Below are 57,510 nucleotides of genomic sequence, written 5' to 3'. Positions count from 1 at the left end.
GGCGCTGGTGGCGGGTGACCGGCCGGCTGCACTACTCGTGCAGCACGCTGGCCGCGCTGGTCTTCCTGGGGGTGTGCGCCGCGTATCGGCTCGTGGGCTGGGGCGTGTCTCCGTAGTCCCGTCTGCACGACGGCTCCTCGAACGGTCGGACCGCAAGAGCCCGGGCTGGAGAGTTCTCCTGCCCGGGCTCTTCGGCATGGGGACGGTGGACGGGTTACCAGCGGGTGGTCTCGCCGAAGAAGTCCGCGACCTCCACGGCCTCGCCCGACGCCTTCGCCTTGCGGAAGACGTGCAGGCCGACAGCGAGGTCGAGGACACCGAGGCCGAACGGAGAGAAGATCACCGGCTTGTCGGCGCCGGTACTCACCTCGCCCTCGATCAACTGGGCCAGCGTGCCGGTGACGAAGTGGCGGCCGCCGTACTTCTGCTCGGCGAGGTGCGGCGAGGTGTTGGCCTTCATGCAGTGCTCGACGTCGTCGAGGATGTTGTAGGCGCCCTCGATCAGCTCCGGGCCGATGTCCCGCAGCGAGATGTTGAGCACGACCTGGCCGGGCGCGAAGGCGCCGAGGTCGAGGATGTACGGCTCGGCGGCGGTGGTCGCGAGCACCACCACGTCGGCGCCCCCGACGGCCGTGGCGAGGTCGGCCTCCGTGCCGGCGGGGTAGCCGAGCGAACCGTTGACGTGGGCGGCGAGCGCGGACCCGTACTCCTCGCTCCTGTCGTGCACGGTGACCGCGCCGATCCGCCAGTCGAGGGACTTGAAGAACTCCAGGATGTTGCGGGCGATGATGCCCGCTCCGACGACCGTCAGCTTCCCGGCGGACCGCCCGCCGGTCAGCTGCTCCGCGGCGAGAACCGCGGAGGCGGCGGTACGGGCGGCGCTGATCTGGGAGGCCTCGAGGCAGGCGAAGGGGTAGCCCGTCTCGTGGTCGTTGAGCAGCAGGGCGGCCGAGGCGCGCGGGATGCCGCGCTCGATGTTCGCCGGGAAGCTGCTGATCCACTTGATCCCGGAGAGCGCGGTGTCACCGGCGCCCAGGTGCGCGGGGAGGGCGATGATGCGGGCGTCGGGCTTGTCGGGGAAGCGCAGGAAGTAGCTGTCGGGGTTCACCGAGTCGCCCGCGTGGTGGGCGAGGTAGGTGTCGCGTACGACGTCGACGATGTCCTGCCGGGAGGCTCCGATGATCTCCCGTGCGGTCCTGCCGCCGATGACGCTGAACTCGTACATGGAAGGGTTCCTTGGGATCGTGAGTGGATGCGGGCCGGACAGCCGCCCGCTGTTCAGCTGCGGGCCGGCGCGGGCGGAGCGGACGGAGCGGGGACGGTGTCGTCCCGTGCGGGGGCAGCGGGCTGCTCCTCGCCGTGCGAGAGCTGCGGCAGCCACGTGAGCCAGCCGGGCAGCCACCAGTTGGAGCGGCCGAGCAGAGCCATCACGGCGGGCAACAGCACGGCGCGGACGAGCGTGGCGTCGAGCAGGACGGCCACGGCCAGGCCGACACCCAGCTGCTTGAAGTCCTGCATGGACAGGGTGCCGAAGACCGCGAAGACGGCCACCATGATAAGTCCCGCGCTGGTGACCACGCCGGCGGTGGAGCGGATGCCGTGAGCGACGGCCGAGCGGTTGTCGACGCCCATGTCGTAGGCCTCGCGGATCCGGGAGACCACGAACACGTGGTAGTCCATGGACAGGCCGAACAGGACCACGAAGACGAACAGCGGCATCCACGACTCGACCGCGCCGACGGCCGTCGTGCCGACCAGCTCGTCACCCCAGCCCTTCTGGAACACGGCGGTCATCACCCCGTAGGCGGCGGCCACGGACAGGAGGTTGAGGACGATCGAGGTGACGGCGATGACCGGGGAGCGGAAGCAGAGCAGCATCAGCAGGAAGCTGATGCCCATCACGAAGGCGAAGACGGGCACGATCGACGACTTGAGCTGGTCGTTGTAGTCGGTGGAGAACGCGAGGTCGCCGCCCACGGGCGCCTGGTTCGCGGAATCCCTCTCCAGCGTGGCCGGGATGATCACATCGCGAAGCTGCTTGAGGGCGGCGACCGAGGTGGCTCCCCTGCCGTCGCCCGGCAGCGGTGCGTTGATCACCGCGATGTTCTCGTCCTCGTGGACGGTCACCTCGACGGGGTTCTTGACATCGCCGGACGCGAGGGCCTGCTTCTTGAACTCCTCGATGGCGGTGACGGATTCGGCCGAGGTGATGTCCCCGGTCTCGAAGACGATCTGGGCCGGGGCGGGGGCGCCGGGAAATGACTTCTCGATGCGCTGTGCTGTCTGTGCGGTGACGTTGCCGGCGGGAAGGAGCTGGTCGAAGCCGAGCTTCTCGGTCTTCATGGACAGCGCGGGTGCGGCCAGGGCGAGCAGGAAGGCGATCCCGAGCACCGCGAACAGCGCGGGCGCCCTGAGGACCGCGCCGAGCAGCCGGCCCGGCTTCTCACCCACGGTGCGCACCCGCGTCCTGCGGCGCAGGCCAGGGATGCGGCCGGCGTCGATCCTGTCGCCGAGCATCGCCATCACGGCGGGCAGCACCGTCATGGAGCCGAGGACCGCGATCAGGACGACCTCGATGGTGGCGACGGCGAAACCCTCGAAGACCGTGAGGCCGGACAGGAACATGCCTGCCATGGCCACGGCCACGGTCAGGCCGGAGATCAGCACCGAGCGGCCGGAGGTAGCCGCCGCGATCCGCAGCGCGGTCTCCTTGTCCCGGCCCGCAGCGCGCTCCTCGCGCTCGCGGCGGATGTAGAAGAGGCAGTAGTCGACACCGACGGCGAGGCCCATCAGGAGCAGCACCGAGTTGGTCATGGAGTCGACCGGGACCAGCTGGCTGGAGAGCGCGAGCAGGCCCATTGCCGCCACACACGCGGTGATCGCGAGGATCAGGGGCAGTACGGCGGACAGGAGCGCGCCGAACACGACGAGCAGGATGCCGAGCGCGACGGGTACGGCGGTGAACTCGGCCCGGGTGAAGTCCTCGCCGAGCGAGTCGTTGATGCCCTTGAGACCGCTGGCCGCACCGTACTGGCCCAGGGTGACGCCGGTGTGGGTCTCGTCCACCTTCGCCAGGGCGTCGACGACCGGCTGGATACGGTCGGCGGCCGTGTCCGGGTCACCCTTGACGGCGAACTGGACCAAGGCGTCGTGCTTGTCCTTCGAGACCGCGCCCGTCTTGTACGGGTCAGCGATGCTCTGCGCGAGTCCGGTGCCGTCCACGGCGGCGATCGCGTCGGCGACGGCCTTCTTGAACTCAGGCTCCTCGACACTGAGTTCTCGGCTGTGCACCAGAACCATCTCGGGTGCGGGGGTCTTGATGCCGGCGTCGACGAGGAGTCGGGCCGCGCGGCCCGACTCGCCCGTGCCGTAATCGGCTTCGGTCAGTGTCTTCTGGCCCGCCATCCCGCCGAGGACCGTGAGCGCGATGACGGCGAAGAGCCATCCGAAAAGTGCGGTCTTACGGTGCAGAGCGCTCCAGGCGCCCAGTGAAGCCGCCAGATTTCGTTGCCTTGCCATTGCCTCTCCCAGGGGGACGTCTGCGGGGACCATTGATCAGCGATCAGCGACATGTCTCACCTTAGATATCCAGATCCTTGAACTCGCCTTTCCGATGCGTCAGTTCGATGCAGCTGCAGCATCCTGCCAGCGCGGGAGGATCCCCAGGTCGGCGCCCGTGTCGGCAGCATGCTGCACGGCAGTCTGTGGCCAGCCGCAACGGCTCGATCCAGCCAGATCCGCGGTTAGGTTCCTACTCGTCCCAGCAATTCACTGACTCGGTGATTCGGCGATCCGCCATTTCACCTGACGCATCCGATGTGTGAAAGGGGGATCTCCGTGAACACCGCGATCGAGGCCGAAGGGCTGACGAAGCAGTACGGCAGCCACCGCGCCCTTGACGGTGTGGACCTGTCGGTCGAAGCGGGCACGGTACTCGGCCTGCTCGGGCCCAACGGCGCGGGCAAGACCACCACGGTCCGTACGCTCGCCACTCTGCTCGAACCCGATGCCGGGACGGCGCGCGTGGCGGGCTTCGACATCGTGCGGCAACGGCGCGAGGTGCGCCGCCGGATCGGTCTCGCTGGTCAGTACGCCGCCGTCGACGAGCTCCTCACCGGCCGCGAGAACCTGGTCCTGCTCGGCCGGCTGCTTCGGCTCGGCCGCGGCGGCGCACGGGCCAGGGCCGTCGAACTCCTCGCACAGTTCGAGCTGGAGCATGCCGCGGACAAGCCCGCCAAGGAGTACTCGGGCGGTATGCGGCGCCGGCTCGATCTGGCAGTGAGTCTGATCGCCTCGCCCGAGGTGCTCTTTCTCGACGAGCCCACCACGGGACTCGACCCGGCCAGCCGGGCGACGCTGTGGCGGATGGTCCAGGACCAGGTCGACCGGGGCGTCACCGTCCTGCTGACCACCCAGTACCTGGAGGAGGCCGACTTCCTCGCAGACCGGATCCTGGTCGTGGACCGAGGACGGGTGATCGCCGAGGGTACCTCCGACGAGCTCAAGCGGAAGGTGGGCGGCGAGCGCCTCGAGGTGGCCGTCGCCGACCTCTCCCTGCTCGACCGGGCCGCTTCCGTACTGGCGCCGCTGGCGTTGAGCGCACCGCAGTTCGACGAGCGGCAACGCCGCCTCCACGTACACCTTCCCGACGGGATGGGCGCGTTGGCGTCCGCTGCGACCGCGCTCGAGTACGCGGGGATCGACGTCGAGGAGTTCGCGCTACGTCGTCCCTCGCTCGACGACGTGTTCTTCCATCTGACCGGGGAGCTGACCGGAGAGCCGGCCGACGAGTCGGCCGGTCAGCCCCCCACGGCGAAAGCGGAGGCCCTCCGATGAGCTCGGCACTTGCCCACGGCGGCGATGTCGCGGCCCTCACCGGCCGGCACCTGCGCCATCTGCGACGCACCCCGGAGAAGATCATCGGGGTGGCTCTCACTCCCGTCGCGATGGTCGTGATCCTCGGCTATCTGTTCGCGACCGTCGTCGAGGTGAAGAACTCCGGCGCCAGTTACCGCGAGTACATCATGGCCGGGGTCTTCGCCCAGGTCGGTCTCTCCTGCATCGGCATCACCGCGATCGGCGTGGCCGGTGACCTCGGCAAGGGCCTCATCGACCGGTTCCGTTCGCTGCCGATGGGGCGGGCGACCGTGCTCGTGAGCCACACGCTCGCCGATCTGGCGGCCGCGGCCCTGAGCATCGCGCTCGTGGCTCTCACCGGACTCGCGGTCGGCTGGCGGGTGCACGGCAGTGTCGCCGAGAACGTCACCGGGTTCCTGCTGCTGCTCGCCTTCGCCTACGCGATGCTCTGGGTCGGCGCCCTGCTCGGCATGGTGATGCGCAACCTGGAGGCGATCAGCGGGGTCGCCGCGCTGATGCTGGTCCTCTTCTCCTTCCTGTCCAGCTCCTTCATGCCGCTGACGGGCCTGCCCGGCTGGCTGCGGGCGGTCGCCGAGTGGAACCCGGTCAGCGCCGTATCCGAGGCCTGCCGGCAACTGTGGGGTAACACCGGCGCGGTGACATCAGGCAGTTTCCCGGTGGAACACCCCGTGATCGTGTCGCTCGTCAGCATCGGACTCATCGTCGCCGTTCTCATACCTCTGAGCATGCGTGTGTACCGCGTGTCGGCCACGCGCTGATCTCGTCCTGTCTTCCTGGGGGGACCATGCCGGTCATATCGGCACCGCACGAGTTCAACACCGAAGATCTCTACGTGGATCTCCGGGAGATGTACGGCTATCCGCTGCACCTCAAATGTGAGGGCTTCAACTTCGCCGGTTCCATCAAGCTCAAGGCCGCCGCGAGCATGATCGAGGCGGCCGAGCGCAGCGGAGCCCTGACCGAGGGCTCGACCCTGGTGGAGTCCTCGTCCGGCAATCTCGGTCTCGCGCTCAGCGTGATCGCCGCCGCCAAGGGCTACCACTTCATCTGCGTGGTCGACCCACGGACCAACCCCGCGACCCGCAAGGTCATCGAATCGCTCGGCAGCGAGGTGCACACGGTCTCGGAGCCGGCCGCGGAAGGCGGGTTCCTCGCGGCGCGGCTGGCGTACGTACGGGAGATCCTCGCCAGCAGGCCGCGGGCCGTCTGGCTGAACCAGCACGCCAACCCGGACAACTGGCGGGCGCACTACCGCAGTACGGCGCCGCAGATCGAGAAGCAGTTCCCCGACCTGGAGGTGCTCTTCGTCGGCGCCGGCACCACGGGCACCCTGATGGGCTGCGCCCGTTACTTCAAGGAGCTGCCTCGGCCGGTGACGGTCGTCGCGGTCGACAGCGTCGGGTCCGTCACCTTCGGCGGGCCCGAAGGGGTACGCCTGATCCCCGGGCTCGGAACGGGAGTGCGTCCGGCGCTGCTCGACACCTCGTACATCGACGACGTCGTGCATGTGCACGAGGCCGACACCGTACGTGCCTGCCACACCCTGGCCCGCGGCGGATTCCTCTTCGGCGGCTCCACCGGAACGGTGGTGAGTGGTGCGCTGCGCTGGCTCTCCGAGCACCGCCCCGGCCAGAACGTCACCTCGGTGGCCATCGCCCCGGATCTGGGCGAGCGCTATCTCGACACCATCTACCAGCCGAGCTGGATGCGTGATGTGTACGGCATCGACGCGTCCGACCTTCCCTCTGGAGCACTGCAGTCATGATCCCCGCACCCCCTGCGCGCCAGCTGCCGCTCTCCGCCGCCCAGCGTGAGATGTGGTACGGGCAGCAGGCCGACCCGGGCAACCCGGTCTTCACCATGGGCGACTTCCTGGAGCTGCGTGGTCCTCTGGACACCGCACGGTTGACTTCCGCCTGGCAGGGGGTGCTGCGGGAGGCCGGCACGCTGCGTGCCCGATTCACCGAGCGCGACGGCGAGCCCCTCCAGGAGCTCGCTCCCGCCGGGGACTTCCCCCTGGAGACGCTCGATCTGTCCGACGGACCTCGGCCCCGCGACGCCGCCGAGGCCTTCATGCGCGAGGACCTGCTCGCGCCGCCGGACCTGACAGCGGGCACGCTGCGTTCGGTGCTGCTCCGGCTCGGCCCCGAGCATGTGCTGTTCTACATCCGGGTCAACCACATCCTGGTCGACGGGTTCAGCCGCGTCCTCATCTACAACCGGCTCGCCGCACTGTACGCGGACCCGGACGCCGAGGGCGCCTTCCCGGATCCACTGGTGCTCGTCGACGACGAGGCCGCGTTCGCCGGGACGGCCAAGTGGCAGAAGGAGCAGGCCTTCTGGCGGTCACGGTTCCAGGAACAGCCCGAGCCGGTCAGCCTGTCGCAGCGCCCCGGCGGCCCTGCCCGGAGTTCGCTGCGCTGCGAGGCGCTGCTGCCGGCGAGCACCGTGGAGCGGCTGCGCAAGCTGGCCTGGGACTCCCGTATCACCTGGCAGACGCTCCTGATCGCCGCGACCGGCGCGTACGTCCAGCGTGCGGCAGGTGTGGACCGCGCGCTGCTCACCCTCGCGGTGCCGGCCCGCGCCACCGCGGCCGCCCGCACGGTGCCCGGCATGCGCGCCAATTTCGTCCCGCATCCCGTACATGTACTGCCCGGCCGTACGGTCGCGGACTTCCTGCGCGACAGTGCCGGAGAGCTTCGCTCCACGCTGCGCCACCAGAACTACCGGGGCGACCGGATCCGCCGCGACCTGGGCTTCACGGGGGCCGCGGGCCTCTCGCTCGGGCCGACCGTCAACGTCCTGGAATCGGGGTTCGACTACGTCTTCGGCGCGTGCACCGGGCTGCTGCACAACCTGTCGACGGGCCCGGTCGAGGACATGCAGATCATCTATCTCGACTCGGCCGAGGACGGCTACGCCGTCCGCCTCGACGCCAACCCCTCCCGTTACACCCAGCAGGAGCTGGAGCTCCACCAGCGCCGTCTCTTCGGCTGGTTGCGGACGCTGGCCGACGCCGGTGCGGACGCGGTGGTCGACCAGCTGGACGTGCTGCTGCCGGCTGAGTCGGCGGCGGTGCGCGCGGGGTGGGACGCGACCGCGGTCGAGGAGGAGTACACCGGGGTGGTGGAACGTGTCCGGGCACAGGCCGCACACGAGCCCGGGAAGACCGCGGTCCAGGACCCGCAGGGCTCTGCCACCTACGAGGAACTGGTCTCCCTCGCCTCGGCGTTGAGCCGCCGCCTGGTCGCGGCCGGCGCCGGCCCCGGATCACGGGTCGCGATGCTCTGCGAGCCCGGCATTCCCTTCGTGACCGCGATCCTCGCAGTACTCGGCGCCGGAGCCGCCTGGGTCCCACTGGACCTGCGCGCCCCGCACACACGCACGGCCGCACTCCTCGACGACAGCCGGCCCGACGTCCTCTACACCGGACCAGGCCAGACCGACACAGCCACACAGATCCTCACCACCACTTCCACCAACCCGCGAGTGGTCGCCTGGGACGGAGCGAAGGACGACGACCTGCTCCCCCCGGCCGGAGGCAGCGACGACCTCGCCTACATCATCTTCACCTCCGGATCCACCGGCCGGCCGAAAGGCGCGATGGTGCACCGCGCGGGCATGGTCAACCACCTGCTCGCCAAGGCCGACGACCTCGCCCTCACCTCCACCGACGTGGTCGTGCACAACGCCCCCGTCACCTTCGACATCTCCGTGTGGCAGATGCTCTCGCCCCTCGTCACCGGCGGACGCCTCCTCGTCGTCGACCGCGAGACCGCAGCCGACCCACAGGAACTCTTCGGCCGGACAGCCACCGACCACGTCACCGTCCTCGAAGTCGTCCCCTCCCTCCTCCGCGCCGCCCTCGACGCATGGCAGGCGGGCACGCCCCGGCCTTCGCTCGACGGGCTGCGTTCGCTGATGGTCACGGGCGAGGCGCTCCCCGCCGATCTCGCCGCCACCTGGGGCGCTTCGGTGCCCTCGATCCCGCTGGTGAACGCCTACGGTCCGACCGAGTGCTCCGACGACGTCACCCACGCCGTCATCCACACCGGCACCGACCTCACAACCCGCGCACCCATCGGACACCCCGTCCGCAACACCCGCCTCTACGTACTGGACACCGCACTACGACCAGTACCCCCCGGCACCCCCGGCGAGCTCTACGTCGCCGGAACCGGCGTCGGGCACGGATACCTCGACGACCCGGCCAAACCCGCGACCACCTTCATCGCCGACCCCTACACCACCCGAACCGGCACCCGCATGTACCGCACCGGCGACCGCGTACGCCAACGCACCGACGGCCAACTCGAATTCCTCGAACGCACCGACCACCAAGTCAAGATCCGCGGCCACCGCATCGAACTCGGCGAAATCGAAACCGCACTACGCCGACTCCCCGGCATCACCGACGCCGCAGCCGCCGTCCACCACCAACGCCTCGTCGCCTACCTCATCGGCACCACCCAACAACCCAGACAAGCACTCTCCACCACCCTCCCCGACTACATGATCCCGAGCACCTTCCTCACCCTCGACACCCTCCCCCTCACACCCAACGGAAAAGTCGACCGCAAGGCACTCCCCGAACCCGACCCGTCAACCGTGTCCGCCGGTCTGCTTCCCGCGCGCGACGCTCGCGAGCAGGCGCTGTGCGAGATATTCGCGGAGGTCCTCGGGGTGCCGGCCGTCGGCATCGACGACAGTTTCTTCGACCTCGGAGGGCACTCGCTGCTCGCCACCAGGGTCGCCTCCCGGATCCGGGCCCGGCTCGGTGCCGAGGTCTCCATCCGTACGTTCTTCCAGGCGCCCTCCGTAGCCGAACTGGCAACCCGGCTGGACCACGCCGGCGCCCCCGTGCGGCCCGCCCTGACGGCCGCCGCCGAGCGGCCCGCCGAGCTGCCGCTCTCCCCCGCCCAGCAGCGGCTGTGGTTCCTCAACCAGCTGGAGAACGGCTCCGCCACCTACCATCTGCCGTTCGCCGTGAAGCTGTCCGGGGCCCTCGACACAGAGGCACTGCACACCGCGCTCGGCGATGTGGTGGCCCGCCACGAGAGTCTGCGGACCGTCTTCCCCGACGCGGGCGGCCGGCCACGGCAGCGGATCGTTCCACCCACCGAGGCGCATCTGGGCCTGCCCGTCACCGCGACCACCCGACTCGAACTGCCCGGAGCGCTGACCGCCGCGGCCTCCCAGAGCTTCGACCTCGCGGCTGACCTGCCGTTGCGCGCCGCGCTCTTCGAGCTCGCCGACGACGAGCACGTCCTGCTGCTCGTCCTGCACCACATCGCTTCGGACGGCTGGTCCGTGGCCCCGCTGGCCCGTGATCTCTCCGAGGCGTACTCACGGCCGGGCACGGGGACGGCCCGGGACCGGGCGCCCCTCGAGGTGCAGTACGCGGACTACACCCTGTGGCAGAGCGAGTTGCTCGACACCATCTCGGAGCAACAACTCAGCTACTGGAAAGCGGCGTTGGCGGACATCCCGGAGGAGCTGGAGCTGCCGTACGACCGTCCGCGGCCCACCGTGCCCAGCCACCGCGGCGGCACCGTCGAGTTCCGGGTCGACGGGAAGGTGCACGCGGCGCTCACGGAGCTCGGCCGCGCCCAGGGCGCGAGCACGTTCATGGTGCTGCAGGCAGCGCTCGCCACACTGCTCTCCGGTCTCGGTGCGGGCGAGGACGTACCGATCGGCTCTCCGGTCGCGGGGCGGACCGATCCGGCGCTCGACGAGCTGGTCGGCTTCTTCGTCAACACGCTGGTACTGCGCACCGATCTGTCCGGCAACCCGACCTTCCGCGAGCTGCTCGACCGCGTCCGTACGAGCGATCTGGCCGCGTACGCGCACCAGGACCTACCGTTCGAGGCGCTGGTCGACGCGCTTGCACCCAGCAGGTCGCTGTCCCGGCAGCCGCTGTTCCAGACCATGCTGGTCCTGCAGAACAACGCCTCCGCCGAGCTCCACCTGCCCGGCCTCGCCGTCGAGACGGTGCCGGTCCGCACCGGCACCGCCAAGCTGGACCTGGCCTTCGAGCTCACCGAGAGGCACGGCCCCGACGGGGCGCCGGCCGGGATCGACGCGGTCCTGGAGTACAGCAGCGACCTGTTCGACGAGGCGACGGCACGATCCTTCGCCGACCGGTTCGCACATCTCGTCGGTGTGCTGACCGGCGCCCCCGACCTCCCGCTCGGCCAGGTGGACCCCCTGCTGCCGGCCGAGCGGGAGCGTGTCCTCGGCGAGTGGGCCGGGCCCGCGCAGCACGTGGACGTGGCCCCGGTTCACGAGCTGTACGCCGCCAGAGCGAGCGCGCAGCCCGGTCATCCGGCTCTGATATTCGGCGAACAGAGCCTTTCCTACGCCGAGTTGGAGGAACGCGCCAACCAGCTCGCTCATGAGCTGGTCACGCTCGGCACCGGGCCCGGCGATCTGGTCGCGCTGCTGCTGCCGCGTTCGGCCGAGATGGTGGTCGCGCTGCTTGCCGTGCTGAAGGCGGGCGCGGCGTACCTGCCGATCGACGCCGCGTATCCGCAGGACCGCATCGCCTACATGCTGGACGACGCGCGGCCCGCGCTCGCCCTGACGATGGCCGCCGAATCCGCGCGGCTCGGCACGTGCGAGGTGCCCCGGCTGCTGCTCGACGACAGCGGCGTACGCGCCGCCGTCGCGGCTCGGCCGGCCCGCGCCCTGACCGACGCCGACCGGACGCGGCCGCTGACCGTGCGCGACCCCGCGTACGTCATCTACACCTCCGGTTCCACCGGCCGCCCCAAGGGCGTGGTCGTGGAGCACCGCACGGTGGCCGTGATGGTGGCCGACCAGGGTCCGCGTATGGGCATCGGACCGGCCACGCGCTGGCTTCAGTTCGCCTCGTACAGCTTCGACGCGGCGACGTGGGAGCTCGCCATCGGTCTGCTCTCGGGCGCCACGATGGTCCTGTCGACAGCCGAGGAGCGCGGCCCGGGCCTGCCGCTCGCGGACCTGGTCGAGCGCACCGGTACGACGATGGTCTGTCTGCCTCCGACCGTGCTGTCCGCCTGGCCCGCCGACCGGCCGATGCCTGAGGGCGTCCAGCTGGTCGTGGCGGGCGAGGCCTGCCCGCCCGAGCTGGTGGAGCGGTTCTCGCGCGGCCGTGTGATGCGCAATGCGTACGGGCCCACGGAGGCCACCGTGTGCGCCAGCATCAGCGAACCGCTGTCCGGTGCGGTGAAGCCGCCCATCGGGTTCCCGCTGCACAACACCCGGCTCTACGTCCTGGACGCGCGACTGCGTCCGGTGGCTCCGGGTGTGACGGGCGAGCTCTACATCGGCGGCGACCAGCTGGCCCGCGGATATCTGCGGCGGCCCGGGCTGACCGCGAGCCGTTTCCTCGCCGACCCGTTCGCGACCGCGCCGGGCGGCCGGATGTACCGCTCGGGCGACCTGGTGCGCTGGAACACCGACGGCAGCCTGGACTACGTGGGCCGGGTCGACGACCAGGTCAAGCTGCGCGGCTTCCGTATCGAGCCGGGCGAGATCGAGGGCGTGCTGCTCGCCCGCGAGGACATCGCGCGGGCCGCGGTGATCGTCCGGGAGGACCGGCCGGGCGACAAGCGGCTCGTGGCGTACGTCGTCACGTCCGACGCGCGGGCCGACGTGCGGGAGATCCGCGCGCACCTCGCCGCCGAGCTGCCCGAGCACATGGTGCCGAGCGCGGTGGTCGCCCTCGGCGCTCTGCCTCTCACCGGCAACGGCAAGCTGGACCGCCGCGCCCTGCCCGCTCCCGACTACACCGCCGCTTCGCCGGGCCTGGCGCCCGCGAACGAACGGGAGGAAGTGCTCTGCCGGGCGTTCGCCGAGGTGCTCGGTCTGGAGTCGGCCGGCGCCGACGCAAGCTTCTTCGACCTCGGCGGCGACAGCATCAGCTCCATCCAGCTGGTCGGCAGGGCCCGGGAGGCGGGCCTGACGATCACCGCGCAGGACGTCTTCGTGCACCGCACCCCTCAGGGACTGGCACTGGTCGCGGTGGCGGCCGGGCGGACCACGACGGTGGGCGTCGGCGACGGCACCGGCCCCGTGCCCGCCACGCCGATCACCGCTTGGCTCGGCGCGATCGACGGGCCGACGGACGGCTTCCACCAGGCCGCCGTCGTGCAGACGCCCGCGGGCGCCCCGTACGAGCGGATCGCGGCAGCGCTTCAGACGCTGCTCGATCATCACGATGTGCTGCGGTGGCACGGCGAGGGCATCCGGGAGGCCGGCGCGGTGCGGGCCGAGGACGTGCTGCGCACGGTCACGGCCTCCGGCGACCTGGCCTCCGCCGTGCGCCGGGAAGCCGAGGCGGCCCGTGCGGAACTGGCGCCCGGCAGGGGCGACGTGCTGCGCGCGGTGTGGTGCGACGCCGGTCCGGGACAGCCAGGCAGGCTCCTGCTCACACTGCACCACCTGGTCGTGGACGGAGTGTCCTGGCGGATCCTGCTGCCGGACCTGGCGCAGGCGTACGACCACCCCGAGCTGCCGCTCGCCCCGGTCGGCACCTCCTTCCGGCAGTGGGCGCACCTCCTGCACGAGGAGGCCGGACGGGCCGGGCGCCGCGCCGAACTGCCGCTGTGGCAGGAGCTGCTGGAAGCCGGCGACCCGCCGCTCGGCAGCGGGCCGCTCGACCCGGCCCTGGACACCGCTGCCACCGCGCACCGGCTGCGTCTCGAACTTCCCGCCGAGTACACGGCAGAGCTGTTCACGTCCGTGCCGGCCGCGTTCCACGCCGAGATCAACGACGTGCTCCTGACGGCGCTCGCGCTGGCGGTCGCCGACTGGCGGCGCGGACGCGGCGAGGCTCAGGACGTGCTCGTCGACCTCGAAGGGCACGGCCGCGAGGCCGTCGTCCCGGGGGTCGATCTGGCGCGCACGGTCGGCTGGTTCACCACCACGCACCCGGTCCGCCTCGATGTGGGCCTGTGCGACTGGGACGAGGTGTGGGCGGGCGGTCCCGCGCTCGGCCAGGCGCTCAAGGAGGTCAAGGAGCAGTTGCGCCGGATACCGGACCACGGCATCGGGCACGGCCTCCTGAGCCGCCTCGGCCCGGACACGGCGCCGGCGCTCGGCGCGTACGCGGCGCCGCAGCTGGGCTTCAACTACCTCGGGCGGCTGCCTCTTCCGGCGCCCGCCAACTGGCAGATCGCTCCCGAGTCACTGGACGTCGCGGCCGGCACGGACCCCGGAATGCCGCTTCCTCACGCCCTCGGCGTCAACGCGCGCACCGAGGACCGCCCTGAAGGACCATGTCTGGTCGCCGAGTGGGCGTGGGCGGGGCGCACGGTCGCCGACACCGACGCGACCGCGATCGCGCACGGCTGGTTCCGCGCGCTGAAGGCGCTGTCCGCGCACGTCGCACGGCCGGACGCCGGTGGTTTCACACCCTCGGACCTGGGGCTCGTCGAAGGGCTTGAACAGGACGAGATCGACGAGTTCGAGAACGAGTTCGCAGACGAATGGGGGACCGAGAGATGAGTGCGAACGCACCACGGAAGAGAGCGCGGCCGACGGGGGGACTCAGCGACGTACTGCCGCTGACACCGCTGCAGGAGGGTCTGCTCTTCCACGCCGTGTACGACCGGCAGGAACTCGACGTGTACGCGGTCCAGCTCGTCCTGGACCTCGAAGGACCGCTCGACCGTGCCGCCCTGAAGGCCTCCGCGGCGGGCGTGCTGGCCCGGCACCCGAACCTGCGGGCGGGCTTCCGTTACCGCAGGAACGGACAGCCGGTTCAGCTGATCGCACGTGATGTGCCCCTGCTGTGGCGTGAGGTGGGCGAGGTCGTCGACCTCGACGCACTGACCGATCGGGACCGCACCGAGCCGTTCGACGTGGGCCGGCCGCCCCTGATCCGCTTCACACTCGTCGCCACCGGCGCGGACTGCCACCGGCTGCTCGTCACCTGCCACCACATCCTGCTCGACGGCTGGTCGATGCCACTGCTGCTGTCGGAGCTCTTCACCGCATACGCGGCCGGCGGCGACGTACGCGTGCTCCCCGCCGTCACTTCCTACAGGAGTTACCTCTCCTGGCTGAGCCGGCAGGACACGCAGGCGGCGGCGAACGCCTACCGCGAGCTGCTCTCCGGCCTCGAGGAACCCACCCGGCTCGTGCCGACGCGGCCCGGCCGTGCACCGGTGCTGCCCCATCAGCACATCGCCCGGCTCGACGCCGCGGCGACCGCGCGCCTGACCGGGTGGGCGAGGGCGCGGGGCGTGACCCTGTCCAGCGTGCTGCAGGGAGTCTGGGCGGTGGTGCTCGGCGCCCTGACCGGGCGGGACGACCTGGTGTTCGGCACCACGGCCTCCGGGCGTCCGCCGGAGATCCCCGGCGTCGAGTCGATGGTCGGCCTGTTCATCAACACCCTTCCCGTACGGCTTCAGGCATCCGCGTCGCACTCCCTCGCGGCCGTGGTGAAGGCGGCGCACGAGCAGCACACCGCTCTGCTCCCGCACCAGCATCTGGGGCTGCCCCGGATCCAGCAGGACGCAGGGCACGGCGAGCTGTTCGACACCGTGATGATCTTCGAGAACTATCCGCTCGACCCGGACGCCCTGCGCACGGCCGTCCCGGATCTGACGGTCACCGGCGTCCAGGGCCGCGATGCCACGCACTATCCGGTGTCGCTGCTCGTGCTGCCCGGCGAGCAGCTGACCCTGCGGCTCGACCACGCTCCGGACCTGGTCACCGCCGAGGAGGCTGCTGCGCTGTCCGGGCGGGTGCTCCGGCTCCTGGAAACCCTGCCGGACTCCGCCGACCTGCCGCTTTCCCAGCTGGATCTGCTGGGCGACGCGGAACGCAGGACGCTGCTCGGCACGTACAACGACACCACGCGCGACCACCCGCGGCACGCCCTGCGTGAGCAACTGGCGGCACTCGCCGCGGCCGCCCCGCACGCGCCCGCACTACGCTGCGGCGCCGAGCGCCTCAGCTACACCGAGTTGCACGCCCGTGCGGACCGGCTGGCGCACGAGCTCGTGGCGCGCGGTGCCGGACCGGGGTCCCTGGTCGCCCTCGCCCTGCCCCGCTCGACCGACCTCGTCGTCGCGACGCTCGCCGTCGTCAAGGCGGGCGCCGGCTATCTGCCGCTCGACCCCGACTATCCGGCGGACCGCATCGGCTACATGCTCGACGACGCGGACCCCGCGCTCGTCGTCACCACGGGCACCGTCGCGTCCGCGCTGCCCTCGGTCTCCGCACGCGAGCACCTGACCCTGGACACGGCGGACGCTCTGCTCGCGCGGCGGCCCACCGGCCCTGTGGACACCGTGGACCCGAGCCCGCTGGAGACCGCGTACACGATCTACACCTCCGGCTCGACCGGCCGCCCCAAGGGCGTGGTCGTCCCACAGGGCGCGCTGATCAACCTGGTGCACGACATGGCCGAGCGCTTCGGCGTCGACGGCCGCGACCGCTTCCTGTCGGTCACCACCTTCGGCTTCGACATCTCCAACCTGGAGATCTTCGTGCCGCTGCTGACAGGCGCCGAACTGGTCCTCGCCGAACGCGACACCGTACGGGACCCGGCCGCGCTCGCCGCGCTGATCACCGGCTGTGACGCCACCGTCATGCAGGCCACGCCGACCCTGTGGCACGCGCTGGTCACCGAGCACCCCGAGAGCCTGGCCGGCCTGCGTGTGCTGATCGGCGGCGAGGCCGTGGGCGAACCGCTCGCGGACGCGCTGCGAGCCGCGTCCCGCGAGGTCACCAACGTGTACGGGCCCACCGAGACCACCATCTGGTCGACCGCCGCCACCCTGGACGGCACGCGCCCCGGGGTGCCTCCGATCGGCCGGCCCATCGCCAACACCCAGGTGTACGTGCTCGACGACGCGCTGAGGCCCGCCCCGGCCGGGGCGATCGGCGAGCTGTACATCGCCGGTGACGGGGTGGCGCGCGGCTACCACGGGCGGCCTCAGCTGACGGCCACCCGTTTCGTGCCCGACCCGTTCGGTCCGCCGGGCAGCCGCATGTACCGCACCGGTGACGTGGTGCGGTGGGGCTCCGACGGTCAGGTCGAGTACATCGGGCGGGCCGACCACCAGGTCAAGATCCGCGGCTTCCGTATCGAACTCGGTGAGATCGAGTCCGCGCTCGCCTCGCACCCCGAGATCTCCCAGGCGACCGTCCTGGCGCGTGAGGACCTGCCGGGCGGAACACAGCTGGTCGCCTACACCGTCGGTACGGCCGCCCCGGCCGCGCTGCGCGCGCACCTGTCCGAGACCCTGCCCGCGCACATGGTCCCCGCCCTGTACGTGGCGATGGAGGCGCTGCCGCTGACCGCGAACGGCAAGGTCGACCGCAAGCTCCTGCCCGCGCCCGCCCAGGGCGCCCGTACGGCGGCCCGCGCGCCGCGCTCCCCGCAGGAGCAACTCCTGTGCGAGGTGTTCGGCGAGGTGCTCGGGCTGCCCGGGCCCGCGGGCCCCGAGGACTCCTTCTTCGAGCTCGGCGGCCACTCGCTCCTCGCCACCCGGCTCACCGGGCGGATCAGCGCGGCGCTCGGCGCCGCCCTTCCGGTACGCGCGGTCTTCGACGCACCGACGCCGGCCGCTCTGGCGGTCCGCCTCACGGAGACCGGCACTGACGCCGGCGTGGAGCGTCCCGCGCCGGCTCCGGCCGTACGCCCGGAGCCCCTCCCTCTCACGCCTGCGCAGCAACGCCTGTGGTTTCTTGATCAGTTGGAGTCCGACAGCCCGGCGTACAACATCCCGGTGGCCGTCCGCCTGAAGGGTGACATCGATGTGGCGGCGCTGAAGGCGGCCGTACGCGACGTCGTCGTCCGCCACGAGGCGCTGCGCACCCGCTACCCGGACACGGACGGGCGACCGCGTCAGGAGATCGTGGACGCCGAGGCCGTACACATGGACCTGCCCGTAGTCGCGCTGAGCGAGCGGGCCCTACGGGAGGCGGCGCGGCGCGGCTTCGATCTCGCGACCGAACTCCCTCTCCGGGCAATGCTTTTCAGGCTCGGTGCCGAGGAGCACGTGCTGCTGCTCGTGGTGCACCACATCGCGGCCGACGGCTGGTCGATCGGCCTGCTCGGCACCGATCTGGCACAGGCGTACGAGGCGCGGTGCGGGGGCGGGGCCCCGGCGTGGTCGCCGCTGCCGGTGCAGTACGCGGACTACACGCTGTGGCAGCGCGAGCTGCTCTCCTCCGTGAACGAGGAGCAACTCGCCTACTGGAAGGCGGCACTGGACGGGCTCCCCGAGGAGCTCGAACTGCCGGCCGACCGGCCACGACCGGCCGCACCCACGCACCGGGGCGGTCAGGTGGAGTTCCGAATCGGCGACGCGCTGCACGCGGCCGTCGGCGAACTGGCCCGGGCGCAGGGCGTGAGCACGTTCATGGTGCTGCAGGCCGCGGTCGCCGCGCTCCTGTCCGGACTGGGAGCGGGCGACGACATCCCGCTGGGTTCGCCCGTCGCGGGCCGCACCGATCCGGCACTCGACGGACTCGTCGGCCTCTTCGTGAACACCCTCGTGCTCCGCACGGACCTGTCGGGGGATCCGACGTTCCGCGAGCTGCTCGACCGGGTGCGCGCCACCGACCTGGCCGCGTACGCGCACCAGGATCTGCCTTTCGAAGCCCTGGTGGACGCGCTGGCACCCACCCGGTCGCTGTCGCGGCACCCGCTGTTCCAGACCATGCTCACTCTGCACAACACCCCTGACTCCGCAGTGCGGTTGGCCGGTCTGACGTCGGAACCGCTGCTCATCGGCACGGGGACCGCGAAGGCCGATCTGGCTTTCGAGCTCTTCGAGCGCCGTACGGGTGAGGGCGCTCCGGACGGGATCGACGCGGTCCTGGAGTACAGCAGCGACCTGTTCGACGAGGCAACCGCTCGGTCCTTCGCCGACCGGCTCACGCATCTGCTCGGGGCCCTGGTCGGCGCACCGGACCGCCCGGTGGGCGAGGCCGAGGTGCTGCTGCCGGCTGAGTCGGCGGCGGTGCGCGCGGGGTGGGACGCGACCGCGGTCGAGGAGGAGTACACCGGGGTGGTGGAACGTGTCCGGGCACAGGCCGCACACGAGCCCGGGAAGACCGCGGTCCAGGACCCGCAGGGCTCTGCCACCTACGAGGAACTGGTCTCCCTCGCCTCGGCGTTGAGCCGCCGCCTGGTCGCGGCCGGCGCCGGCCCCGGATCACGGGTCGCGATGCTCTGCGAGCCCGGCATTCCCTTCGTGACCGCGATCCTCGCAGTACTCGGCGCCGGAGCCGCCTGGGTCCCACTGGACCTGCGCGCCCCGCACACACGCACGGCCGCACTCCTCGACGACAGCCGGCCCGACGTCCTCTACACCGGACCAGGCCAGACCGACACAGCCACACAGATCCTCACCACCACTTCCACCAACCCGCGAGTGGTCGCCTGGGACGGAGCGAAGGACGACGACCTGCTCCCCCCGGCCGGAGGCAGCGACGACCTCGCCTACATCATCTTCACCTCCGGATCCACCGGCCGGCCGAAAGGCGCGATGGTGCACCGCGCGGGCATGGTCAACCACCTGCTCGCCAAGGCCGACGACCTCGCCCTCACCTCCACCGACGTGGTCGTGCACAACGCCCCCGTCACCTTCGACATCTCCGTGTGGCAGATGCTCTCGCCCCTCGTCACCGGCGGACGCCTCCTCGTCGTCGACCGCGAGACCGCAGCCGACCCACAGGAACTCTTCGGCCGGACAGCCACCGACCACGTCACCGTCCTCGAAGTCGTCCCCTCCCTCCTCCGCGCCGCCCTCGACGCATGGCAGGCGGGCACGCCCCGGCCTTCGCTCGACGGGCTGCGTTCGCTGATGGTCACGGGCGAGGCGCTCCCCGCCGATCTCGCCGCCACCTGGGGCGCTTCGGTGCCCTCGATCCCGCTGGTGAACGCCTACGGTCCGACCGAGTGCTCCGACGACGTCACCCACGCCGTCATCCACACCGGCACCGACCTCACAACCCGCGCACCCATCGGACACCCCGTCCGCAACACCCGCCTCTACGTACTGGACACCGCACTACGACCAGTACCCCCCGGCACCCCCGGCGAGCTCTACGTCGCCGGAACCGGCGTCGGCCACGGATACCTCGACGACCCGGCCAAAACCGCGACCACCTTCATCGCCGACCCCTCCACCACCCGGCCCGGCACCCGCATGTACAGCACCGGCGACCGCGAACGGCAACGCACCGACGGCCAAGACGACGACCTCGAACGCTGCGACCACCACGTCACGAACCGCGGCCACCGCATCGAACTCGGCGAAATCGAAACCGCACTACGCCGACTCCCCGGCATCACCGACGCCGCAGCCGCCGTCCACCACCAACGCCTCGTCGCCTACCTCATCGGCACCACCCAACAACCCAGACAAGCACTCTCCACCACCCTCCCCGACTACATGATCCCGAGCACCTTCCTCACCCTCGACACCCTCCCCCTCACACCCAACGGAAAGATCGACCGCAAGGCACTCCCCGAACCCGACCCGGACGTCGTCGCCACGAGTCCGGCCCGTCCTCCCCGTACGGACACGGAACGCGCCCTGAGCGAGATCTTCGCGTCCGTGCTCGGGGTGCCGGCCGTCGGCATCGACGACAGCTTCTTCGACCTCGGCGGCGACAGCATCCGCTCGATCGAGGTGGTCGCCGGCGCCCGGCGCGCCGGGCTGCGGGTCACCGCGGCCGATGTGTTCACGCACAAGTCGGTCGCCGCGCTCGCCACGGCCGCCTGCGCGGCCGAGCCCGTCGAGATCGCCGGCACCGACGACGGCGTGGGCGAAATGGCGCCCACACCGGTGATGCTCCGGTTCCTCGAAGAGGGCGGTCCCATCGATGGCTTCAACCAGTCCGTCGTCCTCACCACCCCAGCCGACCTGGACCTGGAGCGGCTCACCGGGGCGCTCCAGGAGGTCGTCGACCACCACGAGGCCTTGCGGGCACGCCTGACCGGCAGCGGCCCCGCCGACTGGCGGCTCGTGATCGGTGAGCCGGGGACGGTGCCGACCGCGCCCCTCGTGACCCGCATCGACGCCGGCCACCGGGCATACGAGGACGAGGCCCTGCTGCGCCGTGCCGTCGCGGCGCAGGCGGAGGCCGCGCGGGGCAGGCTCGCCCCGCGGGAAGCGGTCACCCTGCAGGCCGTGTGGATCGACCGCGGGAACGGCCGCTCCGGCCGACTGATCCTGATGCTGCACCATCTCGTGGTGGACGGTGTCTCCTGGCGGGTGCTGCTGCCCGACCTGCTCAGCGCGTACGCATTTCCCCAGGCCGCACTCGACCCGGTCGGCACCTCGCTGCGCCACTGGTCCCGGCTGCTGTACGCGCAGGCCGACAAGCGCACACATGAACTGCCGCACTGGCGGCAGCTTCTGTCTCACGAGGAGCAGCCGGTCGGCGCGCGCCCCCTCGATCCGGGACGCGACACCTACGGCACGGCCCGCACCCTGCGTCTGACGCTGCCCGCCGAGCACACGTCGCCGCTCCTGGAACGCGGTCCCGCAGCGTTCCACGCCGAGATCAACGACGTGCTGCTCGCCGGTCTCGATCTCGCGGTCGCCGAGTGGCGCGGCCGGAGCCTGCTCGTCGAGGTCGAGACCCACGGCCGCGAGCAACTGCACCCCGGCATCGACCTCTCCCGTACGGTCGGCTGGTTCACCGGCACCCACCCGGTGCTCCTGAGGGCCGGGGCGCTCGGGGCCGAACAGTCCGTCAAGGAGATGCGCGAACAGCTCGCGGCACTGCCCGACCACGGTCTCGGCCACGGCATCCTGCGCCACCTCGGCGAGGGACCGGCACCGCTGCCGGCGGTGAACCCTCAGCTCGGCTTCAACTATCTGGGCCGTTTCGCCGCGTTGGAGGCGTACGAGGACGGCTGGGCGGCCGCACCGGAGTCACGGGAGGCGTTCGCAGCCACGTCCTCGGGCATGCCGCTCGGCCACACCATCGAAGTGGACGCCCTGATCGAGGACAGCCCCGACGGACCCGTGCTGGTCGCCAACTGGACCTGGGCCGGCCAGGTGCTGGATCCCGACGACGCCACGGCGCTGGCGGAGGGCTGGTTCAGCGCGCTGCGCACGCTCGCCGAGCGGGCCGGTGAACTCACGGTGTCCCCGGGCTCGGAACGCCCCGCGCTGCTCACCGAGGCCTTCGATCCCCTGCTGCCGATACGGCCCGAAGGCTCCCGCGCACCGCTGTTCTTCATGCACGGCGGCGTCGGACTCAGCTGGCCCTATCTCGGGCTCGTCGAGCATCTGGCGAAGGAATTCCCCGTATACGGGTTCCAAGCGTCCGGAATAGTCACGGAGGCACCACTTCCGTCGTCGGTCGAGGAAATGTCCGAGGAATATGTCGGCAGAATACTGAGAATTCAGCCCAGCGGGCCTTATCATCTGATCGGCTGGTCGTTCGGCGGGCTTCTCGCCCACGCGGCAGCCACCCGCCTCGAAGCGCTCGGACATCGCGTCGCGTTCCTCGCGAATCTCGACAGCTACCCGGTCCCCGAGCCGGACGGCATACCGGACGACCGGGCCCTGCTCGCGAAGATCCTGGAGTACTGCGGGTACGACGCGGCGGCGTTCGCCGGCGGCGAGCCCACGCTCGCCGAGGTCCTCGCCCTGTTCCGGCGGGACGCGAACCCGCTGGCCGGCCTCGACGAGCGGCAGCTGGCCCGGCTCCTGCGGATCGTGCGCAACCACGCGGTCCTGAGCGCCGAGTTCTCCCCGGACCGCTTCGGCGGAGACGTCCTCTTCCTGTCGGCCGAGCACGGCACGGACGAGCAGTCACCGACTGTCGCGGAATGGGAGCCGTACATAGGAGGCCGAGTGTCCCACCACGGAATCGCATCGGACCACGACGGAATGATGCGGCCCGAACCGCAGCGGGCTATCGGGCGAATCATCGCCGCGCACCTCGAACGAACGCAGTGAATGCAAGGAAAGGCACCCGGGCGAAGCCGCGGAACACGCCCACTCCCAATTTCTTCCGAGTTTCCCTACGCACACCGAATCCCTCGCACACCGGAGAGTCACCCATGAAGAACAACCCGTTCGACGACGAGAGCGGCACCTTCCTCGTGCTGGTCAACGACGAGGGTCAGCACTGCATCTGGCCCGAGTTCGCCGCCGTCCCGACCGGCTGGAGCACCGTCCTTCCGGCCGGTCCCCGCGAGACCGCGCTCGAACACATCGAGCGGACGTGGACCGACATGCGCCCCAGGTCCCTGACCCGTACCGCGGCCTGAGCACTCAGGCCATCACATCCGAGAGGCAGCTGACATGACTGTGAACACTCCCGTGGACGTCAAGGCCGTCCGGGCCGTCATCATCGACATCCTGGAGCTGGAGGACGAAGAGCTCACCGGCACCAGCCTGTTCGTCGAGGACCACGGCGCGGACTCCCTCGGCGCGATCGAGATCCTGTCCCGTATCGAGAAGGATCTCGGAGTCGTCCTGCCGCAGGACGACCTGGTGAAGCTGATCCACCTGGACGCCGTGCTCGAGGTGCTCGCCACGGCCGAACGGCGGCAGCCATGAGGACCGCCGAGGATGCGGGCGCGCCCCGCCGCGTCGTCATCACCGGCTGCGGCGCGCTGTCCAGCGTCGGCAGCGGGGTCGCGGAGTTCGCCGCGGCCCTGCGGGCCGGCAAGGTGGGCACCGGGGAGATCACGGTCTTCGACACCACCGGCTTCCCCAGCAGTCGCGGTCACCAGGTGCACGGTTTCACCGCCGCCCGTCTTCAGCGGATTCGCCCGGAACACACCGGTCGGGCAACCCAGTTCGCGGCCACGGCCGCCCGGATGGCGCTCGACGACGCAGGACTCGACGAGGACTGGCTGCGCGAGCGGCGCGGCACCGTGGTCCTCGGCACCACGGACGGCGAGGTCGGCGAGCTCGACCTGCTCACCGAATCAGCGATCGCCATCGGGCTCGGCGCGTTCACCGGTACGGCCCTGGGCAGGACCGCCACCGGGGCTCTCGCGCTCGGCGTCGTCCGCGAACTCGCCCTGACGGACGTGGAGTCCTCGACGGTCGCCACCGCCTGCGCCGCCGGCAACTACGCGATCGGCGCCGGCTTCGACGCGGTACGCGCCGGCCGGTCCGAGTGGGCCCTGGTCGGCGGCGCGGACGCGCTGAACCGCAAGACCTTCGCGGGATTCGCCCGGCTCGGTCTGATCGCCCCCGACGAGTGCCGCCCGTTCGACGCCGAACGGGTGGGCCTGCTCACCGGCGAGGGCGCCGGCCTGCTGCTCCTGGAGTCCGAGGAGTCGGCGCTCGCCCGCGGCGCCCACATCTACGCCGAGGTCCTCGGCTACGGCCTCAACTGCGACGCCGCGCACCCCACCGCGCCCGAGGAGAACAGTGTGGCCCGCTGCATCCGCCTGGCCCTGGAGAACGCCTCCGTCAAGCCCGAGGAGGTCGACCTGATCTCCGCGCACGGCACCGGAACCCCGACCAACGACACCACCGAGGTCGCGGCCATCCGCCAGGTGTACGGCGAGCGCACCCCTCCGACGGTCGGTATCAAGGGGATGATCGGCCACACCATGGGAGCGGCCAGCGCCCTGGGCGCCATCGCCTCGGCGCTCGCCATCCGGTACGGGTTCATACCGCCGACGGCCAACCACCGCAGTACCGACCCCGCGTGCGACGTGGACGTCGTACCGAACGAGTCGTTGACCGCCGACGTGCGGATCGCACAGAACAACGGGCTCGCCTTCGGCGGCAACAACGCCGTCGCGCTGTTCGGCCGGCACGAAGGCTCCCGATCCGCAAGCCCCCGAGGGGAGTACCTACGATGAGTTCCGCGGTCATCACCGCATGGTCGGCCGTGTCTCCGTACGGCACAGGCCGTGCCCCGCTGACGGCCGGTCTGCGCGGACGTGTCCTACCGCCCGAGTCCGCCGGCCCCGGGGAATGGACGGCGCGGCCGGACGCGACGGCCCGCCTTGTCCCGGATTTCGAGGTCCGCGAGGCGCTCGGCAAGGCCGGCACCCGGGGCATGGACCGGCTGACCGGCCTCACCGCCGTGGCCGTACGGGAACTGCTCGGCTCCGAGACGGCACCGCTGCCCGAGGACGACCTGGCCACAGGTGTGGTGCTCGGCACCGCGGCCGGCAGCATCCAGGGGTTCATGGAGTTCACCAAGGCGTCCTTCGAGGGAGACCGGCCCATCGACGTGATGCCGTCGAAGATCCCCAACATGGCCATGAACAGGGCGGCTTCGGCCGGTGCGATCCGCCACGCCCTCAAGGGTCCCAACTCCACTGTGGCGGCCGGGCGGCTCTCAGGACTCGCCGCCCTCGACCTGGCGGTGCGGCTCCTGTCCGACGGGCGTGCCGAGCGGGTGCTCGCGGGTTCGGCGGAGGAGTACTCGGCGATCCGCGCCCATCTCACGCACGCGGCACACGGCGAGGACGTGGTGCTCGGCGAGGGCTGCGTGATGGTGCTGCTCGAACAGGGCGACAAGGCGATCGGACGACCGCTTGCCGAGGTGCTCGCGGTGCACCGGCGCGTAGCGCCGCAGGGCGAGTTCACCGAGGTGCTCACGGACACGGTGCGCACCGCGCTCGCGCAGGCGGGTATCGGGGCGGACGCGGTCTGGGCCGCTGTGGCAGGCGAGGCCCCCGGTGCGGCCGGCGAGCAGGAACGGCGGGTGCACGAGGCCCTGTTCGCCTCGGAGGTGAGCGGCCGGGCCGCGTCCGTCGCACTACTCGGCGAGACGGCGGCCGCCACGGGCGCGTACCAGCTCGCGGCCCTGCTGTCCGAGCCGGGTGAGCCGGGGCGTATCGCCCTGGTGACGGCTACCGACCCGGACGGGCCCGTGGGCTGCGCCGTACTGCGCCTGCTGACGGACGGAGAAGCCGTATGAACGGCCCCGGACAGGAGACCTCACGTCCCGTGGCCCTCGTGAGCGGGGGTTCGCGCGGGATCGGCCGGGCGGTCGCCCTGCGCCTGGCCGAGGAGGGGCACGATGTCTCCCTGTGCTACCGCGGCGACGAACAGGCCGCCGCGAACCTGCGGAAGGAGCTGAACGAGATCGGCGTCCGGGTGCTGGCGCGGCGCGTGGATGTCACGGACGCGGCGGCCGTACGGGACTGGGTGGATGCCACCGAGCTGGAGCTGGGACCCGTCGCTGTCGCGGTCACCTCGGCCGGGATCACCCGGGACAGGCCGATGCTGCTGATGTCCGACGGCGACTGGCACGACGTGGTGGACACCAATCTCGACGGCGTCCACCACGTGTGCAAGGCCGTCCTGTTCCCGATGATGAAGCGCCGGGCCGGCAGCATCGTCACCGTCGCCTCCGTCTCCGGTCTGCAAGGCAACGCGGGGCAGACCAACTACGCCGCGTCCAAGGCCGGGATCATCGCGCTGTCCCGCTCGCTCGCGAAGGAGGTCGGACGGCGCGGCATCCGGGTCAACTCGGTGGCGCCCGGCCTCATCGACACCGACATGTCGGCGGTGCTCGACGACCGGGTCAGGCAACAGGTCACCGAACGCACGGCACTCGGACGGGCCGGGCTGGCGGCCGAAGTCGCGGAAGTGGTGGCCTTCCTGGCCTCGGCACGCGCCTCTTACGTCACCGGTGCGGTGCTGCCCGTGGACGGCGGGCTGTGACGGCCGGGGTGGCGGGGACGGGGCTCGCCGCCCCGGCTCTCGTGCCGCCGCTGCGACCCGGCCAGTGCCAGCTGTGGTGGGCGTCCGCCCGGGACGCCCACCCGCGGTTGCGGGAGTTGCTCGACGAGGGCGGGCGCGCCCGCGCCGACCGGCTGCGCAAACCGGCCGCACGGGCGCTGCACCTCACGGCGCACGCCCTCGCACGGGTGGTAACTGCTGCCCAACTACAGTTGCAGACAAGCATGTTGCGCATGCAGGCCGTCTGCAAGCAGTGTGGCGGCCCGCATGGAAAGCCACAGCCTCCGGAGCCGCTGAGGCTGTCCTGGTCGCACTCCGGCGAGCGGGTGGTGGTCGCACTCACACTCCGCATCGACATCGGCGTCGACGTGGAACGCGTCGCCCCGTACGAACAGGAGACCGCTGACCGGGTACTCGCCGCACCCGAGCGCGCCGCCCTCGCGACGCTGCCCGAGGCGGGCCGCCCCGAGGGATTCGTACGCTACTGGACGCGCAAGGAGGCCCTGCTGAAGTCCACCGGCGACGGTCTGGCCGTGTCACCCGGGCTGCTGCACGTCACGGCGCCCGCCGCCGCGCCCCGGCTCCTGTCGTGGTCGGGTCCCGCCCGTCCCTCACTGCCCCTGCACCTGTACGACCTGGACGCGGGCCCCGGCCACCTGGCCGCGCTCGCCACCGTCGGGGCCCCCGTGCGCCTGACACGGCACGACGGTTCCTCGCTGCTCGCGGCGCAGCATGCGTCGGCGGACGCGTCCGGCCTGCTCACCGACCCCATCCGCCCCACTGCAGAAAGGTCTTTCGCCTCATGAGCCCCTACGTCGTCCTCATCGCAGAGGCACTCAGCCCCCAGGCCGTGGAGACACTCACCCGGGCCGGTGCCGCAGAGGTGCGGCACGTGGACGGCACGGACCGACCCGCGCTGCTCGCCGCGCTCGCCGAGGCCGATGCCGTCCTGGTGCGATCCGCCACCCGGATCGATGCCGAGGCCCTCGCCGCCGCCCCGCGGCTCAAGATCGTCGCGCGGGCCGGGGTCGGCCTCGACAACGTCGACGTGCCGGCCGCGACCGCCGCCGGTGTGCTCGTCGCCAACGCCCCCTCGTCCAACGTCGTCAGCGCCGCCGAGCATGCCGTGGCCCTGCTGCTGTCCCTGGCCCGGCACGTCCCGCAGGCACACTCCGCGCTCAGGAGCGGCCGCTGGGCGCGCGGTTCGTACCTGGGTGTGGAGCTGGCCGGCAAGACGCTCGGGGTGCTCGGGCTCGGCCGGATCGGCTCGCTCGTGGCTCACCGGCTCGGCGCGTTCGACATGGAGGTCATCGCCTACGACCCGTACGCGGACCAGGCTCACGCGGACCGCCTCGGGGTGCGGCTGACCGGTCTCGACGAACTCCTCGAACGAGCCCAGTTCCTGACCGTGCACCTGCCGCTGAACGCCCGGACCAAGGGCCTGGTCGGCTTCGAAGCCTTCCAGCGTGTACGCACCGATCTGCGCATCGTGAACGCGGCGCGCGGCGGCATAGTCGACGAGCAGGAGCTGTACGCGGCGCTCAAGGAGGGCAGGATCGCGGGCGCCGCCCTGGACGTGTACGCGCAGGAACCGTGCACGGACTCACCGCTGTTCGACCTGGACAACGTGATCGCCACCCCCCACCTGGGCGCCGGCACCCCCGAGGCACAGGTACGGGCAGGGACCCAGGCCGCCGAGTCGGTGCTGCTCGCGCTGGCCGGGATGCACGTACCGGACGCGGTGAACGCGCCGCACGACGCGCCTGCTCACGCGCGGTGAGTTCAGTCGCCGCCCTCGTCGTCCGCGGCCGCTCCGCCTCCGAGCCAGCCGCGTTCCTTGGCCAGTGCGCCCGCCTGGAACCGGCTGCGCGCGCCGAGGCGGGCCATCAGGTCGGCGGTGACCCGCCGGCCCGTACGCACCGACACGCCCAGCTTGCGGGCGACCACGTCGTCGGTGTGGCCGTCGAAGAGCAGGTCGAGCACGGCCTGTTCCTGCGGGGTGAGCCTGTCCGGTGCGCCCGTCACCGCCCGGCCGACGCAGAGCGGCTGAGCCTGCTCCCAGGTCTGCTGGAAGAGCGAGACGAGCGCTGTGACCACACCGGCGCCCTGCAGGATGAGCACACCTCGGGCGGCGGCTTCGGGATCGATGGGCACGATGGCGGCGCGCCGATCGAAGATGATCATCCGCAGCGGCAGCTGGGGCAGCACCCGGACCTCTCCACCGATCTCGTACAGCCAGCGGGCGTAGGTCAGCGTCGCCGGGTCGTTGCGCACCGAGTCCAGGTAGACGTAGCGCACCTGCACTCCGCGCTCGAGCGCGGCACGGTCGAGTGGGCGGGCCGCCCTGAGCGCCTCCTCCGTCTGGGCGCCGCCCGGGGCGAACACCTCGACGCTGCTCGCCGCCCCGTGGGCGAGGCGCTCGATCTGCGAGTTGATGGCGTCGAGCCCGGTGTACCGGCCGACCTCCTCGGTCTGCGTCTCCTGGTCCTGGCCGTACTCGGTGAGCATCTGCGTGATCGCGAGGCGGGTGCTGGCGACCGCCTGCTGGCGCTGGGCCAGCTCCTGCTCCTGGCGCTGCAGCAGGCCGGCGAGTCCGAATTGCGGATTGACCAGACGAACTTTGTCCGGCTCCTCGGAGGAATTCCGCACGAGAGTGAGTTCGGCGAGTCTGTCCAGCGTGGCTCTGGCCCGCTCGACGGGCCAGTCGAGCCCCTCCGCGATCTCCGTGACACCGGCCCTGGGCTGCTTCAGCAGAATTCGGTATACCGCCTCTGCATCCGCATCAAGACCCAGTTGCCCCATTGCTCAACTCCCCCCAGAGTCCCCCGTCGACCGAACAAACCGCGTCGCAGTCCCCTCGACTATCGCAGCCCGGTTCGATCTGGAGCAACACTACTCAGGGGTACACCCCCCCGGTTGTCAGGAAGTTCACGGAGGAGCAACCCATGTACCTGGTGACGGCGACCGTCCCCGCGGAAACGCTGCCCGAGGACTCTTCCCTCGGCGACACGATTCGTCAACTCGCCCTACCTGAGGACCGGTTGGAGCACATCCATCTGCATCCAGCCGTCGGCGGCGGCGCGCACCTGACCCTGTTCCTCGACCACCCCGACAGCAGGGGAACCGAGGCCGCGGCGGCCCGCCTGGTGGCCCGGGCCCTGCCGGCGAAGGCGGAATCAGCACTCGAATGGGCCCCGGCGACCCCTCTCCTGAGCGCCTTCGAACAGCTCGCCCTCGGCACTCACGACGGTCCGGATGACAGGGAGTTGCCATCACAGGAGCCTGACACTCGATGACACGGACGGGACTGGCGGCGAGTGTGAAACTCAAGGAGACCGAGAACGAAACCGCACCGACGTGAAAGTTCCGAGGAGACATCACCGCATGCGTGCCATCGTCCGTCACAGCATCCGCAAGCCCGCCGCCCGCGGGGTCGCCACCGCCGCCCTCGCCCTCCTCGCCGCCACCGTGCCGGTGTCGGCGGCCACGGCCGCCGGCCCGGGCCACGCCACCACCGAGGCCGCCCCGGGCCGGACCGTACTCACCACGGCCACGACCTCCTTCGCGGAGACCGGCGAAGTCGTGCGCGACATCGTGGACCTGCTGTCCCCCCTCGGCCACACCTGGGGCAACTGATGGCGCACACGGAGGCCGCGGCACTCGCGGACGTGTCCACGCTGCGTGACCGGATCGACCTGGTGGACACGGAGATCCGAGCCCTGATGGAGCGCCGCCGCGAGTTGTCCCGGGAGATCCAGCGCACCCGGATGGCAGAGGGCGGCACACGCACCGACTTCACCCGCGAGATGCGCGTCATCTCCCCGTACTCGGAGTCGTACGGCCGGCAGGGGACAGCCGTCGCGATGGCGCTCCTGGAGATCTGCCGGGGCGAGAGCGCCTAGTCCCGGCATCCGGCCTCGCGCATCACCCGACTCCGCCGATCTGCGGTTCTTCTCGGACGGGGCGGCCGTTCTCCGCGCTTCGAGACGCCGAGTCATGAGTGCAGAAGAGCGACCGGCCGCTGCGTACGATCCTGCTCCGAGACCGCGTCGCGGCAACGCCGCCTGGCCGAACACTGCCACCGCGTCACAGAATCGAGTACTCACCACGGACACGAAGCTGTGCCCGACCCGGCAACAGGCGGGTCGGGCACACATTCTGATTGAGCGTCAGGCGATGAAGCGGAATGTCCGCGATCTGATCCTGACCTGCGGCGGCACCCTGGGCAGGGCCCTGACCTGGGATTTCCTCGTTGGCATGCATTGGTTCCCGACGACCGTCTACGGGTGTCCTGCGGACTGGCTGCGGACCTGCCGGGCGGGCGGAGGCCGAGAAAGCCATGGCGCACCGGCGGAACCGGCAAGGAGACTGCCCAGGTGAGCGACCGCTACCCCTGCCCATGCTGCGGGCACCGCGTGCTGGGCGAGATGCCCGGCTCGTACGAGATCTACCCCGTCTGCTTCTGGGATGACGGCGGGGTCCAGTTCGGCTGGCCCACCATGGCCGGCGGGGCGAACAAGGTCTCCCTGATCGAGGCCCAGCGCAACTACCAGGACTTCGGTGCCTGCGACCAGCACGGCCGCCGGTACGTCCGCCCGCCGGCCGAGGACGAACCGCTCTCCCCCGCCTGGCGCCCCATCGACCTGACGCGCGACTCCTTCGAGGACTGGGCAGCCGAGGCCCGCGCCCCGTGGCCCGACGACCACTCGGTGCTCTGCTGGTGGCTCCCCACCTTCTGGCGCCAGGACCACTCCACGTCATGACCTCCCACATCGAGACACTCGTCCAGCAGCTCGACGGCAAGGCCGACGAGTCCTACGACGCCCGCGCGGAGCTGATCTGGATCGGCGCCGACGCCATACCCGCCGTCATCGACGGCCTGCCCTCCCTCGGCGGCCACGGTCAGACGACCGCCATCGAGGTCTTCGAGGAGGTGGGCGATCCCCGTTGCGGACCCGCGCTCATCGGCCTGCTGGACAGCGACAACCCGACCGTCCGCGAATGGGCGGCCATGGCCCTGGCAAGCCTGAAGATCGACGGCGCCGTCGAGCCCCTACGCCGCGCCTACCGCGCCTGCCTGGAACGCGCGACCCCACCGGACTGGAGCGAGCCTGTCGGCATCCGCTGGGCCCTGACCGAACTCGGCGCACGCACCTCCGTCGTCCCACCGCTCACCACGCGCCTACGACCCACCACTGCGGACAACGCCCCCCGGCTGGCCTTCAGCCCACTTCACCGAGATCGTCAACGACCTCGCCGATCACGCCCAGGTGATCCTCTACTCCCAGTTCTGGCGAGCGGACGCCGCCCGCACGTACGGCATCTCCGGCACTGGCCTGGACTGGGAAATCGACTGGACCGCGCCCTGGGAGCACCTGGTCGACGATTCCCGCACCTGGTCCCTGCTGGAAGCCTCCGAAGCACCCGCCGGCGACAGCATCTTCGTCGCCCCCACCTGGATCGACCGTACCGACCTTTACCAGGAAAGGTGACCGATGCCGTTCCAGCACCCCGAGGAGATCGGCTGCGGCTACGTGATCGAGCGCTACGCGGCAAGGAAGGGCTCAGGCCACGCGCGCTACCTCGTCCTGAAAAGTGGTCGATTCCTGCGACCCGAGTGGCCTCACGGCGAACGCTTCGCCCGTCACCTCATCGACGACGCGGCCACGATCACCGATGCCGAGTTGGAAGCCCTCCTCGGCTACGAGTGGCGCTCGCGCCTCACCGCCGCATGGCTGATCGGCGTCGACCGCCGCGAACGGTTCCGCGAACGCATCGGCGACCTCCTCCTGGCCAGCGAGGTCTGCTTCTCCGGCAGCGCCTACTGCTTCGCCCTGGCCCGCTTCGGCACCCATGCCGACGCCGAGATCCTCACTGCCTACCTCGACCACTACCTCCCCCGCACCGACCTCCGCTACGACCAGCCCGCAGCCCTCGGCGCCCTCCTCCGCCTCGACGCCCACCTCGGCACCCACCACGCCGGCCGCTTCACCCAGCCTGACGGTCTCTGGGAACGGTGGGTCAATGCCCTGGCCCACCTCCGCGACCACCCGGCCTACACCCCCGTCGAGCGTCGCCGCTGGACGAACCTCCAATGCGACTTCGCCAACGGCTGGACCCGGCCGTAGCCGCAACCGCCCGACCGCGGCTACGCGAAGTCCGCGTACGCCATGTATCGGCCGCACGTGCGGCACATGAAGAGGTAGCCCGTGGGCTGACTGTCCTTGTCCACGGCACCCAGATAGCTCTCCATCGCCTCGGCAGACCACCCCCACGCGCCGGCCTCGCTGCGCAGCGCCTGCAGGGCAACCGGGAACATGGCCAACGCCGCATCCTGATGCCCGGCACCCTACTGCTCGACAGCGAAGGCCTCTCCAAGCTCTACCGCAAGGACCGCACCGTCATGGCCCTGATCCAAGCGGCATCGGAGGAAGGCATCCGCGTGGCCACAAGCGCCATGACCACCCTCGAGGCCGACTACGAGCGCATTCACCCCGCCCGGATCAAGTGGGTCCTCTCCCGCGTCGACGTTCACGACGTCACCAAGGAGATCACCGATCAGGCCGCGGCCCTCCTGCGCAGCCACCGCCTCCACGGTCACGAGTACGCCATCGACGCCGCCTTCGCCGTCATCGCCCGCGCCGCACCGCAGCCGGTCACCGTCCTGACCTCCGATCCCGAGGACCTGACGCTCCTGTACGGCCCCGCGGTAGAGGTCGTCAAAGTCTGAACGCCGACCGCAGTCGCACCAACCAGACCCGTCACCAACACCTCAGCGCTTCGCGGCACAAGGACCCCACACGGACCTACACCTGCGTTCAATAATAAGCGGGCCTGACACACCTTTTGACTGCCCGTCAGACGTCGAAGCGGGATTCCACGACAAGGCTCTGACCTGCCGGAATGCGGGCGCGTCCCAGCACCATCCCAGCACCGGAGTCGCAGCTGAGTACATCAAGATCCTAGGCCGCCCACATTACGTCGCCGGATGCGAGCAGCACAGCACCCCGCCCATTGTAATAATTTCTGTACTAGGCCGGCTCCCATGAAGTCACCCGCCCCGGCGGCACGGAGAACATCTCCGTCTCGATGCCCTCGGAACTCCTCGGTGCTCTGCGCACGCGCACCGGCAAGCGCGGCGTCTCCGCGTACGTGACCGCGGCGGTCCGGCACCAGCTGGCGATGGACGGCCTCGCCGAGATCGTGGCCGCCTACGAAGCCGAGCACGAACCGTTGAGCGAGGCCGAGATTCAGGCCGCGCAGCGCGAACTGTTCGGTGACGCACCGGCGCCGTACGCGTCCGGCGACAGCGCCGCGTGAAAGAGCCCGCAGTCAGGTCCCTGGTTCTCGACTCCCAGGCGCTGTCGCTGCTCCTGCGCAACGACCGCCGGACGGTCACCCGGATCGAGGCCGCACGGCGCGTGGGCGTGCCCGTCCTCGTGTCGGCCCTGACGGTGGTGGAGGCCGTCCACGGGAAGACGGACACCGCCCGGCTCCGCTGGGTGCCCTCCCGGCTTCAGGTCCAAGACATCACCGAGGCGGACAGCCTCACCGCGGTGCAGCTACTGAGCGACGCCGGTGGTCTGCACGGCCACAAGTACGCCATCGATGCCCTCGTCGCCGCGATGGCGCTCCGCTCCCCGGCACCCGTCCTCGTACTGACCTCGGACCGCGACGACTGGTCGAAACTGTGCGGCGACAGCGTACAGATCACAGAGGTCTGAACTCGGCCCCCGACGCGCTGAGCACAGGCGCTCGGCGCGTGGGTGAGACAGGTCGTGGCGGTGCCTCGGCACACATACCTGTGCACCTCGCAGCTCCGGGACCGGTTGACCTCGACGGCCGGCGCCCGCTTCACTGACGCCGCACGACCGCCGCACCACACGTCCCCGTGGTCTGCCGACTGCCGGGCCGGAGTCCCACACGAAATCCGAGCACGGGCACCCTCATCCCATCCCAGCACGGTACGGATGACCAGGGGTGATCACGGGTGACGAGGGGTCGGCCATCCCAACACGGGAAAAACCAAGGGCCCGACCCCGAAGAGTCGGACCCTATCTGACCTGCATGTTTGCCAGATCAGCGACGTGGTGAAACGTCAGCCGCTACACGTTGAAGCGGAAAGCCTGCCAGCCGACCGTGACCTGCGACGGAGCCCCGTCCAGGGCCCTGACCAGGGATTTCTACGTTGATATGCGTTGGACTCCGACGGGCGTTTGCGGGTGTCCTGCGGACTGTCTGCGGACTCGCCGGGCCTCCGTACGTGCCGGAGATCCGCGGCATGCCACCCGCCCGTCGATGAGGGCGGGTCGTGTCCACGGGGTTGGGGTACCGACTGAAACGGCTCTTCAACAGCACAACCAGGTGCAGCCGCCCTTCGGTGACGTCCTGGAATCGGGCGACAGGGTGGACCGGGGACGACACTGCACACGCGCGGCCGCCTCGAAGTCAGGGTGGAGGCCGTGGTCGAGGCGAGCGGCAGTCAGGTCGTCTGCCGGAGGGGTATGACCTCGCCCCCCTTTCCGGCATGCCGGAGGGTGGCGGTTTCTGCTGCACGATAGCTGTGCAGGGTCCGAGCGATAATCGTCACGCCGAGGGCGAGGTCGTCCCGGATCAGGAGGTTGAGGTGGTCTTCCACGTGGACGTAGCCGCCGCCCTCCGGCCGTGACATGCTGCCGCCGACTTCTGCATCGCCGAGACCGGCTTCCTGAAGGTCGGTGCTGAGTTCCCCGGCGACCTGCTGACCGAAGCGCCACGGCCTTCCCACCACGGGGAGGGTGAGCGACAGCCGCCAGGATCTGCTGGCGGACAGCGGGCTCGGGCCGAACCAGCGGGGCACAAGCTTGCCCTGCGGCAGGCCGCTCAGGGCTTCCACGGCCCAGCAGGCCTCTGCCCGGTCACTAGGTTGAGCGACCGCGCGCATCAGGACGGGATGGGTGTACCCGGCGTCGGAGAGTGCGTCGGCCAGCGCCGCCAGGTGCTCGTATCCATCGGGCGCGGTGCAACGGTCGAGGGCCTGCAGTACTGCCGGAGCCCTTAGCGTGCGGTCCCCAATCGCTGCGTCCAAGCGCTCTCGGGCGTGGGCGAGCAGCGCCGACCACGCAGCGAACGGAAAGTCCTCCGAGTCCGGCGCACGGAGGGAGTACAGCGGCAGACCGTCATCGCCGTGCTGGTCGACGGCTCGGTGGCCGTCGGTCCGGCTGGTCCACACAACCCCAGTGCCGCGCAGATCCCGCAGGTCGAACCAGTCGCGTGTCTCCGCCCGCAGCCCGCCTTCCCCGTCCCCGGGCCGCATCACCTCGAACGCCGCGTCCACCAGCGGCGAGACCCTGTCCAGGTCGTCTCCTTCCGCCAGGAACGCGAAGCGGCACAGCAACGCCAGCATCGGCCCGGGATGCCGCAGCTCCGGGTCGTGCAGGGCGACTACGCGGCACAGCAGGTCCAGCTCCGGCCAGGGCATCACATGCGGGTGGAAGTGGGCCTGGTCGTCCCAGCCCACCGTCACCGGTTCCGGAATGCCTGGGGCCGCCAGGGCAAGACCGACGTACTCCAGCCCGAGCGTCAGGTCGAGTACCAGCGCGAAACCGCCTCCCAGCGGGAATCGGGCAACATGCGATTCCTGGTCATCCACGTCCTCGTCGTAGACGTCGGGTGCGTCGTCGTCGAATAGGTACACGGGCCAGAAGTCCGGCTCGGCCATACGGGCCGCCAGTGCGTCATCGAGAGGCATGCGGTCACAATAAGACCGCTCTGCTGACCAGGCGATCCGCCTCGAACGGACGCGCTGACTGACGCGAAGCCGTACCGCAGTCCGCGCCCGGCGCCCCTTGCTCAGTCAGTTCACGAGGACCACTTCGGATCGGTCGAACATCCAGAAGTCCTGTGCATTCGCAATGGGGTTGGGCCTGTCCGTGACGTCGAGAATGCGGATCTGCTCACCGGCCAAGGCGTGAGCCTTGTAGTACCTGCACTTCGTATTCCACCACCCGGACAGTGGGTACGCGGACAGTGGGCGAGCGACGACGTGGACGCAGCCCTGTTACGCGCTCGACAGCCCGCCCATGGTCGCCGACCACCGCATGCGCCGCCTCGTACAGCCGCCTCCTGCGGCAACCGCCTCCCGCTCACTGCGCCCCATCCCGCCCCGACCCCTCTCGCCATGTCCTCACATACTGCCACCGCTGACCCCCTGTACCGGCCGGGGCCCGCAGGTTTTGTGTACACATGGCACACCCGGTACCCTTGAAGCATGACTCAGCCGCTGCCCATAGAGTCCATCCGCGACGTACGCGCTCACTTGGCCGAAGTCGTCGAACGGGCCGACCGTGACGACGTGCCCACTGTCATCACCCGTCGCGGCAAGCAGGTCGCCGCTGTGGTCTCGATCGACGTGTTGCGCAAGTACCAGGAGTGGGAGGAGCGCGAGATCAACCGCATCATCGACGAGCGCATGGCGAGCCCGGCCGCCGGCGTCCCGATCGAGGACGTGATGAGGGAGACGCTGGCACGCAGTGAGTGACTACCGCACGGTGTTCCGGCCCGAGGCCCAGGCCGAGCTGCGTAAGATCCCGCGGGACATGGCGCTTCGCATCCTGGCCAAACTGACAGAGGTGGAGAGCGACCCCTTCGGCTTCAACACCACCGCACTCGTATCCCAGCCCGAGCGCCGCCGCCTTCGGGTCGGCGACTACCGTGTCGTCTACACGATCGACAACGGGGACCTGGTGGTGTGGGTCGTACACGTGGGACACCGCTCCACGGTCTACGACACGTAGCTGCTCCAGGTTCTGCGGACAGCTGCGGACTGCACAACGGCCTGACCTGCTTTCTCGCAGGTCAGGCCGTTTGTCCACGTCCAATCAGACGTTGAAGCGGAACTCCACCACGTCCCCGTCCTGCATGACGTAGTCCTTGCCCTCCATGCGGGCCTTGCCCTTGGCACGGGCCTCGGCGACGGAGCCGGTCTCGACGAGGTCGTCGAAGGAGACGATCTCCGCCTTGATGAAGCCCTTCTGGAAGTCGGTGTGGATCACACCGGCCGCCTCCGGGGCCGTGGCGCCCTTCTTGATCGTCCAGGCGCGGGCCTCCTTCGGGCCTGCCGTGAGGTAGGTCTGGAGGCCCAGGGTGTCGAAGCCGACGCGGCCGAGGGTGGCGAGGCCGGGCTCCTCCTGGCCCATGGACTGGAGGAGTTCGAGAGCCTCCTCGTCGTCGAGCTCGATCAGCTCGGACTCGATCTTGGCGTTCAGGAAGATGGCCTCGGCAGGGGCGACCAGGGCGCGCTGCTCGTTCTTGAAGTCCTCGTCGACCAGCTCGTCCTCGTCGACGTTGAAGACGTAGAGGAAGGGCTTCGTCGTGAGCAGGTGCAGCTCGTGGAGGAGGCGGCCCTTCTCGGTGCCGGCGGTGATGCCCCGGGAGAAGAGGGTGTGGCCCGCCTCGAGGATCTTCTGGGCCTCCTCGACCGCGGCGAGGACCGCGACCTTGTCCTTCTGGAGGCGGGACTCCTTCGTCAGGCGCGGGACGGCCTTCTCGACGGACTGCAGGTCGGCGAGGATCAGCTCGGTGTTGATCGTCTCGATGTCGTCCTTGGGCGAGACCTTGCCGTCGACGTGGACGACGTTCTCGTCCTTGAAGGCACGGATGACCTGGCAGATCGCGTCGGACTCGCGGATGTTCGCGAGGAACTTGTTGCCGAGGCCCTCTCCCTCGCTGGCACCGCGCACGATCCCCGCGATGTCGACGAAGTCGACCGTGGCGGGGAGCAGCTTCTGGGAGCTGAAGATCTCGGCGAGCTTGTCCAGGCGGGGGTCCGGGACGCCAACGACGCCGACGTTCGGCTCGATGGTGGCGAACGGGTAGTTGGCCGCCAGCACGTCGTTCTTGGTCAGGGCGTTGAACAGGGTCGACTTGCCGACATTCGGCAGACCGACGATTCCGATCGTGAGCGACACTTTGGCGACTTCCTGGAGTGAGGAGCGGGGCTGTGCGGGCGGGCCGGGGTGGACCGATTCTCCAGTTTACGGGCGGGGGCGCTCGGCCTGTCACGGGCGCGGGGAGGAAGGCCGGTCCACGGCCGAACGGTGCTGTTTCGGCCGTGCGGGATCGAACGCAACGCCAAGGTCGGCCAAAGGGCGTGTCCAACGCCCGAAAGAGTGCACCCGGCGACCTAGGTTGTCGGGGTGGAGCAGCACAGGACTCGTACCCCGCAGCGCAGGCAGGCCGCGCAGGTCCGGCCCGCACCGTCCGGCGGCCCCGGTGAGGCGCCCGCCGCGGCGTCCGGTCCGGCGGTGTCGGTGGCCGTCGCCCCGGCTCCCGCCCCGGGTGGTGGCGCGGTGCCCGGGTCGAGGCAGAGCAGTACGCCACCGGTGGTCCTTGCGCTGCGGCGGTTCCCCAACCCACGGTTGACGGGGATCGGCGCCGGGCTCTTCGCGGCCCTGACGATGTTCCTGCTGGCCTGCGTGGACCGGCTGCTGTCCGGCGGTTCCGCGATCGTCTACGGGGTGCTGTTCCTGCCGGTCAGCGCGCTGACGGCACTCTGGGTGCGGCCCGCCGACCTGGTGACGGCCCCGATCATCGTGCCCATCGCCTTCGCGGTCGGCGTGATCCCGGTGGCCGGGGGCACGGGCGGCTTCGGCGGGCAGGCGATGGCCGTGGTGACGGCGCTCGCCGTCCATGCCGGCTGGCTCTACGGGGGCACGCTCGTCGCGGGGCTCATCGCGAGCGTGCGGAAGGTGCGGCAGATGCGGGAGCGGCAGCGGCACCTGGCCAGGACCGCCACCGGCCGCCCCCGCGTCTGAATCCCTTCCGAGGAAGGGGCCGGTGAATTCCTTCCGGGGGAGGCCGGCTCAGCGGTCCCGGCCCCTGCGGTACACGGGTGCCGGTTCTCACGTACCCGCGCTCACGTACCCGCCGCTCACGTACCCGCGCTCACGACCTGCGGCTCACGTACCCGCCGCTCACGGCCCGCCGCTCACGACCTGCGGCTCACGTACCCGCCGCTCACGTACCCGCGGCGGCCATCGCGGCGCCCACGATGCCGGCGTTGTTCTGCAGCTGGGCGGGGACGATCTCGGCCCGTACGTGCTCGATGTGCGGCAGGAACTTCTCGGCCTTGCGGCTGACGCCGCCGCCGATGATGAAGAGCTCGGGTGAGAACAGCATCTCCACGTGGACCAGGTACTTCTGCACCCGGTGCGCCCAGTGGTGCCAGCTGAGGTCCTCGTCCTCCTTGGCCTTGGTCGACGCGCGCTTCTCGGCGTCGTGGCCGTGCAGCTCGAGGTGTCCGAGCTCGGTGTTGGGCACCAGGTGCCCGTCGGTGAAGAGCGCGCTGCCGATCCCCGTGCCGAGGGTCAGCACGAGCACGGTGCCCTTGCGGTCGCGGCCGGCTCCGAAGGTCATCTCGGCGACGCCCGCCGCGTCCGCGTCGTTGAGGAGGGTGACGGGCTGCCCGATGCGCTCGCCGAGGAGCTTCCCGGCGTCCGTGTCGATCCAGCCCTTGTCGACGTTGGCCGCGGTCCTGGTGATCCCGCCTGTGACCACTCCGGGGAACGTGATGCCGACCGGCCCCTGCCAGTCGAAATGGCTGACGACCTCGGCCACACCGTCCGCCACGCTGTCGGGCGTGGCCGGGTGGGGCGTCAGTACCTTGTGGCGCTCCTGCGCCAGCTCTCCGCGGTCCAGGTCAACGAGCGCACCCTTGATGCCCGAACCGCCGATGTCCACACCGAAGATCTCCATGGGATCCACGGTAAGGGCAGGTGGCGCGGATCACTCCCGGAGGGGCCGATCCGGGAGCGCGCGGCGGGGACGGCTCACGCCCCGTGGGCACTCGCCGCGCGCCCGGGCGCCGCAGATGCGCCGCGCACTCCCGGCGCTCCAGGCACTCCGGGCGCTCCAGGCGCTCCAAGCGCGATGGAGACGGCTCGCGCCCCCGCCCCGCGCCACCTGGTGATGCCGCCCGCTGCTACTCCGCCGACAGCGCGGCGGCCTCGGCGCGCAGGTCTCGCCGGAGCTCCTTGGGCAGCGAGAAGGTGATCGACTCGTCGGCGGTCTTCACCGTCTCGACGTCCGCGTAGCCCCGCTCGGCGAGCCACTCCAGCACGCCGTCGACGAGGACGTCCGGCACCGAGGCGCCCGAGGTGAGACCGACCGTGGTGACGCCTTCCAGCCACGCCTCGTCGATCTCGGCGGCGAAGTCGACCAGGTGGGCGGCGGGCGCGCCGGCGTCCAGGGCGACCTCGACCATGCGGATCGAGTTGGAGGAGTTCTTGGAGCCGACGACGATGACCAGTTCGGCGTCCTCCGCCAGCTTCTTCACCGCGACCTGGCGGTTCTGCGTGGCGTAGCAGATGTCGTCGCTCGGCGGGGAGATCAGGTTCGGGAACTTGTTCTTCAGGGCGCCGACCGTCTCCATGGTCTCGTCGACCGAGAGGGTGGTCTGGGAGAGCCAGACGACCTTGTTCTCGTCGCGGACCTCGACGTCGGCGACGTCGTCGGGGCCGTCGACCAGGGTGATGTGGTCGGGTGCCTCACCGCTGGTGCCGATGACTTCCTCGTGGCCCTCGTGGCCGATCAGGAGGATGTCGTAGTCCTCCTTGGCGTAGCGCACGGCTTCCTTGTGGACCTTGGTGACCAGCGGGCAGGTCGCGTCGATGGTGGCGAGCTTGCGCTCGGCTGCCTCCGCGTGGACGGTCGGGGCGACTCCGTGCGCGGAGAACATCACGATGGAGCCCTCGGGCACCTCGTCGGTACGCTCGACGAAGATCGCGCCCTTCTTCTCGAGGGTCTGCACGACGTACTTGTTGTGCACGATCTCGTGGCGCACGTAGACGGGGGCGCCGTACTGCTCCAGGGCTTTCTCGACGGCGATCACGGCGCGGTCCACGCCCGCGCAGTACCCCCGGGGTGCGGCGAGCAGGACACGGCGGGCAGGCTTTGCAGTCATGCGTCCCATCGTAGGGGGTGCCGGACGGGCGTCTCGGGTCCGGAGGCCGCGGCCTCGGGACCGGCGTGCCGGGTACCCCCTCAGGGACGCACCGAAGAGGCGCGCGTCGTGCGAGGTCGGGAGACTGGGGCGAACGCATCACAGCGACGGAGGGTTCATGGCGGACAGCGGCGGCAGCACGGTCGAGGGAGGGCTGCGGCGCACCCTCGGATTCCGGGACCTGGTGGTGTACGGGCTGCTGTTCATCGCTCCGATGGCCCCGGTAGGCGTCTTCGGCACGCTGGACGCGAAGTCCGACGGCGCCGTGGCGCTGGTGTACCTGGTGGCGACGGTGGTGATGGCCTTCACCGCGTTCAGCTACGCGCAGATGGTGCACGTCGCCCCGCTCGCCGGGTCGGTCTTCGCGTACGCGCGCAAGGGGCTCGGGGAGGGGCCCGGGTTCATCGCGGGGTGGATGGCGATGCTCGACTACCTGCTCATCCCGGCGGTCGCCTACCTGTTCTCCGGGATCGCGATGAACGCCCTGGTCCCCGAGGTGTCGCGGTGGGTGTGGACGGCGATCGCGGTGGTGGTGACGACCGCGCTGAACCTCTGGGGGGTCAGGGCGGCCGCCCGGGTGGGTTTCGCGGTGCTGGCCATGGAGATCGTGGTCCTGCTGGTGTTCGTGGTGTCCGCGGTGGTGGTGCTGGTGAGGGACGGTGCCGAGCGCGGCTGGCTGACGCCGCTCACCGGGGACAACGGCTTCTCGACGACCGCGGTGCTGGGGGCCGTGTCCGTGGCGGTGCTGTCCTATCTGGGCTTCGACGCGATCGCCTCGTTCGCCGAGGAGGTGACGGGCGGTTCGGCGAAGGTGGCCCGCGCGGTGCTGTTCTGCCTGGTGCTCGCCGGCGCGCTGTTCGTGGTGCAGTCGTATCTGGCGGCGCTGCTGGAGCCGGTCTCCTCCGCGGAACTGGCGGCGGATCCGGTGAAGCAGGGGTCGGCGTTCTACGACGCGGTGGACGCGTCGGTGGGGACCTGGCTGCACGACCTGGTGGCCGTCAGCAAGGCGATCGGGGCGGCCTTCGCGGCGCTGGCAGGCCAGGCGGCGGCCGGAAGGCTGGTCTTCGCGATGGCGAGGGACGCCCGGCTCCCGTCGTTCCTGTCCCGGGTCGACGGGAAGTCCGGGGTACCGCGCGTCGCGATCACGGGGGCGGCGATCGTGACCCTGGTGGCGGCGGTGTGGGCGGCCCGGCGTGACGACGGGCTGGATCATCTGGTGTCGGTGGTCAACGTCGGCGCGCTGACGGCGTTCGTGCTGCTGCACGCGTCGGTGGTGGGCTGGTTCGCCGTCCGCCGCATGGAGGGCCCGCCGAGCTGGTGGCGGCATGTGCTGGTGCCTGTGGTGGGTGCGGCGATCCTGGTCACGGTGATCCTGGAGGCGACCACGAGCGCCCAGCTGGTGGGGGTGTGCTGGCTGGGGATCGGGCTTGTGGTGCTGGCGTTGCAGTGGGGGCGGCGGGCCGCCTGATTGTCGGCTCCGGCCGCTACGCTCGCCCGTATGGCTCTCACTACGTCCCCGGAAGCCCCGCTGCCCGTCGGCGACGTGTCGCGGCTGATCGGCGGGTGGATCGACCGGCTGGGTGCGGTCTGGGTCGAGGGGCAGATCACCCAGCTGTCGCGGAGGCCGGGCGCCGGGGTGGTGTTCCTGACGCTCCGCGACCCGTCCCACGACATCTCGGTGAGCGTGACGTGCTTCCGCCAGGTCTTCGACCGCATCGCCGATGTGGTCACCGAGGGCGCCAGGGTCGTCGTCCTCGCCAAGCCCGAGTGGTACGCGCCCCGGGGGCAGCTGTCGCTGCGGGCCACGGAGATACGGCCGGTGGGCATCGGCGAGCTGCTGGTGCGGCTGGAGCAGCTGAAGAAGTCGCTGGCCGCCGAGGGCCTCTTCGCCCTGGACCGCAAGAAGCCGCTGCCGTTCCTTCCGCAGTTGATCGGCCTGGTGTCCGGCCGGGCGTCGGCGGCCGAGCGCGACGTCCTGGAGAACGCGCGGCGGCGCTGGCCCGCGGTGCGGTTCGAGGTGCGCAACACGGCGGTGCAGGGGGTGCACGCGGTGAACCAGGTGGTCCAGGCGGTCCAGGAGCTGGACGGGCTGCCGGAGGTCGACGTGATCGTCGTCGCCCGCGGGGGCGGCAGCGTGGAGGACCTGCTGCCGTTCTCGGACGAGGCGCTGATCCGGGCGGTGGCCGCCTGCCGTACGCCGGTGGTCTCGGCGATCGGGCACGAGCCGGACTCGCCCCTGCTCGACCTGGTGGCCGATGTCCGCGCCTCGACGCCCACGGACGCGGCGAAGAAGGTGGTCCCGGACGTCGGTGAGGAGCTCGACCGCGTCCAGCAGCTCAGGGACCGGGCGCTGCGCACGGTGCGGGGGCTGGTCGACCGCGAGGAGCGGGGCCTCGCCCACGCTCTCGGCAGGTCGTCGATGGAGCGGCCGCAGCGGATGGTGGAGGAGCGGGAGGCGGAGGTCGAGGCGCTGGTGGGTCGCAGCCGCAGGGTGCTCGGGCATCTGCTGGACCGCGCCGACTCCGAGCTCTCGCACACCCGGGCCAGGGTCGTGGCGCTGTCGCCCGCGGCCACGCTCGAGCGGGGTTACGCGGTGCTGCAGCGGCCGGACGGCCATGTGGTGCGCTCCCCCGCGGAGGCCGGTGCGCCGGGCGAGGAGCTGCGGGCGCGGGTCTCGGAGGGCGAGTTCACCGTACGGGTCGCGGAGTGAGCGCCGGGCTTTGTCGGACCCCGCGCATAGGGTGGACGGCATGACGGACGACGGGACGACGGCGCCTGCCTCGACGGGCACGCTCGGGTACGAGCAGGCACGGGACGAGCTGATCGAGGTCGTACGCCGCCTGGAGGCCGGCGGCACGACGCTGGAGGAGTCGCTGGCCCTGTGGGAGCGCGGCGAGGAGCTGGCGAAGGTGTGCCGGCGCTGGCTGGAGGGTGCGCGCGCCCGTCTGGACGCGGCTCTGGCCCGTCCGGAGGAGGAGTCCCCGGAGTCCGGCGACTCCGCCGGGTGAGCCGGATGGCGCGCGGGCGGCCCCGCTGATCCACCGGGCACCGACGCACGTCCGGGGCACGGGACCTGTGCTGTGGATCACCACGGGACCGATTTAGTTGAACTTTAATCTATCGCTGGGTTACGGTGCTCCGAGTCCGCCCCACGGCTCAGCCCGTATCCATCCGGAAGGTACGCCCGAGATGTCCCTCGTTCTTGACCCCGCCGCCCAGGACCTCCTCTTCCGCGAGGCCCGCACCGCCAACACGTTCACCGACGAGCCGGTGACCGACGAGCAGGTCCAGGCCATCTACGACCTGGTCAAGTACGGGCCCACGGCGTTCAACCAGTCGCCGCTGCGTGTCGTGCTGGTCCGTTCCGCCGAGGGCCGCGAGCGCCTGGTCAAGCACATGGCCGAGGGCAACCGCCCGAAGACCACGGCTGCGCCGCTGGTCGCGCTGCTCGTCGCCGACCACGAGTTCCACGAGGAGCTCCCGGCGCTCATGCCGCACTTCCCGCAGGCCAAGGACGCGTTCTTCTCCGAGCGCCCGGTCCGCGAGCAGTCCGCCGCGCTGAACGCCGCCCTGCAGGCCGCGTACTTCATCATCGGCGTCCGCGCCGCCGGCCTGGCCGCCGGACCGATGACCGGCTTCGACGCCGCGGGCATCGAGAAGGAGTTCCTGGACGGCGACCACAAGCTGCTCATGGCCGTCAACATCGGCAAGCCGGGCGAGGACGCCTGGTTCCCGCGCCTGCCGCGCCTCTCCTACGACGAGGTCGTCACCACCGTCTGATCCCGCCCGTACGACGAAGGGGCCCACGGCGCGCACAGCGCCGTGGGCCCCTTCGTCATGGAGCCGGAGACCTCAGGAGGAGGCGGCGGCGGTCTTCAGCGCCGCGGCCATCTCCGCCAGCCGCTCGGGCGGGGCGGAGCCCGTGACCACCGTGGTCACGTCCTCGGCGTGCAGCACGAGGGCGTCGTACTTCGGCCCTTCCCAGCGCTGCCACTCCCGGCCGCCCACCTGCTCGGTCCGCCCGGTGTCCGCGGCGTGCTGGGTCACGTCGGGGACGTACTTCTTCGCGGGCGTGGTGGACTGCTCCACCGCGACGTACTTGCCGTCGGGATCGAGGAAGCCGAGATGCCAGCCCGAGCCGTCCTGCCCGGTGTACGAGACCGAGGTCGGCTTCCACCCCTGCGGCAGCCCGGAGGGGGCCGCGACCGGGTACGGGGCGGCGCGACGGGCCGTCGCGAGTTCGACCCTGTAGTCGACCGCCTTGACCGGGTCGGCCTTGTCGTCGTGCGGGATGAAGATGTAGACGACGCCCGCCACCGCGGTGATCACGAGCATCGACAGGAACATGTCCCGGACGGTCTGCTTGCCTCGCTTGCTTGCCACGGGGTCAATGGTGGCATGGGCCCCGGGCCGCCCGACCGGCGGGCACCCGCTCATCGGTGACCCGGTCTGCTCATTTTATCGACCTACCGATAGAGTCACAGCACCCTCTTTTCCGGTCGTCGTCGTACAGAAAGGTGCGCTCCGATGTCCGAGCATCATCTGCCGTCCCAGCTCGAGGTCTCCCCCGAGGCCCCCGACCGCAACCTGGCCATGGAACTCGTGCGGGTCACCGAGGCCGCGGCCATGGCGGCGGGGCGCTGGGTCGGCCGTGGCGACAAGATCGGCGCCGACGGCGCCGCCGTGAAGGCCATGCGCACACTCGTCTCCACGGTGTCGATGAACGGCATCGTCGTCATCGGTGAGGGCGAGAAGGACGAAGCCCCCATGCTCTTCAACGGCGAACGCGTCGGCGACGGCACCGGGGCCGAGGTGGACATCGCGGTCGACCCCATCGACGGCACCACCCTCAACGCCAAGGGAATGCCCAACGCCATCGCGGTGCTGGCAGCCGCGGACCACGGCGCGATGTTCGACCCGTCCGCCGTCTTCTACATGGACAAGCTGGTCACCGGCCCCGAGGCCGCGGACTTCGTCGACATCAACGCGCCCGTGTCCGTGAACATCAGGCGGGTCGCGAGGGCGAAGAGCTCCACCCCGGAGGACGTCACCGTCGTCGTCCTCGACCGGCCCCGCCACGACGGGATCGTCAAGGAGATCCGTGAGACGGGCGCCCGGATCAAGTTCATCTCCGACGGCGACGTCGCCGGTTCGATCATGGCCGCCCGCGAGGGAACCGGCGTCGACCTGCTCATGGGGATCGGCGGAACCCCGGAAGGCATCATCTCGGCCTGCGCCATAAAGTGCCTCGGCGGTGTGATCCAGGGCAAGCTCTGGCCCAAGGACGACGCGGAGCGGCAGCGCGCCCTGGACGCCGGCCACGACCTGGACCGGGTGCTCTCGACGGACGACCTCGTCAGCGGGGACAACGTGTTCTTCGTGGCCACCGGCATCACCGACGGTGAACTGCTGCGCGGTGTGCGGTACCGCGCGGAGACGGCCACCACCCAGTCCCTGGTGATGCGTTCCAAGTCGGGCACCATCCGGACGATCGACTCCACGCACCGCCTCTCGAAGCTGCGGGCGTACAGCGCGATCGACTTCGACCGCGCCAAGTAGGGCCGTCACGCGCGGAGGTGGGGGCCGCCCGGTGCGGGCGGCCCCCACCTCGTCACCTACGGATCTCAGCCCGCTGCGGCTATGCGGCCCGCGCGGGCGGCGGCCTTGAGCTCCATCTCGCGCCTGCGGCGCCGGGCGAGAACCACACGGCGTTCGGCGGCGGTCAGGCCGCCCCACACCCCGTAGGGCTCCGGCTGCAGGAGGGCGTGCTCCTGGCACTCCACCATCACCGGGCATCTCGCGCAGACCTGCTTCGCGGCCTCCTCGCGGGAAAGCCGTGCGGCGGTGGGTTCCTTCGACGGGGCGAAGAACAGCCCGGCCTCGTCCCGGCGGCACACCGCCTCCGAGTGCCAGGGGCCCCCTTGGTCCTCCCGCGCGGGTGCGCGCTGGGACTGCGCGGCGGCTACCTGCAGGGGCTGATGCGGGATGTGCAGCACGGTCCACTCCTGACGACGGCTTGGGCTTCGTGAGCGAGAGGCGATGCAGCACTCCCTACCCGCTGTGCGCACGCCTATGCACTGCGTGGCGCCGCCGCACCCCCGCCGCAAGGGGTCCTCGTCGCCGATGGCGCGAAACAGCCCTTGCCCGGCCGGACCGGCTCAGGTACCGAGGTGCTTGCGCAGCTGCTTGTGGAGGTTGGCCACGAGCTTGCCACGCTTGGGCTTCGCCTCGACGTTGCCGAAGACGGAGTAGCCGTTGACCACGACGACCGGCGCCTCGGGGTCGGTGGACTCCAGCGTGTCCACCTCGAAATTGCCGAAAACACCCGTCCCGCTGCCCCGGAGCGAGATGTTCTCGGGGACCTTGACCTCGACGCTGCCGAAGATGGACGTCGCGTTGATGACGGTGAGCCGCTGACCGAACAGGGCCTCGGTCAGGTCGATCTCGACGCTGCCGAACAGCGCGAACGCGTTGGTGCGGCCACCGACCCGCCAACGCCCCCTGCGGGTGGAGCTGCTGAAGACCGCCACCAGGTTCTCGGCGGGGCCGGTCGTCGCGTCGGCGCCGGCGTCGAAGGGGGCCGCGGACGTCCGGGCACCGCCTGCGGCCGCGGGCAGGTCCTGGATCAGGGGGTCGAGTTCGCCGACGGTCTTCGCCCGGTAGACCAGGTCGACCCGCTCGGCGTGCTCCTCGGCGGTCAGCCGGCCCTCGGCCATGGCTTCCCGCAGAATGTCCGCGATCCGGTCGCGGTCCGCGTCGGACGCACGGATCCCGGCGGGCGCGGGTTCCGCCGGAGCTACGGGCTGCTGGGGCTGCTTCTCGAGGTCCACCGGACCAGCGTACCCAAACGCGATAGATCGCGACAGGTGGCTCTCCGGCCCGTCCTGGATCCGCGCCCGCCCCCTGCGGGCCGCGGTCCCGGGCCGGCCGCCGACGGGACCGGTGCAACTCGGGGTGAGCCTTACCTCACAGGCCCGCCGTACCGCCGGAGCCCTACCCTGGTGGATGCGCTGCCCAAGGGTGGTCAGCCGCTGTCGCCGAGTGAGGAATGGCCGAAATGCCAGAGTTTGCGTACTCCGATCTGCTGCCGCTGGGAGAGGACACCACGCCGTACCGGCTGGTGACCGCCGAGGGTGTCTCGACCTTCGAGGCCGACGGCCGTACGTTCCTCAAGGTCACCCCGGAGGCGCTGCGCACCCTGGCCGCCGAGGCCATGCACGACATCTCGCACTACCTGCGGCCCGCCCACCTGGCGCAGCTGCGCCGCATCGTGGACGACCCCGAGGCCTCGTCCAACGACAAGTTCGTCGCGCTGGACCTGCTGAAGAACGCGAACATCGCCGCGGCCGGTGTCCTGCCGATGTGCCAGGACACCGGTACCGCGATCGTCATGGGCAAGCGCGGCCAGAACGTGCTCACCGAGGGCGGTGACGAGGAGGCCCTGTCGCACGGCATCTTCGACGCGTACACCAAGCTCAACCTGCGCTACTCGCAGATGGCGCCGCTGACCATGTGGGACGAGAAGAACACCGGCTCGAACCTGCCGGCGCAGGTCGAGCTGTACGCGACGGACGGCGGCGCGTACAAGTTCCTCTTCATGGCGAAGGGCGGCGGCTCGGCCAACAAGTCGTTCCTCTACCAGGAGACGAAGGCGGTCCTCAACGAGGCCTCCATGATGAAGTTCCTGGAGGAGAAGATCCGTTCGCTGGGTACGGCGGCCTGCCCGCCGTACCACCTGGCGATCGTCGTCGGCGGCACCTCCGCGGAGTTCGCGCTGAAGACCGCGAAGTACGCCTCCGCCCACTACCTCGACGAGCTGCCCGCCGAGGGTTCCCCGACCGGCCACGGCTTCCGTGACAAGGAGCTGGAGCAGAAGGTCTTCGAGCTGACGCAGAAGATCGGCATCGGCGCGCAGTTCGGCGGCAAGTACTTCTGCCACGACGTCCGGGTGGTCCGTCTCCCCCGCCACGGCGCCTCGCTGCCCGTGGCCATCGCCGTCTCCTGCTCGGCCGACCGCCAGGCCACCGCGAAGATCACCGCCGAGGGCGTGTTCCTGGAGCAGCTGGAGAAGGACCCGGCTCGCTTCCTGCCCGACACCACGGACGAGCACCTGGACGAGGCCGGGGACGTCGTGCGGATCGACCTGAACCGCCCGATGGACGAGATCCTCGCCGAGCTCACCAAGTACCCGGTGAAGACCCGGCTCTCGCTGACCGGCCCGCTGGTCGTGGCGCGCGACATCGCGCACGCCAAGATCAAGGAGCGGCTGGACGCGGGCGAGGAGATGCCGCAGTACCTGAAGGACCACCCGGTGTACTACGCGGGCCCGGCGAAGACCCCGGAGGGCTACGCCTCCGGTTCCTTCGGCCCGACGACGGCCGGCCGCATGGACAGCTACGTCGCGCAGTTCCAGGCGGCGGGCGGCTCCAAGGTGATGCTGGCCAAGGGCAACCGGTCCAAGCAGGTCACCGACGCGTGCGGCGCCCACGGAGGCTTCTACCTCGGCTCCATCGGCGGCCCCGCGGCACGCCTGGCCCAGGACTGCATCAAGAAGGTCGAGGTCGTCGAGTACGAGGAGCTCGGCATGGAGGCCGTCTGGCGCATCGAGGTCGAGGACTTCCCCGCCTTCGTCGTGGTCGACGACAAGGGCAACGACTTCTTCACCGAGCCCGCCCCGGCGCCGACCTTCACCAGCATCCCGGTGCGGGGCCCCGGCCTGGCGTGACCTGCCGCTTCGGCGGTGGTGCAGGGGCGCCCGGCAACCGTGCCGGGCGCCCCTGGCACGTGGGCCGTGTCCGTCACCCGCGCGCGCCCGGGTGACGGCCGGGAGGGCGCCCGAACCGGCGGCCCTCCCCGGTTCGCACTCCGGTGGTGTCCGAGGTGAGCGGGCGGGTGCCGGGAATACGGGGAACAGCGCACGTGCTCACCGCATCAGGAGGTCTGAACACCATGGACGAAACCGCCGACGGAACGACGTACCGCGTCGAGCACGACTCGATGGGCGAGGTGAAGGTCCCCGCGCACGCGAAGTGGCGTGCCCAGACGCAGCGCGCGGTGGAGAACTTCCCGGTCTCGGGGCAGCGGCTGGAGCGGGCGCACATCGAGGCGCTGGCCCGGATCAAGGCCGCCGCGGCGAAGGTCAACGCCGAACTGGAGGTGCTGGATCCGGACATCGCCGACGCGATCCAGGAGGCGGCGGGCGAGGTGGCGGCCGGGCGCTGGGACGACCACTTCCCCGTCGACGTGTTCCAGACGGGCTCCGGCACGTCGTCCAACATGAACACCAACGAGGTGGTGGCCACGCTGGCCGCCGAGCGGCTGGGCCGGGAGGTCCATCCCAACGACCACGTCAACGCCTCCCAGTCGTCGAACGACGTGTTCCCCTCGTCGATCCACATCGCCGCCACGGCGGCCGTCACCGCCGACCTGATCCCCGCGCTCGAACATCTGGCGACGGCTCTGGAGCGGAAATCGGCCGAATTCGCGGACGTGGTGAAGTCGGGCCGTACCCACCTGATGGACGCCACGCCGGTGACCCTGGGCCAGGAGTTCGGGGGCTACGCGGCCCAGATCCGCAACGGTGTCGAGCGGCTGCGCTCCTCGCTCCCGCGTCTCGCCGAACTGCCCCTGGGCGGCACGGCGGTGGGGACCGGGATCAACACGCCGCCCGGCTTCCCGGCGGCGGTGATCGCGGAGGTGGCACGTACGACGGGCCTCCCGCTGACCGAGGCGCGGAACCACTTCGAGGCGCAGGGGGCCAGGGACGGGCTCGTCGAGGCGTCGGGCCAGCTCCGTACCGTGGCGGTCTCACTCACCAAGATCTCCAACGACCTGCGCTGGATGGCGTCCGGGCCCCGCACCGGACTGGCCGAGATCAGTCTGCCCGACCTGCAGCCCGGGTCGTCGATCATGCCGGGCAAGGTCAACCCGGTCGTCCCCGAGGCCGTGCTGATGGTCGCCGCGCAGGTCACGGGCAACGACGCCACGGTCGCCGCCGCCGGAGCGGCCGGCAACTTCGAGCTGAACGTGATGCTCCCGGTCATCGCGAAGAACCTCCTCGAATCGGTGCGGCTGCTCGCCAACGCCTCCCGGCTGCTCGCGGACCGCACCGTCGACGGCATCACGGCCGACGTGGAGCGCGCCCGGCGCTACGCGGAGTCCTCGCCCTCGGTCGTGACCCCGCTGAACAAGTACATCGGCTACGAGGAGGCGGCGAAGGTGGCCAAGAAGTCCCTTGCCGAAGGGACGACGATCAGGGAGACGGTCCTGGCCGGCGGATACGTCGAGCGGGGCGAGCTGACTCGGGAGCAGCTGGACGAGGCCCTGGACGTGCTGCGCATGACCCGTCCGTGAGGAATGGATCACCGCGCCCCCGCCGGCGTCTCTAAGATCTCTTCATGACAGCGACGGACGCGGGTACGGGAGCAGGCACCGGGGCGGGTGCGGGGGACGGTGCGCGATGGGCGCCCGGTGACCGGATTCTGTGGCGCTACCGGGCCAACGAGCGGTCCGCCGACGGCGGGCACGCGGTGCACATCTGCCGGCCCGTCACAGTCGTCCAGGACACCGAGGAACTGCTGGCGGTGTGGATGGCGTCCGGCACCGAGTGCGTGCGACCGGTGCTGGCCGACGGGACGCAGGTGCACGCCGAGCCGCTCGCCACCCGCTACACCCGCCCCCGGACGACGGTGCGCTCGCGGTGGTTCGGCTCGGGTGTGCTGAAGCTGGCCCGGCCGGGGGATCCCTGGTCGGTGTGGCTGTTCTGGGACCGGGGCTGGCTCTTCCGCAACTGGTACGTCAACCTCGAGGAGCCCCACTCACGCTGGGAGGGGGGCGTCGACTCGCAGGACCACTTCCTGGACATCTCCGTGCGCCCCGACCACAGCTGGGAGTGGCTGGACGAGGACGAGTTCGCCCAGGCCCAGCGGGTCGGGCTGATGGACGCCGCCACCGCGCGGCGGGTACGTGAGGCGGGTCTGGCCGCGGTCGAGGTGATCCAGCGCTGGGGCCCGCCCTTCAGCGACGGCTGGGAGCACTGGCGGCCGGACTCCGGCTGGCAGGTACCGCCGCTGCCGGATGACTGGGACCGCACCCCCGCCCGCACGCCGTCGTGAGACCCTTGTCGCACCCCAGGGGGGTAAACGTAGGATCACCCCCGTTGAACCGCTCCACCGGACCGCTGCGTCACAACCGACGTATCCGGCCAAGGGTCTGACCGACAGTCACCACACGCACCGCACACGTCACACGGCTCGCGGGCCGGCGGGTGTGCGGCCGCCCGGACCACTACGAGAACCACGACGAGGGGGTGGAGACATGTTCGCCGTCCGCTGCCCGGCCGCGGCAAGACCCGGTACGGGCCCTTCGGGTGGCCGTACGGTTTCGGCCCCTTCCCCGGGGGCATCCGGTGACAGCCGTTGTTCTCACCGCTCTCGCCGGGGCACAGTGGCGCGACGCCCCGAGGTGACTGCGCCCGCCTCATACAACCGGCCCGGACGGACGGAATCCCACGCGTGACGGAGCATCCCACCTCCCACGAAGGCCGGCAGCCGCTCGCCGCCCGGCCGCAGGAACGCGCCCGGCCGCGGCAGCCGGAGGCGGCTCCCGCCGCCACCGCCGCCATCCCCGGCCCTTCCCCCGTCCCGGGCGCACTGCCCGCCCCGGCGCCCGCCGCCGAGGCCGGCCAGCCCGTGGTGGACACCCAGACGGTCACCCGCGAGGGTGACCGGCTGCGCTTCGTCGGCGCGGCCACCCGCCGTATCGCGCGGGGCATGGACCTGGACGAGATCGTCCTGGGCCTGTGCCGGGCGAGCGTGCCCACGTTCTCCGACGCCATACTCGTCTACCTCCGCGATCCGCTTCCGGTGGGTGACGAGCGGCCGGTCTCGCCCTTCGTCCTGAGGCTGCGGCGCACCGACCGGCTGAGGACGGCCGACGAGGAGAGCGAGAGCGGGCCGGAGGGCGAGCGGCTGCGGCTGCCCGTCAGCGATCCGCAGGCCGGGCTGCTGCCGGCCGCCGAGCTGTGCGAGGTCGTGTCGGGCGGTGCGCTGGCCGAGGTGCTGCGCGGGGTGCGCCCGGTCTTCGGCGACGCGGCCGCGGCCCGCGTCGCGCTGCCCGAACTGCTCGGAGCGGGCCGTACGGTGCCGAGCGGGCACCGTGCGATCCTGGCGCCGCTGCGCGGCCGCCGCAGGGTGATCGGCGCGGCCGTCTTCCTGCGGGGCCCCGAAAGGCCGCCGTTCGAGGCCGACGACCTCCTGGTGGCGGCCCAGCTGGCCACCCACACCGCGCTCGGCATCGACAAGGCCGTGCTGTACGGCCGCGAGGCGTACATCGCCGACGAGCTCCAGCGCACGATGCTGCCCGACTCGCTGCCGCAGCCCACGGGTGTACGCCTGGCCTCGCGCTACCTTCCCGCCGCCGAGACCGCCCGGGTCGGCGGTGACTGGTACGACGCGATCCCGCTGCCCGGCAGCCGGGTCGCCCTGGTCGTCGGGGACGTGATGGGGCACTCCATGACCTCCGCCGCGATCATGGGCCAGCTGCGCACCACCGCCCAGACACTGGCCGGCCTCGACCTGCCGCCGCAGGAGGTCCTGCACCACCTGGACGAGCAGGCGCAGCGGCTCGGCAGCGACCGCATGGCGACCTGCCTGTACGCGGTGTACGACCCGGTCGCGCACCGCATCACCGTCGCGAACGCCGGCCATCCGCCACCGGTGCTGCTCCACCTCGGCGGCCGGGCCGAGGTGCTCCGGGTGCCGCCGGGCGCTCCGATCGGTGTGGGCGGGGTGGACTTCGAGGCCGTCGAGCTGGACGCGCCGGCCGGGGCGACGCTCCTGCTGTACACCGACGGCCTGGTGGAGTCCCGGATGCGGGACGTCTGGACGGGCATCGAGATCCTGCGGGAGCGGCTCGCCGCCACCGCCCAGCTGACCGGTCCGGATCACTCGCCGCCGCTGGAAGCGCTCTGCGACGACGTGCTGGACATGCTCGGCCCGGGCGACCGTGACGACGACATCGCCCTGCTCGCGGCGCGCTTCGACGGGATCGCGCCGAGTGACGTCGCGTACTGGTTCCTCGAACCTGAGGACGCCGCTCCGGGACGGGCCCGCAGGCTGGCGCGCAGGGCGCTGAGCCGGTGGGGGCTGGACGGTCTCTCGGAGGAGGTCGAGCTGCTGGTCAGCGAGGTGGTGACCAACGCGGTGCGCTACGCGGAGCGGCCGGTGACCCTGCGGCTGCTGCGTACGGACACCCTGCGCTGCGAGGTCGGTGACGACTCCCCGCAGCTGCCGAGGCAGCGGCGGGCGCGGGAGACCGACGAGGGCGGACGAGGGCTGTTCCTGGTCAACCGGCTGGCCCGCCGGTGGGGCGCCACCCGGCTGTCGACGGGCAAGGTGGTCTGGTTCGAGATGGCCACGCCCTGAGGGCCCTCGCCGAGGGCCTCGCCGAGGGCCCTCGCGCATCGACCGGCGGGACAGCGCCGGCGGGCCTTCGGACGGTGCGGTGCCTGACACGGTCGAGGGCGGGTACCGGCCGGTACCCGCCCTCGGCCGTGGTGACCGCCCCGTGGTCACCGACGCGTGTTCACTGCCCGGGTGCCGTGTCCCCGCCGGGCCATCCGGGGAGCTGCTCGCCGTCCCCGGGCTCCTGAGTGGTGCCGGGCGTCCCGCTCGGGGTCGTCGAGGGGGTCTCGGTCGGCGTCTGCGACGGGGTCTCGCCGGGCGTCTCGCTGGGCGACTCGGAGGGCTCCTCCGGCTCCTCGGACGGGGTCTCGGACGGCTCCTCCGTCTCGGACGGGGTGGCCGAGGGGGACTCGGTCACCGGGGTCTCGCCGCGTTCCACGCCCTGGAGGTCGAAGGTGGCGTCCGAACCGCCGCCGAGCGCGCCGAGGGTGTAGTCCGCCCAGATCTTCGCGGGGAACCCGCCGCCGTTGGCACGGCCGGAGCTGGCCGTGCCGGTGAGGCTGACCTGGCCGCCGCCCTCCTTGGGTGACTCCCCGTACAGGGCCACGGCGGTGGCGAGCTCCGGGGTGTAGCCGGTGAAGAGGGCGGCCTTGTTGTTCTCCGACGTGCCCGTCTTGCCCGCGGCGTCGTAGGCCGAGGTGTTCGCCTCGTGGCCCGAGCCGTTGTCGACGACGCCGGTCATGGCCTTGGTCACGGTGTCGGCGGAGGCCCGGCTGATCACCTGGCCGCCGATGCCGTCGACGGGCTCCATGGTGCGGTCCCGGTGCTCGGCGGACTTCACGATGGTCGGGGTGACCTTCTTGCCGTGGTTGTCGAGGGTGGCGTACACCCCGGCCATGTCCCACGTCGACGCGTTCATGGTGCCGAGGGTGATCGCGGGGCGCTCGGGGAAGTTCAGGTCGGGCACGCCCAGGCCGAGGGCGGTCTTCTTCACCTCGGCGGGGCCGACGTCGACGACCATCTGCGCGAAGACGGAGTTGATCGACTTGTTCATCGCCGTCTGGACGGTCGGGCTGTCGTAGCTGCGGTCGTCCTCGTTCTGCGGGGCGAACGGGGTGTCGCTGCCGACGACCGGGCGCCTGCTGGTGCCGTCGTAGACGGTGTTCAGGCCGATCAGGTCGCCGTTCTGGGTCGTCGACTCGTTCTCCAGGGCGGAGGCCAGGACCAGCGGCTTGAAGGTGGAGGCGGGCTGGTAGTCGCGGCGGGTCGCGTTGGATATGTAGTGCTCGGTGGCACCGACACCGCCGTACAGCGCGACGACCTTGCCCGTCCTCGGGTCCACCGAGGTGGCGCCGGCCTGGACGGTCGCGTCGACCTTGTTGCCCTTCCGGTCGAGGTGGTCCTCCAGTTGGCGGTTCACCGACTTCTCGAGCTGCTTCTGCTTCTTCCTGTCGATGTTGAGGGTGATCGTCCAGCCGCCGGCCTCACGCTGCTCCTCGGTGATGCCCTGGCGCGCCATCTCCTGGTTGGCGGCCTCGACGAGGTAGCCGGCCTGGCCGTCAAGGCCGGGTGTGCCCTTGGGGGCGTCCGGCACGGGGAAGGTCAGCTTGTCCCGCTCGGCCTTGTCCAGCCAGCCCTCCTCGACCATGTTGTCCAGGGTGTACGCCCAGCGCGCCTTGACCAGCTTCTTGCCGGTGGGTGAGGCGTACGCCCAGTCGTACTGGCTGGGGGCCTGGAGCAGGGACGCGAGGTAGGCGCCCTGGGCGGTGTCGAGGTCCTTGGCGTCGACGCCGTAGTAGGCCTGCGCCGCCGCCTGGATGCCGCTGGCGCCCCGGCCGTAGTAGACGGTGTTCAGGTACCCGGCGAGGATGTCGTCCTTCTCCATGCGCTGGTCGACCTTGAGCGAGATCACCAGCTCCTTGAGCTTGCGGGTGACCGTCTGGTCCTGCGTGAGGTAGTAGTTCTTCACGTACTGCTGGGTGATGGTGGAGCCACCCTGCTTGCCCTTGCCGGACAGCGTGTTGAACAGACCGCGGGTGGTGCCCTTGAGGTCGACGCCCCTGTCCCGGTAGAAGGACTTGTTCTCGGCGGCGACGAAGGCGTGCTGGACCTTCTTGGGCACGACGTCGATGTCGACGATCTCCCGGTTGACGCCGGAGCCGGTGCGGGCCAGGACACTGCCGTCGCTGTACTTGTAGACGTTGCTCTGCTTCTCGGCCTGGGCGTTGGCCTCGGGCACGTCCACGAAGGCGTAGAGCGCCGCGAAGGCACCCAGTACGAGCAGGCAGAGCCCGAAGAACGTCCCCAGCATCTTCCGCCAGGTGAAGAGCCGGCGTATGCCACCACTCCTGGCGGCCCGGCGTACATCCGCTCGACCCATCGCTCCGGTGCTCCTGTTCTGCTGCTCGTTACCGCTCCGGTCAGACCTGCCAGCTAACACCGAAGGCCCGGACAAATGGCAGCCGATCCAGCCTTTTCCGGACGTGAGAATCAGCACCCGGTTCTGAAGGAACCGACTCGCGGGGGATGCGCAAGGTTGCGAGAAGCATTAATGTGTAATCACATTGATAGCGCGGTGAACACGCCGCACGAGACGGGGGACCCATGTCTGCTC

47 protein-coding genes and 2 pseudogenes (2 of these 49 cut by a window edge) are annotated in these 57,510 nt (G+C 70.8%); 36 read left to right on the top strand and 13 right to left on the bottom strand.

The window, feature by feature from the left end:
• Nucleotides 1-116, top strand: the final stretch of a protein-coding gene (locus ACFXOA_RS06980; protein WP_385023419.1) for a serine hydrolase. 1,792 nt of this gene lie to the left of the window's left edge; 116 of the gene's 1,908 nt are visible here — the last part of the coding sequence; the start codon falls outside the window, past its left edge; it ends in the stop codon at nt 114-116.
• A 98-nt stretch (nt 117-214) separates the two neighbouring features.
• On the opposite strand, the gene sbnB is transcribed toward ACFXOA_RS06980, so the two are convergent.
• Both sbnB and ACFXOA_RS06970 read right to left on the bottom strand, forming a co-directional pair.
• Entirely contained in the window at nt 215-1,225 is a 1,011-nt protein-coding gene (sbnB, locus tag ACFXOA_RS06975; protein WP_385023417.1) for a 2,3-diaminopropionate biosynthesis protein SbnB, read from the bottom strand.
• Nucleotides 1,226-1,278: 53 nt separating this feature from the next.
• Nucleotides 1,279-3,519 carry an MMPL family transporter gene (locus tag ACFXOA_RS06970; RefSeq protein ID WP_385023416.1) on the bottom strand — a complete coding sequence of 747 codons (2,241 nt, stop codon included), beginning with the start codon at nt 3,517-3,519 and terminating at the stop codon, nt 1,279-1,281.
• 312 nt (nt 3,520-3,831) lie between these two features.
• Here ACFXOA_RS06970 and ACFXOA_RS06965 point away from each other — a divergent pair, with 312 nt between their 5' ends.
• From ACFXOA_RS06965 to ACFXOA_RS06910, 12 genes and pseudogenes are all read left to right on the top strand, one after another.
• Nucleotides 3,832-4,836: an ATP-binding cassette domain-containing protein gene (locus ACFXOA_RS06965; protein WP_385023523.1), complete on the top strand. Its 1,005-nt coding sequence runs from the start codon at nt 3,832-3,834 to the stop codon at nt 4,834-4,836.
• Nucleotides 4,833-5,636, top strand: coding sequence for an ABC transporter permease (locus ACFXOA_RS06960; RefSeq protein ID WP_385023414.1), 804 nt, complete (start codon nt 4,833-4,835; stop codon nt 5,634-5,636). Before ACFXOA_RS06965 ends, ACFXOA_RS06960 begins: the two co-directional genes overlap by 4 nt.
• Nucleotides 5,637-5,662: 26 nt before the next feature.
• Complete coding sequence (gene sbnA / locus ACFXOA_RS06955) at nt 5,663-6,643, top strand: 2,3-diaminopropionate biosynthesis protein SbnA (protein WP_385023412.1); 981 nt, start codon at nt 5,663-5,665, stop codon at nt 6,641-6,643.
• The gene (locus ACFXOA_RS06950; protein WP_385023410.1) at nt 6,640-14,367 is read left to right on the top strand and encodes an amino acid adenylation domain-containing protein; all 7,728 of its coding nucleotides are present in this window, start codon (nt 6,640-6,642) and stop codon (nt 14,365-14,367) included. Before sbnA ends, ACFXOA_RS06950 begins: the two co-directional genes overlap by 4 nt.
• Entirely contained in the window at nt 14,364-22,805 is an 8,442-nt protein-coding gene (locus ACFXOA_RS06945; RefSeq protein WP_385023408.1) for an amino acid adenylation domain-containing protein, read from the top strand. Before ACFXOA_RS06950 ends, ACFXOA_RS06945 begins: the two co-directional genes overlap by 4 nt.
• 104 nt (nt 22,806-22,909) lie before the next feature.
• Nucleotides 22,910-23,119 carry an MbtH family protein gene (locus ACFXOA_RS06940; protein WP_385023406.1) on the top strand — a complete coding sequence of 70 codons (210 nt, stop codon included), beginning with the start codon at nt 22,910-22,912 and terminating at the stop codon, nt 23,117-23,119.
• Between the two features lie 34 nt (nt 23,120-23,153).
• Complete coding sequence (locus ACFXOA_RS06935; RefSeq protein WP_385023404.1) at nt 23,154-23,411, top strand: acyl carrier protein; 258 nt, start codon at nt 23,154-23,156, stop codon at nt 23,409-23,411.
• The gene (locus ACFXOA_RS06930; RefSeq protein ID WP_385023402.1) at nt 23,408-24,676 is read left to right on the top strand and encodes a beta-ketoacyl-[acyl-carrier-protein] synthase family protein; all 1,269 of its coding nucleotides are present in this window, start codon (nt 23,408-23,410) and stop codon (nt 24,674-24,676) included. The genes ACFXOA_RS06935 and ACFXOA_RS06930 overlap by 4 nt, the downstream gene beginning before the upstream one ends.
• Nucleotides 24,673-25,746: a beta-ketoacyl synthase N-terminal-like domain-containing protein gene (locus tag ACFXOA_RS06925; RefSeq protein ID WP_385023400.1), complete on the top strand. Its 1,074-nt coding sequence runs from the start codon at nt 24,673-24,675 to the stop codon at nt 25,744-25,746. Before ACFXOA_RS06930 ends, ACFXOA_RS06925 begins: the two co-directional genes overlap by 4 nt.
• Complete coding sequence (fabG, locus tag ACFXOA_RS06920) at nt 25,743-26,495, top strand: 3-oxoacyl-ACP reductase FabG (protein WP_385023398.1); 753 nt, start codon at nt 25,743-25,745, stop codon at nt 26,493-26,495. Before ACFXOA_RS06925 ends, fabG begins: the two co-directional genes overlap by 4 nt.
• On the top strand, nt 26,492-27,319 hold the full coding sequence (locus ACFXOA_RS06915) for a 4'-phosphopantetheinyl transferase family protein (protein WP_385023396.1): 828 nt from the start codon (nt 26,492-26,494) through the stop codon (nt 27,317-27,319). The genes fabG and ACFXOA_RS06915 overlap by 4 nt, the downstream gene beginning before the upstream one ends.
• Nucleotides 27,316-28,260 (top strand): annotated as a pseudogene (locus ACFXOA_RS06910) (hydroxyacid dehydrogenase); the annotation flags it as partial. The gene ACFXOA_RS06915 and the pseudogene ACFXOA_RS06910, both read left to right, overlap by 4 nt.
• Nucleotides 28,261-28,295: 35 nt before the next feature.
• Here ACFXOA_RS06910 and ACFXOA_RS06905 read toward each other — a convergent pair.
• Nucleotides 28,296-29,315: a helix-turn-helix domain-containing protein gene (locus tag ACFXOA_RS06905; RefSeq protein WP_385023394.1), complete on the bottom strand. Its 1,020-nt coding sequence runs from the start codon at nt 29,313-29,315 to the stop codon at nt 28,296-28,298.
• Between the two features lie 143 nt (nt 29,316-29,458).
• On the opposite strand from ACFXOA_RS06905, the gene ACFXOA_RS06900 reads away from it, so the two are divergent.
• From ACFXOA_RS06900 to ACFXOA_RS06870, 7 genes and pseudogenes are all read left to right on the top strand, one after another.
• The gene (locus ACFXOA_RS06900; RefSeq protein ID WP_385023392.1) at nt 29,459-29,809 is read left to right on the top strand and encodes a hypothetical protein; all 351 of its coding nucleotides are present in this window, start codon (nt 29,459-29,461) and stop codon (nt 29,807-29,809) included.
• 88 nt (nt 29,810-29,897) lie between these two features.
• Entirely contained in the window at nt 29,898-30,149 is a 252-nt protein-coding gene (locus ACFXOA_RS06895; RefSeq protein WP_385023390.1) for a hypothetical protein, read from the top strand.
• Nucleotides 30,149-30,415 carry a chorismate mutase gene (locus ACFXOA_RS06890; protein ID WP_385023388.1) on the top strand — a complete coding sequence of 89 codons (267 nt, stop codon included), beginning with the start codon at nt 30,149-30,151 and terminating at the stop codon, nt 30,413-30,415. The genes ACFXOA_RS06895 and ACFXOA_RS06890 overlap by 1 nt, the downstream gene beginning before the upstream one ends.
• Before the next feature lie 474 nt (nt 30,416-30,889).
• On the top strand, nt 30,890-31,276 hold the full coding sequence (locus ACFXOA_RS06885; RefSeq protein ID WP_385023386.1) for a CPCC family cysteine-rich protein: 387 nt from the start codon (nt 30,890-30,892) through the stop codon (nt 31,274-31,276).
• Nucleotides 31,273-31,524, top strand: a pseudogene (locus tag ACFXOA_RS06880) (HEAT repeat domain-containing protein); the annotation flags it as partial. The gene ACFXOA_RS06885 and the pseudogene ACFXOA_RS06880, both read left to right, overlap by 4 nt.
• Nucleotides 31,525-31,783: 259 nt before the next feature.
• Nucleotides 31,784-32,005 carry a hypothetical protein gene (locus ACFXOA_RS06875; RefSeq protein WP_385023384.1) on the top strand — a complete coding sequence of 74 codons (222 nt, stop codon included), beginning with the start codon at nt 31,784-31,786 and terminating at the stop codon, nt 32,003-32,005.
• A gap of 3 nt (nt 32,006-32,008) precedes the next feature.
• Nucleotides 32,009-32,641: a DUF6000 family protein gene (locus ACFXOA_RS06870; RefSeq protein WP_385023382.1), complete on the top strand. Its 633-nt coding sequence runs from the start codon at nt 32,009-32,011 to the stop codon at nt 32,639-32,641.
• A gap of 20 nt (nt 32,642-32,661) precedes the next feature.
• Here ACFXOA_RS06870 and ACFXOA_RS06865 read toward each other — a convergent pair whose 3' ends face one another.
• A complete protein-coding gene (locus ACFXOA_RS06865; protein WP_385023380.1) occupies nt 32,662-32,832 on the bottom strand; it encodes a CbrC family protein in 171 nt (56 codons plus the stop codon).
• A gap of 18 nt (nt 32,833-32,850) precedes the next feature.
• Between ACFXOA_RS06865 and ACFXOA_RS06860 the strand changes: the two genes are divergently transcribed.
• The 3 genes from ACFXOA_RS06860 (at nt 32,851) to ACFXOA_RS06850 (ending at nt 34,237) form a co-directional block, all read left to right on the top strand.
• Nucleotides 32,851-33,243 carry a DNA-binding protein gene (locus ACFXOA_RS06860; RefSeq protein WP_385023378.1) on the top strand — a complete coding sequence of 131 codons (393 nt, stop codon included), beginning with the start codon at nt 32,851-32,853 and terminating at the stop codon, nt 33,241-33,243.
• 359 nt (nt 33,244-33,602) lie between these two features.
• A complete protein-coding gene (locus tag ACFXOA_RS06855; RefSeq protein ID WP_385023376.1) occupies nt 33,603-33,833 on the top strand; it encodes a hypothetical protein in 231 nt (76 codons plus the stop codon).
• Nucleotides 33,830-34,237, top strand: a complete 408-nt coding sequence (locus ACFXOA_RS06850) for a PIN domain-containing protein (RefSeq protein WP_385023374.1) — start codon at nt 33,830-33,832, stop codon at nt 34,235-34,237. Before ACFXOA_RS06855 ends, ACFXOA_RS06850 begins: the two co-directional genes overlap by 4 nt.
• A gap of 758 nt (nt 34,238-34,995) precedes the next feature.
• Here ACFXOA_RS06850 and ACFXOA_RS06845 read toward each other — a convergent pair.
• Both ACFXOA_RS06845 and ACFXOA_RS06840 read right to left on the bottom strand, forming a co-directional pair.
• Nucleotides 34,996-36,243, bottom strand: a complete 1,248-nt coding sequence (locus ACFXOA_RS06845) for a hypothetical protein (protein ID WP_385023372.1) — start codon at nt 36,241-36,243, stop codon at nt 34,996-34,998.
• Between the two features lie 105 nt (nt 36,244-36,348).
• Entirely contained in the window at nt 36,349-36,507 is a 159-nt protein-coding gene (locus tag ACFXOA_RS06840) for a DUF6879 family protein (protein ID WP_385023521.1), read from the bottom strand.
• A gap of 255 nt (nt 36,508-36,762) precedes the next feature.
• Between ACFXOA_RS06840 and ACFXOA_RS06835 the strand changes: the two genes are divergently transcribed.
• Both ACFXOA_RS06835 and ACFXOA_RS06830 read left to right on the top strand, forming a co-directional pair.
• Nucleotides 36,763-37,032 (top strand): type II toxin-antitoxin system Phd/YefM family antitoxin, encoded by a 270-nt coding sequence (locus ACFXOA_RS06835; RefSeq protein WP_235455136.1) that lies wholly within the window; start codon nt 36,763-36,765, stop codon nt 37,030-37,032.
• Nucleotides 37,025-37,288, top strand: coding sequence for a type II toxin-antitoxin system RelE/ParE family toxin (locus tag ACFXOA_RS06830; RefSeq protein ID WP_385023370.1), 264 nt, complete (start codon nt 37,025-37,027; stop codon nt 37,286-37,288). Before ACFXOA_RS06835 ends, ACFXOA_RS06830 begins: the two co-directional genes overlap by 8 nt.
• Before the next feature lie 84 nt (nt 37,289-37,372).
• Here the strand turns inward: ACFXOA_RS06830 and ychF are convergent, their stop codons facing one another.
• Nucleotides 37,373-38,461, bottom strand: coding sequence for a redox-regulated ATPase YchF (gene ychF / locus ACFXOA_RS06825; RefSeq protein ID WP_385023368.1), 1,089 nt, complete (start codon nt 38,459-38,461; stop codon nt 37,373-37,375).
• Nucleotides 38,462-38,689: 228 nt separating this feature from the next.
• Here ychF and ACFXOA_RS06820 point away from each other — a divergent pair, with 228 nt between their 5' ends.
• Nucleotides 38,690-39,307 (top strand): DUF6542 domain-containing protein, encoded by a 618-nt coding sequence (locus tag ACFXOA_RS06820; RefSeq protein WP_385023366.1) that lies wholly within the window; start codon nt 38,690-38,692, stop codon nt 39,305-39,307.
• Between the two features lie 202 nt (nt 39,308-39,509).
• On the opposite strand, the gene ppgK is transcribed toward ACFXOA_RS06820, so the two are convergent.
• Nucleotides 39,510-40,247, bottom strand: coding sequence for a polyphosphate--glucose phosphotransferase (ppgK, locus tag ACFXOA_RS06815; protein ID WP_385023364.1), 738 nt, complete (start codon nt 40,245-40,247; stop codon nt 39,510-39,512).
• Between the two features lie 226 nt (nt 40,248-40,473).
• A complete protein-coding gene (locus ACFXOA_RS06810; RefSeq protein ID WP_385023362.1) occupies nt 40,474-41,463 on the bottom strand; it encodes a 4-hydroxy-3-methylbut-2-enyl diphosphate reductase in 990 nt (329 codons plus the stop codon).
• A 148-nt stretch (nt 41,464-41,611) separates the two neighbouring features.
• Between ACFXOA_RS06810 and ACFXOA_RS06805 the strand changes: the two genes are divergently transcribed.
• The 4 genes from ACFXOA_RS06805 to ACFXOA_RS06790 all read left to right on the top strand — a co-directional run bounded on the left by ACFXOA_RS06805 (nt 41,612) and on the right by ACFXOA_RS06790 (nt 45,273).
• Entirely contained in the window at nt 41,612-42,961 is a 1,350-nt protein-coding gene (locus ACFXOA_RS06805; protein ID WP_385023360.1) for an APC family permease, read from the top strand.
• A 30-nt stretch (nt 42,962-42,991) separates the two neighbouring features.
• Nucleotides 42,992-44,203, top strand: coding sequence for an exodeoxyribonuclease VII large subunit (xseA, locus tag ACFXOA_RS06800; protein WP_385023358.1), 1,212 nt, complete (start codon nt 42,992-42,994; stop codon nt 44,201-44,203).
• Between the two features lie 40 nt (nt 44,204-44,243).
• On the top strand, nt 44,244-44,501 hold the full coding sequence (locus tag ACFXOA_RS06795) for an exodeoxyribonuclease VII small subunit (protein WP_385023356.1): 258 nt from the start codon (nt 44,244-44,246) through the stop codon (nt 44,499-44,501).
• A gap of 181 nt (nt 44,502-44,682) precedes the next feature.
• Complete coding sequence (locus ACFXOA_RS06790; protein WP_362539085.1) at nt 44,683-45,273, top strand: malonic semialdehyde reductase; 591 nt, start codon at nt 44,683-44,685, stop codon at nt 45,271-45,273.
• Between the two features lie 72 nt (nt 45,274-45,345).
• Here ACFXOA_RS06790 and ACFXOA_RS06785 read toward each other — a convergent pair whose 3' ends face one another.
• Complete coding sequence (locus tag ACFXOA_RS06785) at nt 45,346-45,876, bottom strand: DUF4245 domain-containing protein (RefSeq protein WP_385023354.1); 531 nt, start codon at nt 45,874-45,876, stop codon at nt 45,346-45,348.
• Nucleotides 45,877-46,020: 144 nt separating this feature from the next.
• Between ACFXOA_RS06785 and glpX the strand changes: the two genes are divergently transcribed.
• Nucleotides 46,021-47,052 carry a class II fructose-bisphosphatase gene (gene glpX, locus ACFXOA_RS06780; protein ID WP_385023352.1) on the top strand — a complete coding sequence of 344 codons (1,032 nt, stop codon included), beginning with the start codon at nt 46,021-46,023 and terminating at the stop codon, nt 47,050-47,052.
• A gap of 65 nt (nt 47,053-47,117) precedes the next feature.
• On the opposite strand, the gene ACFXOA_RS06775 is transcribed toward glpX, so the two are convergent.
• Together ACFXOA_RS06775 and ACFXOA_RS06770 are read right to left on the bottom strand one after the other, a co-directional pair.
• Nucleotides 47,118-47,489 (bottom strand): WhiB family transcriptional regulator, encoded by a 372-nt coding sequence (locus ACFXOA_RS06775; protein WP_385023350.1) that lies wholly within the window; start codon nt 47,487-47,489, stop codon nt 47,118-47,120.
• A gap of 162 nt (nt 47,490-47,651) precedes the next feature.
• Complete coding sequence (locus ACFXOA_RS06770) at nt 47,652-48,323, bottom strand: DUF1707 domain-containing protein (RefSeq protein ID WP_385023348.1); 672 nt, start codon at nt 48,321-48,323, stop codon at nt 47,652-47,654.
• A gap of 227 nt (nt 48,324-48,550) precedes the next feature.
• Here ACFXOA_RS06770 and ACFXOA_RS06765 point away from each other — a divergent pair, with 227 nt between their 5' ends.
• From ACFXOA_RS06765 to ACFXOA_RS06750, 4 genes are all read left to right on the top strand, one after another.
• Complete coding sequence (locus ACFXOA_RS06765) at nt 48,551-50,218, top strand: fumarate hydratase (RefSeq protein WP_385023346.1); 1,668 nt, start codon at nt 48,551-48,553, stop codon at nt 50,216-50,218.
• A gap of 224 nt (nt 50,219-50,442) precedes the next feature.
• Nucleotides 50,443-51,846, top strand: a complete 1,404-nt coding sequence (locus tag ACFXOA_RS06760) for a class II fumarate hydratase (protein WP_385023344.1) — start codon at nt 50,443-50,445, stop codon at nt 51,844-51,846.
• A gap of 44 nt (nt 51,847-51,890) precedes the next feature.
• Complete coding sequence (locus ACFXOA_RS06755; RefSeq protein ID WP_385023342.1) at nt 51,891-52,607, top strand: DUF402 domain-containing protein; 717 nt, start codon at nt 51,891-51,893, stop codon at nt 52,605-52,607.
• Between the two features lie 399 nt (nt 52,608-53,006).
• The gene (locus tag ACFXOA_RS06750; protein WP_385023340.1) at nt 53,007-54,917 is read left to right on the top strand and encodes a SpoIIE family protein phosphatase; all 1,911 of its coding nucleotides are present in this window, start codon (nt 53,007-53,009) and stop codon (nt 54,915-54,917) included.
• A gap of 160 nt (nt 54,918-55,077) precedes the next feature.
• Here the strand turns inward: ACFXOA_RS06750 and ACFXOA_RS06745 are convergent, their stop codons facing one another.
• Nucleotides 55,078-57,276 carry a transglycosylase domain-containing protein gene (locus tag ACFXOA_RS06745; protein ID WP_385023338.1) on the bottom strand — a complete coding sequence of 733 codons (2,199 nt, stop codon included), beginning with the start codon at nt 57,274-57,276 and terminating at the stop codon, nt 55,078-55,080.
• Nucleotides 57,277-57,500: 224 nt separating this feature from the next.
• Between ACFXOA_RS06745 and ACFXOA_RS06740 the strand changes: the two genes are divergently transcribed.
• Nucleotides 57,501-57,510, top strand: partial view of an SPFH domain-containing protein gene (locus tag ACFXOA_RS06740; RefSeq protein WP_385023336.1) — the 5' end (the start) only. It continues 962 nt past the right edge of the window; only the first 10 of its 972 coding nucleotides appear in the window; the start codon lies at nt 57,501-57,503; its stop codon lies beyond the right edge, outside the window.

This window comes from Streptomyces sp. NPDC059166, from assembly GCF_042755185.1.
Classification (GTDB): domain Bacteria; phylum Actinomycetota; class Actinomycetes; order Streptomycetales; family Streptomycetaceae; genus Streptomyces.
This window is presented reverse-complemented; position numbering and strand designations above follow the sequence as displayed.

What these genes read in the sequence shown, in the direction of transcription:
- sbnB (WP_385023417.1), bottom strand. Translation starts at nt 1,225, where the DNA reads ATGTACGAGTTCAGCGTCATCGGCGGCAGGACCGCACGGGAGATCATC.
- ACFXOA_RS06970 (WP_385023416.1), bottom strand. Translation starts at nt 3,519, where the DNA reads ATGGCAAGGCAACGAAATCTGGCGGCTTCACTGGGCGCCTGGAGCGCT.
- ACFXOA_RS06960 (WP_385023414.1), top strand. Translation starts at nt 4,833, where the DNA reads ATGAGCTCGGCACTTGCCCACGGCGGCGATGTCGCGGCCCTCACCGGC.
- sbnA (WP_385023412.1), top strand. Translation starts at nt 5,663, where the DNA reads ATGCCGGTCATATCGGCACCGCACGAGTTCAACACCGAAGATCTCTAC.
- ACFXOA_RS06950 (WP_385023410.1), top strand. Translation starts at nt 6,640, where the DNA reads ATGATCCCCGCACCCCCTGCGCGCCAGCTGCCGCTCTCCGCCGCCCAG.
- ACFXOA_RS06945 (WP_385023408.1), top strand. Translation starts at nt 14,364, where the DNA reads ATGAGTGCGAACGCACCACGGAAGAGAGCGCGGCCGACGGGGGGACTC.
- ACFXOA_RS06940 (WP_385023406.1), top strand. Translation starts at nt 22,910, where the DNA reads ATGAAGAACAACCCGTTCGACGACGAGAGCGGCACCTTCCTCGTGCTG.
- ACFXOA_RS06935 (WP_385023404.1), top strand. Translation starts at nt 23,154, where the DNA reads ATGACTGTGAACACTCCCGTGGACGTCAAGGCCGTCCGGGCCGTCATC.
- ACFXOA_RS06930 (WP_385023402.1), top strand. Translation starts at nt 23,408, where the DNA reads ATGAGGACCGCCGAGGATGCGGGCGCGCCCCGCCGCGTCGTCATCACC.
- ACFXOA_RS06925 (WP_385023400.1), top strand. Translation starts at nt 24,673, where the DNA reads ATGAGTTCCGCGGTCATCACCGCATGGTCGGCCGTGTCTCCGTACGGC.
- fabG (WP_385023398.1), top strand. Translation starts at nt 25,743, where the DNA reads ATGAACGGCCCCGGACAGGAGACCTCACGTCCCGTGGCCCTCGTGAGC.
- ACFXOA_RS06905 (WP_385023394.1), bottom strand. Translation starts at nt 29,315, where the DNA reads ATGGGGCAACTGGGTCTTGATGCGGATGCAGAGGCGGTATACCGAATT.
- ACFXOA_RS06900 (WP_385023392.1), top strand. Translation starts at nt 29,459, where the DNA reads ATGTACCTGGTGACGGCGACCGTCCCCGCGGAAACGCTGCCCGAGGAC.
- ACFXOA_RS06895 (WP_385023390.1), top strand. Translation starts at nt 29,898, where the DNA reads ATGCGTGCCATCGTCCGTCACAGCATCCGCAAGCCCGCCGCCCGCGGG.
- ACFXOA_RS06890 (WP_385023388.1), top strand. Translation starts at nt 30,149, where the DNA reads ATGGCGCACACGGAGGCCGCGGCACTCGCGGACGTGTCCACGCTGCGT.
- ACFXOA_RS06870 (WP_385023382.1), top strand. Translation starts at nt 32,009, where the DNA reads ATGCCGTTCCAGCACCCCGAGGAGATCGGCTGCGGCTACGTGATCGAG.
- ACFXOA_RS06865 (WP_385023380.1), bottom strand. Translation starts at nt 32,832, where the DNA reads ATGTTCCCGGTTGCCCTGCAGGCGCTGCGCAGCGAGGCCGGCGCGTGG.
- ACFXOA_RS06860 (WP_385023378.1), top strand. Translation starts at nt 32,851, where the DNA reads ATGCCCGGCACCCTACTGCTCGACAGCGAAGGCCTCTCCAAGCTCTAC.
- ACFXOA_RS06855 (WP_385023376.1), top strand. Translation starts at nt 33,603, where the DNA reads ATGCCCTCGGAACTCCTCGGTGCTCTGCGCACGCGCACCGGCAAGCGC.
- ACFXOA_RS06845 (WP_385023372.1), bottom strand. Translation starts at nt 36,243, where the DNA reads ATGCCTCTCGATGACGCACTGGCGGCCCGTATGGCCGAGCCGGACTTC.
- ACFXOA_RS06835 (WP_235455136.1), top strand. Translation starts at nt 36,763, where the DNA reads ATGACTCAGCCGCTGCCCATAGAGTCCATCCGCGACGTACGCGCTCAC.
- ppgK (WP_385023364.1), bottom strand. Translation starts at nt 40,247, where the DNA reads ATGGAGATCTTCGGTGTGGACATCGGCGGTTCGGGCATCAAGGGTGCG.
- ACFXOA_RS06810 (WP_385023362.1), bottom strand. Translation starts at nt 41,463, where the DNA reads ATGGGACGCATGACTGCAAAGCCTGCCCGCCGTGTCCTGCTCGCCGCA.
- ACFXOA_RS06805 (WP_385023360.1), top strand. Translation starts at nt 41,612, where the DNA reads ATGGCGGACAGCGGCGGCAGCACGGTCGAGGGAGGGCTGCGGCGCACC.
- xseA (WP_385023358.1), top strand. Translation starts at nt 42,992, where the DNA reads ATGGCTCTCACTACGTCCCCGGAAGCCCCGCTGCCCGTCGGCGACGTG.
- ACFXOA_RS06795 (WP_385023356.1), top strand. Translation starts at nt 44,244, where the DNA reads ATGACGGACGACGGGACGACGGCGCCTGCCTCGACGGGCACGCTCGGG.
- ACFXOA_RS06790 (WP_362539085.1), top strand. Translation starts at nt 44,683, where the DNA reads ATGTCCCTCGTTCTTGACCCCGCCGCCCAGGACCTCCTCTTCCGCGAG.
- glpX (WP_385023352.1), top strand. Translation starts at nt 46,021, where the DNA reads ATGTCCGAGCATCATCTGCCGTCCCAGCTCGAGGTCTCCCCCGAGGCC.
- ACFXOA_RS06765 (WP_385023346.1), top strand. Translation starts at nt 48,551, where the DNA reads ATGCCAGAGTTTGCGTACTCCGATCTGCTGCCGCTGGGAGAGGACACC.
- ACFXOA_RS06760 (WP_385023344.1), top strand. Translation starts at nt 50,443, where the DNA reads ATGGACGAAACCGCCGACGGAACGACGTACCGCGTCGAGCACGACTCG.
- ACFXOA_RS06755 (WP_385023342.1), top strand. Translation starts at nt 51,891, where the DNA reads ATGACAGCGACGGACGCGGGTACGGGAGCAGGCACCGGGGCGGGTGCG.
- ACFXOA_RS06745 (WP_385023338.1), bottom strand. Translation starts at nt 57,276, where the DNA reads ATGGGTCGAGCGGATGTACGCCGGGCCGCCAGGAGTGGTGGCATACGC.